Annotated in this window: 59 protein-coding genes and 1 pseudogene (1 of these 60 running past the window's edge); 26 read left to right on the top strand and 34 right to left on the bottom strand. The window is 35.3% G+C overall.

The window, feature by feature from the left end; translation table 11 throughout:
• From IV57_RS08185 to IV57_RS08140, 10 genes are all read right to left on the bottom strand, one after another.
• Positions 1 to 273, bottom strand: partial view of a GtrA family protein gene (locus IV57_RS08185; RefSeq protein ID WP_057881035.1) — the 5' portion only. It extends 138 nt beyond the left edge of the window; only the first 273 of its 411 coding nucleotides appear in the window; the start codon lies at positions 271 to 273; its stop codon lies off the left edge, out of view.
• 12 nt (positions 274 to 285) lie between these two features.
• Positions 286 to 1083, bottom strand: a complete 798-nt coding sequence (locus IV57_RS08180) for a metal ABC transporter permease (RefSeq protein ID WP_057881034.1) — start codon at positions 1081 to 1083, stop codon at positions 286 to 288.
• Positions 1084 to 1086: 3 nt separating this feature from the next.
• Complete coding sequence (locus IV57_RS08175; protein WP_057881033.1) at positions 1087 to 1755, bottom strand: ATP-binding cassette domain-containing protein; 669 nt, start codon at positions 1753 to 1755, stop codon at positions 1087 to 1089.
• A gap of 2 nt (positions 1756 to 1757) precedes the next feature.
• The gene (locus IV57_RS08170) at positions 1758 to 2633 is read right to left on the bottom strand and encodes a metal ABC transporter solute-binding protein, Zn/Mn family (protein ID WP_057881032.1); all 876 of its coding nucleotides are present in this window, start codon (positions 2631 to 2633) and stop codon (positions 1758 to 1760) included.
• 120 nt (positions 2634 to 2753) lie between these two features.
• Positions 2754 to 3341: a hypothetical protein gene (locus IV57_RS08165; protein WP_057881031.1), complete on the bottom strand. Its 588-nt coding sequence runs from the start codon at positions 3339 to 3341 to the stop codon at positions 2754 to 2756.
• 73 nt (positions 3342 to 3414) lie between these two features.
• Positions 3415 to 4152 (bottom strand): aspartate/glutamate racemase family protein, encoded by a 738-nt coding sequence (locus IV57_RS08160; protein WP_057881030.1) that lies wholly within the window; start codon positions 4150 to 4152, stop codon positions 3415 to 3417.
• 4 nt (positions 4153 to 4156) lie between these two features.
• A complete protein-coding gene (locus IV57_RS08155; RefSeq protein WP_057881029.1) occupies positions 4157 to 5686 on the bottom strand; it encodes a UDP-N-acetylmuramoyl-L-alanyl-D-glutamate--2,6-diaminopimelate ligase in 1530 nt (509 codons plus the stop codon).
• Between the two features lie 12 nt (positions 5687 to 5698).
• Complete coding sequence (locus IV57_RS08150; protein WP_057881028.1) at positions 5699 to 6940, bottom strand: D-alanyl-D-alanine carboxypeptidase family protein; 1242 nt, start codon at positions 6938 to 6940, stop codon at positions 5699 to 5701.
• A gap of 31 nt (positions 6941 to 6971) precedes the next feature.
• Complete coding sequence (locus IV57_RS08145) at positions 6972 to 8060, bottom strand: sensor histidine kinase (protein ID WP_057881027.1); 1089 nt, start codon at positions 8058 to 8060, stop codon at positions 6972 to 6974.
• A gap of 2 nt (positions 8061 to 8062) precedes the next feature.
• Positions 8063 to 8749, bottom strand: coding sequence for a response regulator transcription factor (locus tag IV57_RS08140; RefSeq protein WP_057881026.1), 687 nt, complete (start codon positions 8747 to 8749; stop codon positions 8063 to 8065).
• A gap of 105 nt (positions 8750 to 8854) precedes the next feature.
• On the opposite strand from IV57_RS08140, the gene IV57_RS08135 reads away from it, so the two are divergent.
• Positions 8855 to 9052: a hypothetical protein gene (locus IV57_RS08135; RefSeq protein ID WP_057881025.1), complete on the top strand. Its 198-nt coding sequence runs from the start codon at positions 8855 to 8857 to the stop codon at positions 9050 to 9052.
• 60 nt (positions 9053 to 9112) lie between these two features.
• Here the strand turns inward: IV57_RS08135 and IV57_RS08130 are convergent, their stop codons facing one another.
• From IV57_RS08130 to rsmG, 7 genes are all read right to left on the bottom strand, one after another.
• A complete protein-coding gene (locus IV57_RS08130) occupies positions 9113 to 9457 on the bottom strand; it encodes a hypothetical protein (protein ID WP_057881024.1) in 345 nt (114 codons plus the stop codon).
• Between the two features lie 219 nt (positions 9458 to 9676).
• Positions 9677 to 10423 (bottom strand): DUF1129 domain-containing protein, encoded by a 747-nt coding sequence (locus tag IV57_RS08125; RefSeq protein ID WP_057881023.1) that lies wholly within the window; start codon positions 10421 to 10423, stop codon positions 9677 to 9679.
• A gap of 14 nt (positions 10424 to 10437) precedes the next feature.
• Positions 10438 to 11541: a redox-regulated ATPase YchF gene (gene ychF, locus IV57_RS08120; protein WP_057881022.1), complete on the bottom strand. Its 1104-nt coding sequence runs from the start codon at positions 11539 to 11541 to the stop codon at positions 10438 to 10440.
• A 3-nt stretch (positions 11542 to 11544) separates the two neighbouring features.
• Positions 11545 to 11808: a DUF951 domain-containing protein gene (locus IV57_RS08115; protein WP_057881021.1), complete on the bottom strand. Its 264-nt coding sequence runs from the start codon at positions 11806 to 11808 to the stop codon at positions 11545 to 11547.
• A gap of 9 nt (positions 11809 to 11817) precedes the next feature.
• Complete coding sequence (locus IV57_RS08110; protein ID WP_057881020.1) at positions 11818 to 12687, bottom strand: ParB/RepB/Spo0J family partition protein; 870 nt, start codon at positions 12685 to 12687, stop codon at positions 11818 to 11820.
• The gene (locus tag IV57_RS08105; RefSeq protein WP_057881019.1) at positions 12668 to 13444 is read right to left on the bottom strand and encodes a ParA family protein; all 777 of its coding nucleotides are present in this window, start codon (positions 13442 to 13444) and stop codon (positions 12668 to 12670) included. Before IV57_RS08105 ends, IV57_RS08110 begins: the two co-directional genes overlap by 20 nt.
• Positions 13445 to 13575: 131 nt before the next feature.
• Complete coding sequence (gene rsmG / locus IV57_RS08100; RefSeq protein WP_057881018.1) at positions 13576 to 14301, bottom strand: 16S rRNA (guanine(527)-N(7))-methyltransferase RsmG; 726 nt, start codon at positions 14299 to 14301, stop codon at positions 13576 to 13578.
• 165 nt (positions 14302 to 14466) lie between these two features.
• Here rsmG and IV57_RS08095 point away from each other — a divergent pair, with 165 nt between their 5' ends.
• Positions 14467 to 14898, top strand: a complete 432-nt coding sequence (locus IV57_RS08095; protein WP_057881017.1) for a GNAT family N-acetyltransferase — start codon at positions 14467 to 14469, stop codon at positions 14896 to 14898.
• Positions 14899 to 14913: 15 nt separating this feature from the next.
• Positions 14914 to 15438 (top strand): GNAT family N-acetyltransferase, encoded by a 525-nt coding sequence (locus IV57_RS08090; RefSeq protein WP_083488930.1) that lies wholly within the window; start codon positions 14914 to 14916, stop codon positions 15436 to 15438.
• Positions 15439 to 15644: 206 nt separating this feature from the next.
• Here the strand turns inward: IV57_RS08090 and IV57_RS08085 are convergent, their stop codons facing one another.
• Together IV57_RS08085 and IV57_RS08080 are read right to left on the bottom strand one after the other, a co-directional pair.
• Entirely contained in the window at positions 15645 to 16094 is a 450-nt protein-coding gene (locus tag IV57_RS08085; protein WP_057881016.1) for a CopY/TcrY family copper transport repressor, read from the bottom strand.
• 40 nt (positions 16095 to 16134) lie between these two features.
• The gene (locus IV57_RS08080) at positions 16135 to 16872 is read right to left on the bottom strand and encodes a MerR family transcriptional regulator (protein ID WP_057881015.1); all 738 of its coding nucleotides are present in this window, start codon (positions 16870 to 16872) and stop codon (positions 16135 to 16137) included.
• A gap of 233 nt (positions 16873 to 17105) precedes the next feature.
• Between IV57_RS08080 and IV57_RS08075 the strand changes: the two are divergent.
• Positions 17106 to 17738: pseudogene (locus IV57_RS08075) on the top strand (EAL domain-containing protein); the annotation flags it as partial.
• A 176-nt stretch (positions 17739 to 17914) separates the two neighbouring features.
• On the opposite strand, the gene IV57_RS08070 reads toward IV57_RS08075, so the two are convergent.
• On the bottom strand, positions 17915 to 19246 hold the full coding sequence (locus IV57_RS08070; protein WP_236704342.1) for a C1 family peptidase: 1332 nt from the start codon (positions 19244 to 19246) through the stop codon (positions 17915 to 17917).
• A 50-nt stretch (positions 19247 to 19296) separates the two neighbouring features.
• Between IV57_RS08070 and IV57_RS08065 the strand changes: the two genes are divergently transcribed.
• Positions 19297 to 19971, top strand: a complete 675-nt coding sequence (locus IV57_RS08065; RefSeq protein ID WP_057881012.1) for a type 1 glutamine amidotransferase — start codon at positions 19297 to 19299, stop codon at positions 19969 to 19971.
• Between the two features lie 53 nt (positions 19972 to 20024).
• On the opposite strand, the gene IV57_RS08060 is transcribed toward IV57_RS08065, so the two are convergent.
• The 3 genes from IV57_RS08060 to proC form a co-directional block, all read right to left on the bottom strand.
• A complete protein-coding gene (locus tag IV57_RS08060) occupies positions 20025 to 21209 on the bottom strand; it encodes an acetate/propionate family kinase (RefSeq protein ID WP_057881011.1) in 1185 nt (394 codons plus the stop codon).
• Between the two features lie 81 nt (positions 21210 to 21290).
• Entirely contained in the window at positions 21291 to 21884 is a 594-nt protein-coding gene (locus IV57_RS08055) for an ECF transporter S component (RefSeq protein ID WP_057881010.1), read from the bottom strand.
• Positions 21885 to 22111: 227 nt separating this feature from the next.
• On the bottom strand, positions 22112 to 22879 hold the full coding sequence (gene proC, locus IV57_RS08050; protein ID WP_057881009.1) for a pyrroline-5-carboxylate reductase: 768 nt from the start codon (positions 22877 to 22879) through the stop codon (positions 22112 to 22114).
• A 130-nt stretch (positions 22880 to 23009) separates the two neighbouring features.
• Here proC and IV57_RS08045 point away from each other — a divergent pair, with 130 nt between their 5' ends.
• Complete coding sequence (locus tag IV57_RS08045; protein WP_057881008.1) at positions 23010 to 23723, top strand: DUF975 family protein; 714 nt, start codon at positions 23010 to 23012, stop codon at positions 23721 to 23723.
• Positions 23724 to 23794: 71 nt separating this feature from the next.
• Here the strand turns inward: IV57_RS08045 and IV57_RS08040 are convergent, their stop codons facing one another.
• Positions 23795 to 24322, bottom strand: coding sequence for a GNAT family N-acetyltransferase (locus IV57_RS08040; RefSeq protein ID WP_057881007.1), 528 nt, complete (start codon positions 24320 to 24322; stop codon positions 23795 to 23797).
• Between the two features lie 490 nt (positions 24323 to 24812).
• Here IV57_RS08040 and thiD point away from each other — a divergent pair, with 490 nt between their 5' ends.
• The 6 genes from thiD to cydC all read left to right on the top strand — a co-directional run bounded on the left by thiD (position 24813) and on the right by cydC (position 32940).
• Positions 24813 to 25622, top strand: a complete 810-nt coding sequence (gene thiD / locus IV57_RS08035) for a bifunctional hydroxymethylpyrimidine kinase/phosphomethylpyrimidine kinase (protein WP_057881006.1) — start codon at positions 24813 to 24815, stop codon at positions 25620 to 25622.
• Between the two features lie 29 nt (positions 25623 to 25651).
• Positions 25652 to 26686 (top strand): hypothetical protein, encoded by a 1035-nt coding sequence (locus IV57_RS08030; protein WP_057881005.1) that lies wholly within the window; start codon positions 25652 to 25654, stop codon positions 26684 to 26686.
• Between the two features lie 332 nt (positions 26687 to 27018).
• Positions 27019 to 28461 (top strand): cytochrome ubiquinol oxidase subunit I, encoded by a 1443-nt coding sequence (locus IV57_RS08025; RefSeq protein ID WP_057881004.1) that lies wholly within the window; start codon positions 27019 to 27021, stop codon positions 28459 to 28461.
• Positions 28458 to 29471, top strand: coding sequence for a cytochrome d ubiquinol oxidase subunit II (gene cydB / locus IV57_RS08020; RefSeq protein WP_057881003.1), 1014 nt, complete (start codon positions 28458 to 28460; stop codon positions 29469 to 29471). The genes IV57_RS08025 and cydB overlap by 4 nt, the downstream gene beginning before the upstream one ends.
• A complete protein-coding gene (gene cydD / locus IV57_RS08015) occupies positions 29471 to 31204 on the top strand; it encodes a thiol reductant ABC exporter subunit CydD (RefSeq protein WP_057881002.1) in 1734 nt (577 codons plus the stop codon). The genes cydB and cydD overlap by 1 nt, the downstream gene beginning before the upstream one ends.
• Complete coding sequence (cydC, locus tag IV57_RS08010) at positions 31201 to 32940, top strand: thiol reductant ABC exporter subunit CydC (protein WP_057881001.1); 1740 nt, start codon at positions 31201 to 31203, stop codon at positions 32938 to 32940. The genes cydD and cydC overlap by 4 nt, the downstream gene beginning before the upstream one ends.
• Before the next feature lie 59 nt (positions 32941 to 32999).
• On the opposite strand, the gene IV57_RS08005 is transcribed toward cydC, so the two are convergent.
• Both IV57_RS08005 and IV57_RS08000 read right to left on the bottom strand, forming a co-directional pair.
• Positions 33000 to 33329 carry a hypothetical protein gene (locus IV57_RS08005; protein ID WP_057881000.1) on the bottom strand — a complete coding sequence of 110 codons (330 nt, stop codon included), beginning with the start codon at positions 33327 to 33329 and terminating at the stop codon, positions 33000 to 33002.
• A gap of 56 nt (positions 33330 to 33385) precedes the next feature.
• The gene (locus tag IV57_RS08000; RefSeq protein ID WP_057880999.1) at positions 33386 to 34357 is read right to left on the bottom strand and encodes a polyprenyl synthetase family protein; all 972 of its coding nucleotides are present in this window, start codon (positions 34355 to 34357) and stop codon (positions 33386 to 33388) included.
• An 85-nt stretch (positions 34358 to 34442) separates the two neighbouring features.
• Between IV57_RS08000 and IV57_RS07995 the strand changes: the two genes are divergently transcribed.
• The gene (locus IV57_RS07995; protein ID WP_057880998.1) at positions 34443 to 35357 is read left to right on the top strand and encodes a 1,4-dihydroxy-2-naphthoate polyprenyltransferase; all 915 of its coding nucleotides are present in this window, start codon (positions 34443 to 34445) and stop codon (positions 35355 to 35357) included.
• Here the strand turns inward: IV57_RS07995 and IV57_RS07990 are convergent.
• Complete coding sequence (locus IV57_RS07990) at positions 35347 to 36552, bottom strand: acetate/propionate family kinase (protein ID WP_057880997.1); 1206 nt, start codon at positions 36550 to 36552, stop codon at positions 35347 to 35349. The genes IV57_RS07995 and IV57_RS07990 overlap by 11 nt on opposite strands.
• 125 nt (positions 36553 to 36677) lie before the next feature.
• Between IV57_RS07990 and IV57_RS07985 the strand changes: the two genes are divergently transcribed.
• The 6 genes from IV57_RS07985 to IV57_RS07960 all read left to right on the top strand — a co-directional run bounded on the left by IV57_RS07985 (position 36678) and on the right by IV57_RS07960 (position 43676).
• The gene (locus IV57_RS07985) at positions 36678 to 38597 is read left to right on the top strand and encodes a coiled-coil domain-containing protein (RefSeq protein ID WP_057880996.1); all 1920 of its coding nucleotides are present in this window, start codon (positions 36678 to 36680) and stop codon (positions 38595 to 38597) included.
• A gap of 62 nt (positions 38598 to 38659) precedes the next feature.
• A complete protein-coding gene (locus tag IV57_RS07980; protein ID WP_057880995.1) occupies positions 38660 to 39592 on the top strand; it encodes a glycosyltransferase family 2 protein in 933 nt (310 codons plus the stop codon).
• 157 nt (positions 39593 to 39749) lie between these two features.
• Positions 39750 to 40337, top strand: coding sequence for a TetR/AcrR family transcriptional regulator (locus tag IV57_RS07975; RefSeq protein ID WP_057880994.1), 588 nt, complete (start codon positions 39750 to 39752; stop codon positions 40335 to 40337).
• 9 nt (positions 40338 to 40346) lie between these two features.
• Positions 40347 to 41495, top strand: a complete 1149-nt coding sequence (locus IV57_RS07970) for a cation:proton antiporter (protein WP_057880993.1) — start codon at positions 40347 to 40349, stop codon at positions 41493 to 41495.
• 82 nt (positions 41496 to 41577) lie between these two features.
• Positions 41578 to 42765 (top strand): NAD(P)/FAD-dependent oxidoreductase, encoded by a 1188-nt coding sequence (locus tag IV57_RS07965; RefSeq protein ID WP_057880992.1) that lies wholly within the window; start codon positions 41578 to 41580, stop codon positions 42763 to 42765.
• A gap of 152 nt (positions 42766 to 42917) precedes the next feature.
• Positions 42918 to 43676, top strand: coding sequence for a DUF1003 domain-containing protein (locus IV57_RS07960; RefSeq protein ID WP_057880991.1), 759 nt, complete (start codon positions 42918 to 42920; stop codon positions 43674 to 43676).
• Between the two features lie 31 nt (positions 43677 to 43707).
• Here IV57_RS07960 and IV57_RS07955 read toward each other — a convergent pair whose 3' ends face one another.
• Positions 43708 to 44874, bottom strand: coding sequence for an ammonium transporter (locus IV57_RS07955; protein WP_269083224.1), 1167 nt, complete (start codon positions 44872 to 44874; stop codon positions 43708 to 43710).
• 186 nt (positions 44875 to 45060) lie between these two features.
• On the opposite strand from IV57_RS07955, the gene IV57_RS07950 reads away from it, so the two are divergent.
• Positions 45061 to 47094, top strand: coding sequence for a KUP/HAK/KT family potassium transporter (locus tag IV57_RS07950; protein ID WP_057880989.1), 2034 nt, complete (start codon positions 45061 to 45063; stop codon positions 47092 to 47094).
• Positions 47095 to 47132: 38 nt separating this feature from the next.
• Here the strand turns inward: IV57_RS07950 and IV57_RS07945 are convergent, their stop codons facing one another.
• The 3 genes from IV57_RS07945 to IV57_RS07935 form a co-directional block, all read right to left on the bottom strand.
• The gene (locus IV57_RS07945) at positions 47133 to 47687 is read right to left on the bottom strand and encodes a cysteine hydrolase family protein (protein WP_057880988.1); all 555 of its coding nucleotides are present in this window, start codon (positions 47685 to 47687) and stop codon (positions 47133 to 47135) included.
• Positions 47688 to 47788: 101 nt separating this feature from the next.
• Positions 47789 to 48889: an SIS domain-containing protein gene (locus IV57_RS07940; RefSeq protein ID WP_057880987.1), complete on the bottom strand. Its 1101-nt coding sequence runs from the start codon at positions 48887 to 48889 to the stop codon at positions 47789 to 47791.
• Between the two features lie 53 nt (positions 48890 to 48942).
• Complete coding sequence (locus tag IV57_RS07935) at positions 48943 to 50001, bottom strand: LacI family DNA-binding transcriptional regulator (protein ID WP_057880986.1); 1059 nt, start codon at positions 49999 to 50001, stop codon at positions 48943 to 48945.
• 170 nt (positions 50002 to 50171) lie between these two features.
• Here IV57_RS07935 and IV57_RS07930 point away from each other — a divergent pair, with 170 nt between their 5' ends.
• From IV57_RS07930 to IV57_RS07915, 4 genes are all read left to right on the top strand, one after another.
• Positions 50172 to 50645, top strand: coding sequence for a PTS sugar transporter subunit IIB (locus tag IV57_RS07930; protein WP_057880985.1), 474 nt, complete (start codon positions 50172 to 50174; stop codon positions 50643 to 50645).
• A 14-nt stretch (positions 50646 to 50659) separates the two neighbouring features.
• Positions 50660 to 51460: a PTS mannose/fructose/sorbose/N-acetylgalactosamine transporter subunit IIC gene (locus tag IV57_RS07925; RefSeq protein WP_057880984.1), complete on the top strand. Its 801-nt coding sequence runs from the start codon at positions 50660 to 50662 to the stop codon at positions 51458 to 51460.
• On the top strand, positions 51444 to 52268 hold the full coding sequence (locus IV57_RS07920) for a PTS system mannose/fructose/sorbose family transporter subunit IID (RefSeq protein ID WP_057880983.1): 825 nt from the start codon (positions 51444 to 51446) through the stop codon (positions 52266 to 52268). The genes IV57_RS07925 and IV57_RS07920 overlap by 17 nt, the downstream gene beginning before the upstream one ends.
• A gap of 297 nt (positions 52269 to 52565) precedes the next feature.
• The gene (locus IV57_RS07915; protein WP_057880982.1) at positions 52566 to 53111 is read left to right on the top strand and encodes a hypothetical protein; all 546 of its coding nucleotides are present in this window, start codon (positions 52566 to 52568) and stop codon (positions 53109 to 53111) included.
• A gap of 9 nt (positions 53112 to 53120) precedes the next feature.
• On the opposite strand, the gene IV57_RS07910 is transcribed toward IV57_RS07915, so the two are convergent.
• From IV57_RS07910 to IV57_RS07900, 3 genes are all read right to left on the bottom strand, one after another.
• Positions 53121 to 53444, bottom strand: coding sequence for a MazG nucleotide pyrophosphohydrolase domain-containing protein (locus IV57_RS07910; RefSeq protein WP_420806324.1), 324 nt, complete (start codon positions 53442 to 53444; stop codon positions 53121 to 53123).
• Positions 53445 to 53459: 15 nt separating this feature from the next.
• Positions 53460 to 54293 (bottom strand): hypothetical protein, encoded by an 834-nt coding sequence (locus IV57_RS07905; protein ID WP_057880980.1) that lies wholly within the window; start codon positions 54291 to 54293, stop codon positions 53460 to 53462.
• Positions 54294 to 54388: 95 nt separating this feature from the next.
• Positions 54389 to 55228 carry an alpha/beta fold hydrolase gene (locus IV57_RS07900; protein ID WP_057880979.1) on the bottom strand — a complete coding sequence of 280 codons (840 nt, stop codon included), beginning with the start codon at positions 55226 to 55228 and terminating at the stop codon, positions 54389 to 54391.
• Positions 55229 to 55412: 184 nt separating this feature from the next.
• On the opposite strand from IV57_RS07900, the gene nagB reads away from it, so the two are divergent.
• Both nagB and IV57_RS07890 read left to right on the top strand, forming a co-directional pair.
• A complete protein-coding gene (gene nagB, locus IV57_RS07895) occupies positions 55413 to 56117 on the top strand; it encodes a glucosamine-6-phosphate deaminase (RefSeq protein WP_057880978.1) in 705 nt (234 codons plus the stop codon).
• A 134-nt stretch (positions 56118 to 56251) separates the two neighbouring features.
• Positions 56252 to 57625 (top strand): amino acid permease, encoded by a 1374-nt coding sequence (locus IV57_RS07890; RefSeq protein WP_057880977.1) that lies wholly within the window; start codon positions 56252 to 56254, stop codon positions 57623 to 57625.
• Positions 57626 to 57671 lie beyond the last annotated feature (46 nt).

Raw genomic sequence — 57671 nt, 5'->3', positions numbered from 1 at the left:
TACCCAAGAAGCGGCCCGAAAGAGAAAGAATGATAACATCTCTTTCCAGAAAGCTTTCCATGTTGTGGTATGAGAATTAAAGACCCAAAGTTTATTAGTCACATAGGCAAACAAGACTGACAGCCAATACGCAACCACATTGGCAATTTGGTAATTCCAGTGAAAAGTATGCCATAAAACACCAAAGGTTCCGATATTAACTAATGTTGTTAAAACTCCAAAAAATACATAGGGAATCGCATCTTTATATTTATTCCATAATTCTTTTATCATTTGCTAACGTCCTTAATGGTTTAATTTCCAATTTTTATAGCCTAATCCCAAGAAATAAGCAATTACTTCAAAAGCTGAAATAAAGAATGTTACAGGCCAATTGGTAACAAAGGCCAAGTATAATCCTAACCAAACTCCAGCTAATGATAAACCAACTGATACCATAATCAACTTCGGTACGGTATGAACAACATATTTAGCGGTGGCGCCAGGTAAAGTTAAAAGTACAAAGACTAATAATGAACCAACGATTTGAGCACCAATACTGACGCTGAGAGCCAAAGTTACTAAAAAGGCAATCGATAGTAATCGTGTCTTCAATCCTGCCGCACGCGCCCCGATATGGTCAAATGAATCAAATGAGAGTGGTTTATAGAAGATAATGAAGACAAAAATGACAAAAAGTGCCAAAATCATTAACTGATTTACTTCTTTAGAACTAATTCCAACGATACTTCCAAATAAAATATTGGTAGCATAACTACTAGACTCAGAAGATAGTGACAGGAACAGAATTCCTAAACCAATAAATAACGATGAAATTGCACTGATTGAAGCCTCTCGTCGAGAAGATTCACTGCTTAAACTACCAACTGCAATCGAACTAACCAAAGTGAATAAGATCATTCCCGCTAAGGGTGAAATTCCCACTAAAATACCAAACGAGGCCCCGGCAAAGCCAATTTCTGACAAGGTATGGGATAGAAAAGACATATTTCTCGATACCACAAAAACCCCGACTAACCCCGCAGTTATCGCTATAAAAGTGCTGGCAATAAAGGCCTCACGCATAAATTCATATCCAAACATAATCTAACTCCCCATCTCAAACATAGCTTCTGAAACATCATTCACGTGCACTTCTTCAATTGTTTTATTCTTAAAGAATAATGCCCGACTGGTATATTTCTTAGTTAATTCGTAATCGTGAGTAATGAAAATAACCGTCAGATTATACTTCTGATTTAATTCTTGGACAAGATCCATCAGTTGCATCTTAACTTCAACATCCAAACTGGCTGTAGCTTCGTCCAAGATTAAAACCTTAGGATCATTAAGAAGTGCTTGAGCTAAATAGGCCTTCTGTTTTTCACCTCCAGAAGCTAATCCTAACGGGCGATTTTTCAATTCCGTCAATTTAGTTTCTTGAAGGATATTTTTGATCAATTCATCATCTTCGTGACGTTTACTAGGGCTCAAAGTGAACTTTAAGTTTAATCGGACAAATTGCTCAATATCTAAAGGATAGTCCATATCAATATTTCTAAACTGTGGTACATAACCAATCGTTTGTTTTTTAGTAAAACTCAATTCGCCACTAGTCTTCTTTTCCAATCCCATTAAAATTTTTACTAAGGTCGTTTTACCAGATCCATTTGGTCCAATTAAACTGATAAAATCACCATCATTGATTTTGAAATTGAGATTCTCAAAAACTAATTGTTGACCAAATCTTTTTGTTAAATCTTTTGCTTCAATCACAGTTATTTCTTCACTATCCTTTCAATCTGAGTAATATTGCCATTCATCCAATCATAATATCCTAAATTGCTTGGCAATGTTTCAGTAAAATACACGATTGGAACATGGTTTTGCTTAGCTAAACTAGTCATTTTCGTGATAATGCCGCTAGTTACTTGTTTATTCACGACCAAGAAACTGACTTTATGATTCTTCAGCCCATTTTCCATATCTTTTACATCTTCAATTGAAGGATCAGTATCATCTTCAACTGCTTTGGCAAAGTGGGGATTGGCAATCGTTACACCCAGATCTTTCAGCAGATAGTAAGGCAAGGGTTCTGTAACGTAGGCCTTCTTACCGTTGGTATATTGTTTTAAAGCTTGTTCTCTTTGGATTAAACTATCTAATTTTATATCGTATTTCTTAAAATTAGCTTGATAATACGTTTTATTTTTAGGATCGACTCGGGCCATATGTTGATAGACTGCTTGGCTTAGTTGCTGTACATTTTTAACACCAAACCAAATATGCTCATTAGCACCATCTTTTTTAGCCAACACATCACTACCAAAATCGACTAAATTTTTATTCTGACTATTAGCAACTACTATTTTATTGACCCAATCGTCATAACCCAATCCACTAGCAACAATCAGTTTCGAATCTGCAATCAACTTAGCATCATTACTAGATGGTGAAAAACTATGGGGATCGACGTTGACCGATTTAATGATCGATGTGACCTCATACTTATCTCCCACGACACTTTTGATTGGTTCAATATAAGTATTAACCGTTGTTGTGATAATCTTTTGAGATGTATCTCTTTGACTACATCCCCCTACAAAAATCAGTAGCGAAAATAAAACAAATAAAAATACTTTTCTTTTCCGCATTTATTATCCTCTATTCAAATAATTGCATAACCAAAATAGAGGCCAGATCAAAACCTAAGTTTTGAACCGACCTCTTAAAAATATAACTAATTATTATTGTAAAGGCAAGTTATGCCCCTATTACCAGATTTGGAAATACTGTCCATTTGCAGGAACTAAATAACTTCCAACTGGTGAATCAGAATTTTTACTATAGATATTAATTTGATAGCCATTGGTATTATTCCAAGTAACTTTACCATTAGCAACATATTGGGTTGATGCTTTGTCGTACGTTGAACTTAATTGGTTAGCTAAAAATTCAACCGCTTGATCTGAAGTTGTCAAATTAGTTGACGTTGCTGATTGAGTTTGTTGATCTTGCGTTGATTGACCATTGTTGTTAGTTGTATTGGTATTAGCATTAGAGCCATCATTAGCAGTCGCATTATTATTGCTTTGATTAGCATTTGTATTTTGATTACTTGAGGCTGTTTGATTATTGTTAGTACCTTTTGAACTATTGTTAGCATTTGTATTTTGTTTTGCAGTATCTGATGTTGCTGATGAATCAGATTTTGTCGACTTTTGGGGAGCTTTTTTTGTACTACTCTTTTGTGTTTGTTCAGAATTAGCAGCTGATTGAGTACTGGCAGATTGTTTGTTTGCACAGCCAGCTAAAAGGACTCCTGACAAGACCAATGTAAATATAGATAATCTCTTAAACATGTGGAAGTACCTCCTTATACACTTAGTATTATATCGAAAGCACTTTCTTTATCGCAATGTTTCTCATGAAACATTAATAAATCTTAGTAAAATCTATTTTTTCACCACGACGAATCTTCTCAGCAAATTCAATTGACTTATCAGCAATGATTCCTTGACCGTCAATCACTTGATAAGGATGATCAGGAGCCTTTTCTTGAGCAAAGGATAGTTCTGTACAGCCCAAAACAATTACATCACAATCAAATTTATCGTGCATTGTCTTCAAAATATCGAAATATTTAGGATCATTCATTTCACCTTTGATTTTGATATCATCATAAATTAAACTTTCAACTTTATCCTGAACTTCTTGATCACCTAAACTATATTCAAATCCGGCATCACTGATCTCATTTTCATAAACATGGTCAGCAATCGTTCCTTTAGTAGCAATCAAACCAATCTTTTTCGCATTAGGATACTTCTTTTTCATCACACTGATAGCCATATGGGGCATGTGAATCAACGGGATATCAGTAGCAGCTTGTAATTCTTTATAGTAATAATGTGCAGTATTACAAATCATCACCATGAACTCTGGTTTTAATAAGCTTTGTTGCTTAATATCTTCAAGTAATGGAGGTAAAAAGCTAGGTTTACTGTTATCTAAGATATGCGCTGTCCGATCAGGAACTGTCGCATGATTAACTAAAATATAATCCAAGTAATCTTGATCATTTTTAGTTGGGGTACGTTCATTCAATAGATGCACATAACTTTCAGTGGCTAAACTACCCATACCACCGATTACCGTAAAGAATTTCTTCATGTTTCTAGCCCTCAATATCTTTTAAAATTTTTCTGGCAACAACAGGATCGCTGGCATAAGGAACATCAACACCCTTTGTCTTTTGATAGGCGTCGTTACCCTTAGCAGCAAGCACTACAATATCGTCATTATTACTTGAGCTGATCATTTCACGAATCGCTTTTTCACGATCAAGCACCGTTTTAACTTCAACTCTAGTGTGATCAATCTTATCATCAATTTGCTTACAAATAGCAGCTGGATCCTCAAATCCAGGATCATCAGTAGTCAGAATCGCCGAATCAGCCAACTCAGTTAACACCTGGGCAAATCCATCACGTCTAGAAACTCCCTTATCACCAGGACTTCCGACAACAACTTTGACCTTTGATTCTGGATATTCACGTTTTAGAAAACTCAAAAGTGCATTCATACTGGCATAGTTGTGAGCATAGTCAACGAAGATCGTTCCGTGAGAGTTGGTATTAATGTGTTCCATTCTCCCTGGAACGAATGCTGATTTTAAACTATCAACAATCACCTCGTTTTTGATGCCGATAATCTTAGCTGCCGTAATAGCTGCCCCTGCATTTAGTTCATTAAAATCACCAACTAGACCTAATTGATAAGTATATTGACCATGTTCTTGTAAGTCTTCAGCTTTGTCACTTTCAGCTGTATAGGTAAAGACAGAATCGTTTAAGTTAGATTCCTTATTACGAATACTAAAGTCAGTATCACCGACTTCATCTTTAGCAAAACGATAAATATCTTTGTCATCACTAGTTTGTTTGGCAGCAGCGTAAACTGTGTCGTAATCATTAGTCTGACGATTAATAATATTGATTTTTGAGTTGATCATCAATTGTTTCTTACAGTTTAAATAATCAGCATACGTTGGATGTTCATTCGGTCCAATATGATCTGGCGTAATATTCAAAAAACCACCAATATCAAATTGTAATCCGTAAACTCGGTTCTTCTTATAAGCCTGTGAAGATACTTCCATCACTAGATATTTGAACCCATTATCAACACATCTTCTCATATCACGGAACAACTCCATTGACTCTGGAGTAGTTAAATCTGACTTGAACTTATCCTCAGGCTTTGGTCCGACAATCCGATCAACAGTTGAGAATAAACCAACTTGTTTAGGATAAGCTCGATTCAAAATATCATATAGGAAGTATGAAGTAGTTGTCTTACCTTTAGTTCCGGTGAACGCAACAATAAATAAATCATCTTCTGGATTACCATAAAACTTGGCACTCAATAAGGCCAAAGCTTTTGAAGCATCCTTAACGATCAAACGATCGACGTCTTGACTAAATTCTTTTTCTGCAACATAAATTTGGGCACCATTTTTAATAGCCTGATCCAAATATTCAGCTTTAAATTTATTACCCTTGCAGAAGAAAATACCGTTCTTTTGGTCTTCTTTAGAATTGTAACTAATATTAGTTACTTCAAGGTTTTCATTGCTAACTGAACTAGAAACCAGTAAATCATGCTTTTTCAAAATCTCTATAGCACTACTTATTTTTAAACTCATTTTTACACGCTCCTAAAATAAATGGTTAAAAAATTCTACGATTTGATTCCACCAAGATTTCTGGTTTGTCTTCTTCTCATGTACTACTTTTTTAACATCTGCCTTTTTGAATGGAAGATAACCATTGCCAGTGTTAGTGGCAATCAATTTTACCGTTTGCTTATTATGAATTGCAGTAAAACCTAAGTCACCACTACTTACAGTATAACGTAATTCCTCAATATTAAAGTTTTTAGGCAACCAAGTATAAATTGGTTCATAAGTTTTATACTTTTTATCATTAATTTGTATATTTTGATCTTTTTTTAGAATTTCCTTACGCTCATAATGTTCCTTCAAATAGCTTACTAAGCGTTGGGTACTGCGGAAACGCTTATCCAAATCAGTCTTCTCACCTTGAGCATTCAAGACGATCGTAACGATTCTCGTGTCATTTAATGGCAAGGTCCCGACAAATGATTCGCCAGCTTCAGCGGTAGTTCCAGTTTTAAGGCCATCAAATTCATTGCCTTCCTGGTAATCACGGCTACCTTTAAGCAATAAATTCAGTGAATCAAAGCTTTTAACTACTCCATCGATAGGGAATGCTAGTTTAGGCATTGAGGTAGTTTTTAAAACTTCAGGATATTCATCTAGCACATGTTTGACGATAACGCCAATATCATTGGCTGATAATTTATTTTCACCGTTCTTAGGACCCAAGTACATCCCTGCATCCAAGTCAGAGTTATTCAATCCGGAAACATTATATAGTTTGGCACCCTTGATGCCCCAACTACTGACGGTGCTACGCATCAACTTTACAAAATTAGCCTGACTGCCGGCAACTTTATCAGCTAGCATCATGGCTGCCGAATTAGACGATACGATCCAAGCGGCGCTATATAGATCTTTGACTGTATAATCCTTATCAGCATCCAACTTAACGTTGGTCAACTCACTCTTTTGAGTCATCGCTGCTTGCGCTTGAGTTGGTCTTAAAGTATCTTGCTCAGTAAACTTACCTTCTTTGATTGCTTTAGTTACTAAATACAAAGTAACAATTTTAGTAATTGAACCAATGGCAACTTTCTCATCGGCATTCTTCTTATAGACAATTTGTCCAGTATGTTCATCAAAGATCATTCCTGCGGTAGCATTTATTTCTGGTTCTGCTTCAACCGTAGATTCAGCTTGGACCGTTGATGTAAAAATTGGTAACGTCAAAATAACGACTGACATTACCAACATTAATTTCTTAACGAAATTTTTCATTATTATTAAACCTCACAAATCAGTCTTGGAATTAAGAAGTTGGAAAGTGGCTAATAAACGATGTTCTCTCATCGTTTGAAGTAACTGCAATCGTCCCACCATGCAATTGAATCATGCTTTGGGCGATAGCTAGTCCTAAACCAGTTCCACCAGTCTTCTTAGAGCGAGAATCTTCAACCCGATAAAAACGATCAAAGACGTGTTTCAAAGAATCTTCCGGAATCGGCTTACCATTATTAGCAACCGTAACGACAACTTCTTTATCTTTCATTTCGGCATTAAGCCAAATATGAGTGGCACCTTTACCATATTTCAAGGCATTCATGATCAAATTATTAAAGACTCGTCCGAGTTTTTCAGTATCGCCTTTCATCATGATCTTGTCAGGTAATGAATTAACAATAATTTCCATCCCACGTTTGTTAGCTTCTAGTTCAAAATCAGCTGACAATTGATCTAACATTTGTGCCATATCAAATTGTGTCATGTTCAAACGACTTGTAGCGTGTTGAACATTGGCATATTCAAACAATGAGTTAACCAAATTTTGCATCTCTAAGGATTTATTATAAGCAATATGGGTATACTTCAAAATCTGTCCTAAATCATTAAAATTCTTGCCTTCGATCAGTCCCAAATAACCAATAACTGACGTTAAAGGTGTTCTGATATCATGACTGACGTTACTGATCAACTCATCTTTACTCTCTTCAGACTGACGTTGTTCTTCAGAGTGACGATTCATATTCGAAATCAACAAGTTGAAACTATCAACGATACTCTGTAAATCAGGATTAACTTTGATAGCAACTGGTTTGGCCAAATTATCAGCCGCAACCTTCTGCAAAGTCCGTTTGATCTGTGCTAACTCCAGTTGATGGTAAGTACTGATAACAAGCATAACCGTAAAGACTAACTCCAAAAGCAGCACAATAATTATGACCCATATTTTAGTATTCACTAACTGTTGAAAATTGGTTTGTAAATTAACCAATAACTTTTTGTTTCCACTACTACTAATTAAAATTGCATTTATTACCTGAAATAAAAGAAAGGTGCCTATTCCTTCAACAAGGAGGACACCCGTTTCTTTCGCATTCAGTTTGATCCGTTTGTTCAAAATCAAACCTCCACTTTGTAGCCGACGCCCCAAACAGTTTCGATAACTTTTTCACCGTTAGTAGCTTCTTCTAATTTATCGCGCAAATGACTCACATGAACCATAACTGTCTTAGCGGAAACGACACTCTCTTGTTTCCAAACACGTTCAAAAATTTCATCAGCTGAAAATACTCGATTAGGATGGCTAGCCAATAAGTAAAGCACACCAAATTCGAGCGCCGTTAACTGCACCTTTTGACCTGAATCAGTCACAACTTCATGAGAATCTTTATAAATTGTGATTGGTCCAACCTCTAATTTATCTGGAACATTCTTTGATGTCTGTTGCGTACTACGACGTAGTAAGGAACGGATTCGTGCCATGATTTCCAAAGGATTGAATGGTTTGGTAACATAATCATCTGCACCGGTAATAAGACCTTGTATCTTATCCATATCGGTCGTTTTTGCCGAAACAATGATAATTGGAATCTGTGAATTCTTTCGAACTCGTTTAACGACTTCAATCCCATCGATTCCAGGCATCATGATATCCAATACCATCAATGCAATATCACTATGAGCTGCCAATTGTTCCAATGCTTCTTGCCCCGAGTTGGCTGCAATTGACTCATAACCTTCATTTTTAATGTAGATACTAAGTAACTCTACAATTTCCTTATCGTCATCCACCACTAAGATTTTCATATAATAAACCTCTCAAGCGTACATATATTTACAAAACTACAACTAGTTAGTATTATACAATAAGAAGTAACTAGATTACTAATTAGACAGTGAAAGTAGGTTCACATGGAATATTTAAGAAAACGAATGAAGTTTCTCTTAATAATCATCTTTTCAGTTGCCATCATCCTCTTTGTACAATATGAAATGAACTATGATACTAATATTAACTTAAAAAAAGTTCGTGTTATTATGACCATTTTAAAAATTGCTTGTGGCGGTTATGGGCTTTACGGATTGGTTCAATTTTTCAGAGTTAAATAAGAATAGAAATAAGACTTAGAAATCAAATTGATTTCTAAGTCTTATTTTTGTTCTTACTCCTTAAATTTTAAAAACACCATTATCAAACGGTAATTCGACTACGATATTATCGGTTAAATCAAATTCCTTCACAGCTTCAAATGACTTCTTAAAATCAGTTGCTTCATCATTACTGAAAAGATCCATGATTTTTTCCATAATATCATCCTTGTCCATTGAACTATGAAATTTATAAAAATCCAATACTTTTTGTGAAGAGTTCATGGCCACAAAAGTATTATTGCTATTTTTATTGGTGTATAAGTAACAAATATCATCTAAATAGCCAGTTGCCTCTTTTTTATACAAGTCTAAGTTATCTAATCCAATATTTGATAATTTAACAAATTTAGTTTGTTTGTCCATTATTCATACCCACATTTTCTATTTTATTCACGATAAATCTTGCTCTCATAAGTTATTTTGAATTTATTCAAAAATATTGTCAAATGAAATTTTGTTTACATCACAAGGAAACACCTATTCCCAAATCGCAATGCGCAAAAGTTTTATTCCTAACAAATATCAGAAAATAAAAAATCTCCTCTACAGATTTAACCGTGGAAGAGATCTTTATTTACAATTCTAAAAGAATGAACGTTCTTTGATTCCCGTAATTTGACGGAAAGCAAAACGAATACCAAATGCAATCACGGCGGCAATAAAGTAACCAATTGCATTAAGAGCTGGATTAATAACAGTTGGAACCAAAGTCATACCGGCTAGGAACACGAACATGAATACTAAACCAACAACTAGGTAGGCAATAGTAATCCCCCAACCTGGTCTTTGATCCTTGGGTTTCTTCATTTGGTTGTTGAACCATGTTAGAAGTCCACCCCACATTGCTGAAAGAACTAACAATGTAATAATACCGGTTTGGTTATTAGGATCTTTAGTTTTACTTGTTAATGCAACGATTCCGTATAATGCACCAAACAATGCAAAGAATAATAGAGATGTATCGAGCCATGAAGCCCAGAATGGTGTTTTCTTAGCTTTCTTGACTGGATGAACAATATCTTGAGCTCTTTGAGTTACTGGTCCATAAAGTTGGTTAGCTGGGATTCCTTTGATTTGGTTGTCGACAATTTCAGGTAGCATCTTATCGATTGCTTCCTTAGCTTCATCTTCTTTGAAACCATTATCAAGCAAATATTTGTTAAGTTTAAAAATATATTCGGCATTTTTATTACTTAACTTTTTGCGCAAATCATCAGCATCGGCACTATAAATTTCACTTTTGATTTCTTCTTTTTTCTCATTCTTAGCTGACGTAACTTTTTGTTTTTCAGCAGCTTGCTTATTCTTATCTCTCAAATCCTCTGACATTTTAGTCCCCCTAATTAGACATTGAAGCGGAATTCAATGATGTCACCATCTTGAACTTCATAATCTTTACCTTCAACACGTAATTTACCAGCTTCTTTAACAGCCTTTTCACTACCTAACTCATCTAAATCACCATATGCCATAACTTCAGCACGAATGAATCCACGTTCAAAATCAGAGTGAATAATTCCGGCAACTTGTGGTGCTTTCATACCTTCGTGGAATGTCCAAGCACGTGTTTCTTTACCACCAGCTGTAAAGAATGTTCTAAGACCTAGTAATTTGTAACTAGCACGAATCAACTTATCAAGACCTGATTCAGTAACACCCTCAGCTTCAAGGAAATCTTTTCTATCATCGTCGCCTAATTCAGCAATTTCTTCTTCAGTTCTAGCTGAAACTCCGATAACTTGAGCGTCTTCTTTTTTAGCATAGTCTTCGATAACTTTGTAGTATTTAGAACCTTCTGGATCAGCCATATCATCTTCAGCAATATTAGCTACATACAAGACAGGTTTTGAAGTTAACAAGAACAAACCTTTAACAATTTTTTCTTCTTCTTCATCAAAGTCGATAGTTCTAACTGAACCACCAGCTTCAAGAACTGGTTTGATTTTTTCAAGAACAGCAAATTCTGCTTGAGCTTCTTTATCCTTGGCACTCTTAGCAGCCTTTTCAACACGTGTATAACGCTTGTTGATACTGTCAAGATCGGCAATACTTAGTTCCAAGTTAATTGTTTCGATATCGTCTAATGGATCAACTTTACCAGTAACACTAGTAATATCATCATCATCAAAAGCACGAACAACGTGAATAATGGCATCAACTTGACGAATATTTTCCAAGAACTTGTTACCAAGTCCTTCACCTTTACTAGCACCTTTAACGATACCAGCGATATCAGTAAATTCGAAAGTCGTATGAATTAATTTCTTAGCAGGAATTAAGGCATCGATTCTTGTAAGACGTTTGTCAGGTACTTCAACCATTCCGACGTTAGGGTCAATAGTTGCGAAAGGATAGTTGGCCATTTCGGCACCAGCCTTTGTAATAGCATTAAATAAAGTTGACTTACCAACGTTTGGTAGTCCGACGATTCCGGCAGTTAGAGCCATTTGTTATTCCTCATTTCTCTTAATAAAATTTGGTGGCATTAATTGAGATTTTTTCAAATAATGTTGCTCGTTTTCCGTTTTTACCTGGTCAGCTTGAGTTAAAACTTTCTTGAATTTCTTCGCAAATTCAGCACGTGGAATCATCACAATATGTCCACATCCCAAACATTTAACTTTAACATCCGCACCCATGCGGATAACTTCCCAGCGGTTTTCCCCACAAGCATGGGGTTTTTTCATCGTAATAATATCTCCAAGTTTAAACATACAATTCCTCTAATCTAAATGGATTCCTAATATGTCTAAAATACGGTTCAATTCATCCGTATTCGTGAAATCAATTTCCAATTTTCCATGACCACTACGAGTTTCTTTAACAGAAACTGGAGTATCAAATCTTTCAACCAATTTCTCTTCAGTCGCTCTGATATAAGGTGATTTTTGAGCAACCTTCTTTTTCTTCTTGCTGTCATGTTTTGATTCAGTAGCTAATTGTTCGAGTTGACGAACCGTTAAATCTTCACTGACCGCACGCTTAGCAAGTTTATCAATTTGTTCTTTATCTTTCAAACTCAAAAGTGTTCTAGCTTGTCCCATTGATAGTTCACCATTTTGGACTAATTTCTTAGTCGCATCAGGTAAATTCAACAGACGCAAGTAGTTAGCAATATAAGGACGACTTTTGCCTAGTCTTTGCGAAACTTGTTCTTGGGTCAAATTTAACTTAGTGATCAGAGTTTGATAAGCATCAGCCTCTTCAAGTGGCGTTAAATCTTCACGTTGCAAGTTTTCCAAAACAGCAATTTCCATCATACCTGATTCGCTCAAGGGACGAACGATTGCAGGAATCGCCGTTTTCTTAGCAATTTTACTAGCACGAAAACGTCTTTCACCAGCAATGATTTCAAAACCATTAACACTTTCACGAACGATAATTGGTTGAAAAACACCATTTTGTTCGATTGATCGTGCTAATTCATTTAAAGCATGTTCATCAAAAGTTTTTCTTGGTTGATATGGATTAGGACGAATCTTGTCGATGGATAAATCAACTACGGTTTCACTATTTTCATCGATAGCTTCGAATTCAGAGAAGATTGCGTCGATTCCTCTTCCTAAACCTTTTTTATTTTTGCTTGATGCCATTACGCTTTAACACCTCCTTAGCAAGGTCACGATAAGCCTGAGCACCTCTGGACTTGTCGTCAAAATCAACGATTGGTAAGCCATAACTAGGTGCCTCAGCTAAACGTGTATTTCTTGGTACGATAGATTTATAGACTGAATCACCAAAGTATGATTTCACTTCATCAACAACTTGAGCACCTAAGTTGGTCCTCGCATCTAACATCGTGATCAAAACACCCTCAATGGCTAAATTAGTATTGAAGTGTTTTTGTACCAAACGAATTGTATTCAACAACTGACTCAAACCTTCCAAAGCATAGTATTCACTTTGCACTGGAATAATGATTGAATCACTGGCTGTAAAGGCATTAGTTGACAATTGACCTAATGAAGGCGGACAGTCGATCAAAATAATATCATAATCATCGTCAACCTCTTCGATACCAGCACGTAAACGCGTTTCACGGGCCATCATTGTAGTCAATTCCATCTCTGCACCAGCCAATTGAATTGTTGCAGGAACAATATCAAGTTTAGGGTGATTCGTATGGATAATGGTTTTTCTGAGCGGATACTCATTGACTAAAACGTCATAAACATCCTTTTCAACATTGGCTTTCTTAATACCCAGTCCACTGGTTGCATTACCTTGGGGATCAGTATCTACTATTAGTACTCTTTGACCAAGGTCTGTCAAACATGCTCCCAAATTAATAGTGGTTGTAGTTTTCCCTACACCACCCTTTTGATTTGCAACAGATATTTTTCGTGCCATTTTATTCCCCTATCTCTAAAAATTGCCGAAACAATTTCACAAAATATTTATCTATGGTAATCACTTCTTTGGCATCTTTGCCATAACTATATAATCTTATCATTTTTACAATATTATTTAATGCCTAGTAATTATTTCACGAGTGGTTGTTTGGCTGGTGTTCCTGGTTTACGAGGATATTTCTTTGGTGTCTTTTTAATTTTACCAACGAAGATAAAATTACGAATACCTGCGTCGTTAGGCAGTTCAATTGATTCCTGTTGTTTGATTTCGCCACCCAAAGTTTTAATAGCATATTGGGCTATTTTCAACTCTTCCGGTGCCTTTTCTGACTTCATAGCGACAAATTGACCACCAACTTTAACAAGTGGTAAACAAAATTCAGTCAACACATTCATTGCTGCAACTGCCCGAGCAGTTACAACGTCAAAAGATTCACGGAATTGTGAATTTTTACCGACCTCTTCAGCACGGCCATGAACTAAACTAACATCAGTTAGATTCAATTTTGTTACTAACCCATCCAAAAATTTAATTCGTTTATTTAGAGAATCAACAATTGTGATCTTCAACTTAGGGTTAATTATTTTGAGTGGTAAAGATGGGAATCCTGCACCTGAACCAACATCACATAATGTTAATTCTTCATGCAACAATTTATCATCCACGAATCCTAAAACAATCGAATCATAAAAATGTTTTAAATAAACTTGATCTTCATCAGTAATAGTCGTTAAATTCATGACCTTATTTGTTTCAACTAATTCGTGAAAATAAGTTGCAAACTGTGTTTTTTGAGTCTCATTTAACTCAATTCCCTGCTTAGCTAGGGCTTCAAAAAATTCTTCCGGTTTCATTAAGTACCTCCACTCGTGAAACACATGTTTCACACCCTTTTATCCTATATTAATAAGTAACTTAATTCAATGCTGACTTACAGATGTCTTTTTAAATAATTGTTGCAAATGCAACAAAATAGTTTTACTATAATCATTAATAATTATTTATTTCGGAGGTAACTTATGATCACTGTCAAAAATACAAATGAACTCAGTCCTAAAGAATTGATCGATATTCTAAATGCTCGTGTAAAGGTTTTTGTTGTTGAACAAAATTGTCCTTATCAGGAAGTTGATAATGATGATTATAATGACCTTCATGTTTGTCTGATCGAAGATAGTCATTTAAAAGCCTATACTAGAATTATTGATAAGGGCGACCACATTACTTTTGGCCGCGTTTTAGTTGTTAAAGAATATCGTAAATCTGGTTTAGGTGAGAAAATCGTTGCTGCAACAATCGATGAAATCAAACAACGTTTTCCCAAACAACCAATTCAAATTCAAGCTCAGGCATATCTACAAGAATTCTATTCACAATTTGGCTTCAAAGCTATTTCCGATGTGTATTTAGAAGATAACATTCCACATTTAGATATGTTGATGAAATTTTAAAAAGAAGGCTTTTTTATGAAATTTAATATTCTACCTATCGACATTAAAGAAACCACTTATGCTGATTTACCAAAATTACGTACTTTAAGCGTTGACACTTTCAACGAATCTTTCCGTAGTGCCACCAGTGACCTTTCAAGTTACACTAAGAAAAATTACAACTATGGGCAATTGGCTAGTGAAATGATCAACCCACAATCACATTTTTATTTTATTTATTACAACCACAAATTAGCCGGTTATTTAAAACTTAATTTAAATTCCGCTCAAACTAGGAATATGGGTACCAATTCTTTGGAAATCGATCGAATTTACCTCCGCCAAAATTTTGGTTATATTGGACTTGAGAATAAACTGATCAATTTTGCTTTTGAACAAGCGAAAAAATTTCATAAAAATATCATCTGGAGTAGCATTTGGGAACATGACCGTCCAATTATTCATTTTTATCATCAATTTGGATTTAAACCTATTGGTAGTCAAAATTTTAATCTAAATGGTAGTCTTCAGAAAGATTTAGTCATGAAAGTCAGTATCTAATTAATGAAAATCTCCGTTCATCTAGTAAAAATTTGGTTGGTACCTGGTCCAATGACACCTCATCCGTTACTTACAGTGATGATGGTGAATTGGAACTTAATTCTACCCATATGGCTTGGGACAAAGAATAAATGCAAAAGAAAAAGCTGAACTCACAAAATAATGTGAATTCAGCCTTTTTGGTGCCCCTGCCAAGGAACTTTATCTTAACACAGATCTTCGCAACCATCGGGTAGACAGTCACATTGCACTTTTTTAGGGGCAGTTTCTAATTTATGATTCAAAGTTTCCTGTAATGATTTAATATCAGCCTGACTAATTTCCATTGAACCAATCAACTCATTTAATACCAAGCCAGATTTGTGGGCACAAAAGTCATTAAACAAACTATTAGCATACTCATCCATTGTTGCTTGTTCTTCAACCGTAGTCGAATAGATGTATCTGCCATTTTCTTTTTCACGACTGAGAAATTCTTTCTTAGTCAATCTTGTAATCAAAGTCTTAATTGTCGAATCAGACCATGGTTGCTTTTTTTGCATAAGATTGATTATTTCTGAACTAGTCACGTGATTCAAAGTCCAAACAATCCTCATAATTTGCCATTCGGCTGAAGAAATTTCAACTTTTTTCTGTTCTTTTTTCACAGTATCCATCAAAATTATCCTCTCTTCCTGACAACATTATATAACACAATCAAGCTGATTTTATAGACCGTTTTTCGTCATAAACTTCCACGCAATAATCCTTCTTGCCACAATTAGGGCAAACCAACTTTCGAGCTTTTGAATTATGAACCCCAAAAAATGCGGCCCAAAATTTCGGTTTAAACTCTGCATTACAATTGGAACAAATATAATTGGTATTCTGAAAATAATACTTAGTTAATAATGTCGCCCCAATTGCCACAATGATCATCCCAATAATAAAAGGTGTCCAATCACTCTTGATAATTCCCCAAGTTAAAGTTCCAATTTCAATAAGGTCAATTGGAATTCCCCATAACAACATGTGGATATGAACTTTTCTCAACGATTTTTTATTATTCATAATTTTATCTATGTCGGCAATTGATTTTATGGATACTTGATCTATTTGAGGTAAATTACGTTTTATTTCTTCAACTAGTTTTAATTTATTCTTTGATACTTCTATTTGTGTTTTCAGTGCTCGTTCTTGTTGTTCCAGTAATAAATTTAAAACCGTCATAGAATTTTCACTATCTAAAATCTCAGCAATTGCACTTAACGGCAAACCAAGATTTTTCAACAACAGAATCAACTTCAAGCGACTTACATCTGCATCATTATAAATTCTTCGATCACTATCCAGTAGCCTGTTCGGTTTTAAAAGGTCCTTTTTATCATAATATTGAATGGTTCTAACTGAAATATTGGTTAATTTGGCTAATTCCCCTGTAGTGTATTCAGACATAGATATCACCTCCTTAACTTTATTTATAGCTTATTACCTTAGGTCATTTACAAGCTTTATTTACATTTTTATTCATAGCGGCGTTATAATACAATATATGAATATATTTATTATTCTTGATATATATTATTTATTTCAATTCGTTGCCATAATCTATAAACTGTCATAAAATACTCTAATATGAGTTAAATAAGCGATAGGAGGACACACATACGAAATATAGTTTTTTTGCTCAACCACAAATAAACAAAAGTGATAATTCCATTTTTGGATATGAGGTTCTTTTACGCAAAGAAGATAATGGTGCTTGGCACCTACCAAAGGATTTCACTGAACTTTCAATTGAAGATCAAGTTAAATTAGTTGAAAAAACTGCTACGGCAATTGACAAAAATCTTGGGGAAAATAAAGTCTTATCATTTAATTTAAATAATGAACAAGCTAGTGATCCAACCACTTTAGGGGAGATTATTGCACTAAAAAAAAGAATTCACCCCGTTTCATTAATTATTGAATTAACTGAGGCCATGTCTCTCCAAAATATTAAAGAATTCAGTTTATTACTTCATCAATATAATATCGCACTAGTTATCGATGATGTTGGAACTGGTTCAAACACCTTTGATAACATCAAATTTTTATTACCTTATGTGGACAAAATCAAATTGGCTATGCAAAACCTTCGTATGGAAAATAGGGCTGAAGAGATTCCAGGATATATTGCCTTTTGGGTTAAACAAGCTAAGAAATATTGTCTCGACATGGTTCTTGAAGGTGTCGAAGACAGTAATGATCAAGTATTGGCTGAAAAATTTGGTATCGACCTTCAACAAGGATATCTTTACGGAAAACCTTCTATGGTATAAAGCTAAGTTAGATTGAAGCATAATATGCTCAGTCTTCAAAAATCAAAATAAATAAGCTATAGTAATCTTTTTCAGATTGCTATAGCTTATTTATTTTAAGCAGAAAATCTTTGTTCCAGACCGCATTATTAACTTGGCGAAACAAATGGTATTTAAATCTGATTTTTCACTACAATTTATGACAATGAATCCCAAGCTGGTAGCACGATTGGTTCTTGCTCATATTCAATCAGCTCTTCTTTAGTTAGATATTTCTTGTTAATGATAACTTCATAGACATAATCTTCAAACCAGTTTTCATCCATGATAAAGTAACCTTTTTCACCAACTGATTCTCCCCAAGAATTTTCAACTTTCCAACGATTAGGCTGGCCAGCAACTAAATTGACACCTGTCAAAGTCATCGCATGTGAAACTTGGCCTTGTTTGTAGTCCAAACGTAGTCCTTTTTCAATTGTAGAATCACCACCGAAAATTTTGTCATATTGATAAAGGTCACTCATCAAGTAACCATTCTTACGATCTGAATCCTCTAAGACATCATTTCCGAACCAAATAGTATCATTACCCTTTAATTGAGCAATACTTAATTCTTTCAGACGTTCAATTGGTAAATTAAGAAACTTATCAATTGCACCGCCAACGATATTCCCTGAGGTTTCAATCGTATATGTTTGATGATATTTCTTACTTGTTTGTGGTGAATTTTCGATAATAACATAATCTTCCAAATTCATTGTAAAATATTGTTTCAAGAAATCTTTTGGCGTAATACTGTGTTCCTCAATTAATTTACCGTTATCAGTGTGCAATGATAATTCAAATTCCTTTGGTGGTTGACCAAATGAGTAAACACAAAGTTTATAAATTTCTGAAAGCATTTCTTCTACACGGTGGTCAATATTTACTTGAGAGGCTTTATCCTGCACCATTTGACGTAATTCAATTCCATTTTTACGGAGTAGTTTCCCGACAATAGCATCAAATTCAGTCGTATTATCAGAAGCAGCGGTTTCAGGCATAACATAGTTTGGAACAACACCATACTTTTCAACTAAGTTGGCCGCATATCTCCAAAACCCACCATCTCCATTAGGATTACTGAAAATAGCATTAACCTTTCGATCATCAATTGGTAAAGCTGCAGTTTCTAAAATATTTTGATAGAATAAATTTGATTTTTCCAGACGATCATAAAATGATAAATAATTTTGTGATAGTTCAAAGTCCTTCAAGTTATTTTTTAAAGCAAATTCAGTTCTCAAGTTATTCAAAGCCGCGAACAACCAGCAACGGCCGGAGTGCTTTTGATTAGCTACTTTACCCGTTTCAACGGTTACGTTGAATGATGGATTTAGAATTGTCTTGGCTTCAGGGTTTTCTGATGCTTTAAATATCCCTGCTTGTGCTACAGCGTTTTTTAGAACATTATTAGTTGCATCTTGATTTAAGTTCTTGTTAAAATCTGCTAAAATCTCTTTATTGATTTCTTTTGTCAATTCAATCACCTCGTTAGTTAACTATATTACAATATTTCTAATTATATTGGAGAAAAATTATGCCTGAAGTTATAAAATTTGCTTATTTGTACGAAGATTTGATGAACACTTATGGAGATAGTGGTGATGTTAAAATCCTCAGCTTTCTTCTAAAAGAAAAGGGTTATGACACACAAGTTGATAATATCAGCTTAGATATGAAATTCAATGCTTTTGATTATGACTTCATTTTCTTCGGTGGTGGTCAAGATTTTGAACAATCTGTCGTTGCCTCTGATCTTCAAAGACATCGTCAAACTATTCAAGATTACATTGAAGACAATCTGCCTATGCTTTGTATCTGTGGTGGGTATCAATTTCTTGGCAAATATTACGAAACCAGTGGTGGTAAGACCATTCAAGGATTGGATATTCTCCCCTTCCACACTGTCTATAAGGCTGACAGCCGCATGATCGGTGATACTGAGTATAAAACTGAGTGGGGTACTGTTAAAGCTTTTGAGAACCACAGTGGTCGAACATACTTTGACGATAAGTCAAAATTAAAACCTTTTGGCGAGATGGTTGAGGGTTATGGCAATAATCCGGATGAGAAACAAGAAGGTATGCGTTATAAGAACGTTATCGGTAGTTATTCTCACGGACCTATCCTCAAAAATGAAAATGTTGCCCGAGCTATTGCTGACAAAATTGTTGTCTCACATAAAGAACGTTTGGCTAATGCCACAAAATAAAAAAATCCACGACTTCATTTTTAAAATAAATGAGATCGTGGATTTTTGATTTTTTATTGTAAAGCTGCTACTTGTCTAACCATAGCTAACTCTTCATCAGTGGGAATCAATAAAACTTTAATTGCTGAATCACTACTACTGATCAAGCCTTCTTTACCAGCTAAGTTTAATTCTGGATTTAATTTAACATTAAAGATTGCTAATTCATTGATAATTTGTTGACGTAATTGGTCGTTATGTTCACCAATGCCGCCAGCAAAGATTAGGGCATCTGCACCATGCAATTCTGTTAAATAACTACCAGCATATTTCACAATTCGATTAACAAAAATATCAATTGCTAATTTAGCCTGGGGATTAGTTTTTTCTTGAGCTTTAATTTCACGCATATCTGGTGAAATACCTGAAACACCCAATAAACCAGATTTTTGATTCAACATCATCATAATCTCATCCGGATCACTAATGTTCAATTCCTTCATCAAGTATGGGACAACAGCTGGATCAATATCACCCGCTCTAGTTCCCATTGTAACGCCGGTTAATGGTGTAAAGCCCATTGATGTATCAAAGGCCTTACCATCTTTCACAGCAGCTAAGGAAGCACCACTGCCAAGATGCATTGTTACCAAGTTGACATCTTTTTTATTCTTATGTAAAAGTTCGGCTGCCCGTCCGGTTAAATAACTATGAGAAATTCCATGTTCGCCATAACGACGAATCTGATACTTCTGAGTTAATTCATAAGGCAAACTGTAAATAGCATTCATTTCTGGAAGATCTGTGAAGAATTGACTGTCAAAAACAGCATATTGCTTAACATTAGGTAATGTTTGCGCCATCGTTTCAATTCCCTGTGCTTCCATTGGATTATGGAGCGGTGCAAAGTTGCTTAACTCTCTGATTTGTTTGATAACTTCTGGAGTTACTTCTACAGCCGACTTGAAAACTTGACCACCAGCAACTACTCGATGTGCTACCGCAGTAATTTCTGATAGGTCTTGAATAATATCTAATCTTTGTAACTCATCAAAAACCATTTTGGCAGCGTCAGCTTGATCCAAGTTGTCGACTGTTGTTTCAAATTTTTGGTGATCACCATATTTAACAGTAAAAATTGAACCCGGCATACTGATCCGTTCAACTAAACCGCTAGCTAAAACTGTCTCAGCTGGCATTTCAAATAGCTGCCACTTTAATGACGAGCTACCAGCGTTAATAACTAATGTCTTTTGCATCGAAAATCACTCTCCCAAATAATAGAATACCTAATTTTCAGAAAATATGCAGATATTTTTATCCATTTGCAATAAATTACATTAATTGTCTAAAAATCTGTTTGATTTTAAAATTGCTGTCGCAATCGCTGGAGCAATTACAATCGCCGCAATCATTTCTGGTACCCCATTGGTTCCAATAATTACTAATAACATTTTATTTAATAAATCCGTTTGCGTCGCATAAGCTTGTGCCATAGCACTAGCATACATTACTCTCATCAGTCCTAAAACCAAAACAGTATTAGTTAATGAACCAACACCCGCTGCTATTGCCATTCCCAAAACTTTTTTATTAGTATGATTCCTGAACCATAAATAGATCCAACCAGCGACAAGACCAACAACGATTCTTGGCAAAATCGCAACGATGGGATTAGTAAAAACAGTCGTATCTATAATTGACGTTGGACTGGTAAAAGCACGAATTATCGTCCCAATTCCCCAAACCAATCCAACAATAGCACCGTCTTTGGGACCCAAAACAATGGCCGCCACAATAACTGTAATATGAATAATAGTAATATTAATGAATCCGGTTGGAATATATCCCAAAAATGGAACCATCGATTGAACAAAAATAATAGCAATAAGTATACCTAAAATCGCAGTCCGATAAGCTTTACGTTTTTGCAACTCTCTGTACCCCTCTAAATTTAATTTTCTTAAGTCTACCCGATTATTTAGCAAAGAACAAAGAGTTTAAATAATATTTTCAATGCAAATAGTCCATATTAACTGATCATAATGTCAGATAATGTGGACTATTTTTGTCGTTAAGATAGAACAATTCAGGGACCAAGCAGTGAGATTTCACTAACCTAGCCGTACTTGGCTCGGAATCATAACATAACTATCTTTACTTATTCATTTTCTGCTGCATCAACTGCTTTAATGACAGCATTTCTAAATCCATATTCTTCCAAAGCAGCCACTCCACGAATTGTTGAACCACCTGGAGAAGTTACTTCATCTTTTAAAGCTGAAACATTTAGTTCTGATTGTTTTGCTAATTTACTAGCCCCGATAGCCATTCCAATGGCAGCATCATAAGCAAGTTCTCGATTTAAACCATGTTTTACGCCTGCATCACTCAAAGCTTCAATAAAGACATCCAAAAAGGCAGGTGAACAGCCAGCAACTGTTCCTAAAATTCCTAACTGTGCTTCAGGAACTTCAACCAATTGCCCTGTATAGCCTAAAATTGAACTAATTTTCTTCTTATCATCCTCAGTAAAATTATCAGAATATGTAATTCCAGTAAAACCAGCTCCAACTTTAACTGGAGTATTAGGAATAGCATGGGCCACTTTAACATTACCCAATTCCTGCTTCAAATGTGTCACCGAAGCACTACCAGTAAAGGCCACAATCAATTTATCAGTTGCAATTTCCTTCAGTTCGGCCAAGACGCTATCTAAAGCATTAGCACCTACAGCAATAAAAATCACTTCGGTATCTTCCAATTGCTTAACTTTTTTGACCACTTGGAAACCCAGTTGATCACCCAAAAGTTTCGTATGATTAGAATGACCGCCTTTAACAATTATTTCATTTTCATCGAAACCATTTTTAACTAATCCCGTTATAACGGCTCCACCAATACTACCTGCACCAATAAATCCAATCATAAAATCTACTCCTTTATAAAGGTTTATACTTTATATTATATTAAAATTTATTTGTTAAACAAATCAAAAGCAATAATTATCTTATATCTCTTGATACGTGTATTCTTATTTTATGAGGAGGGAATCAATTATGAATACATATCGTACACGAGCTGAATTAAAAGCCGAAGTTAAAAGTTTGCTAACTGGAAATTGGGGCAAAGCCATTGGCTTATATATCATTCCACTTATTCTGCTATTTATTTCCAATGGATATAGCAATGCTAAATCACATGTAAGCATACGCTACGATGTTTCTAATTTTGACATCGGTCACATTGCCAGATATGCATCTTCATCTGGAATCATCAGTTATCTTCTGAGTTTGGTCTTTTTACTAATCGTTCTTTCAGCCACTTTCCGGGGTTTAGATTGGCTTGAAGATCCTGAATTATCCTTCGATCCCATAAAAAGTAATTTTACTTATTTTCGGGGACCCGATTGGTGGCATTTAATTTTTATTTACATACTTCTTAGTATCTTTACATTCTTATGGACATTATTGTTAGTTATTCCTGGTATCGTTAAAGGTATCGCCTACTCGCAATCATATTTTGTTTATAAAGATACAAATGACCGTGGACAAGCTGATAACTACTCATTAACTGACTATATCACCAAGAGCCGTCAACTAATGGTCGGTAACAAATGGCGCTACTTTGGACTTCAATTGAGCTTTATCGGTTGGTGGATCTTAGGATTTATTACTCTCGGAATTGGTTTTATTTGGATCTACCCATATTACAAGCTAACCATGGCTAACTTTTATCGTGATTTAGTTTCAAAAAGCAATAATATTATCTAACCGAAACGACAATGAACCAATCTCAACAAAACATAAAAAATAAAAGCCAATTCAACGCTGAATTGACTTTTTTAGTTGATTAATCCATATAAATTAGCATCATGAAACTCACCTTCTGAATAAATCTCATCTTTTAACAGACCCTCTAATTCAAATCCAGCTCTTTTAGCGACAGCATTACTAGCAATATTAACTACTTCTGCTAAAAGTTTGATTTTGTGCAACTTCATCTCTCCAAAACCAATTTCAATGACACATTTCAAACAATCAGTCATAACGCCGTTACCCTGATATTCTCCACCTAACCAATATCCAATTTCAGCATGACTATTATCTAAATCGATATTGTGAAGATCAATCATGCCCACAGGTCTACCATCAATCATGACACTCGTGATCCAAAGTTTTTTATCTTTCATTCTATTTTGACAATATTCCAAAAAATCTCTTTCATCTTCAACTGAGCGCATAGTATCGCCCCAGGGCATAAATTTTGCTAATTGAGGTCGTGTTTTTTCTATTTGATCATATAAACTCACTGCATCTTCAGGACTAACAAGTTTTACTTTAATATTGTCTCGCACCGACCACTCATTCATAAATTCACCTTCTAATTATTTTGTATATTGGTATACCATATCATGAAGTAGCTCTGCAACAGGTGTTTGAGCTTTACAAGCATAATATTTTTAACTCTAGTATATTTAGACCAAGTATAGCCTAACGATTGACGATGTTCGTGACAAAAGGCTTGAGTTAACTGAGAACTAAAATCTGATCTTTTCTTTAATTCAACCAAAATCGAAAGTAATTTATTTACAGTTTTTTCATTATAAATTTGATAATTGCCTTTATTTATTTCGTTCGGCTTTAACAGATTTATCTGATTCTAATATCTCAACATAGATGTACTTATGGCGGTCAATTCAATCAATTTTTTTATTGTATATTTCATAAATGATTTTCCTAACAAATCAAATCTTACTGGTTTACGTTGCGTCAAGGTTAGGTAATTTCGATAAATAAATAACCACATCTTTCGGTATTCCTGTTAATATAGGATTTAACAATTATTAGGTGGGTGACAATATGAATGAATTTACTCAAGTATTAACTATTGCTGGTTCTGACTCTGATGGAAGTGCCGGGGCTCAAGCTGATTTAAAAACTTTTATGGCTTGTGGAGTTTACGGAATGTCCGTATTAACTGCTGCAGTTGCTGGTAATTCGTACGGAATACACGATAGCATCAATATGCCATCAAGTTTTATTAACAGTCAAATCAAAGATATTAAAGATGATTTTATTGTTTCAGCTTTCAAAACTGGTATGCTTTCCGATTCTGAAATTATTCACACCGTTGCTGAAGCTATTAAAGACAAACCATTTGGCACTTTTGTACTTGATCCTGTTATCATCACTAAACATGGTGCTATGTTACTAGAGACTGAGGCTTATCAAACTCTAATCGACGAATTATTCCCTCTAGCTGACTTAATCACACCAAATTTCTATGAAGCTCAAAAATTATCTGGTCTAGAATTAAACAATAAAGAAGAAATTGTTAAGGCTGCACATAAATTACGCAATTTGGGTCCAAAAAATATTATGATAAAGGGTGAACATAGCGACGACTCAATTAATGAAGTTGAAGATTATGTTCTACTGGAAGATGGACAATCATTCTGGATCTCTGAACCATATGTTAAAACTGATCACATCAATGGTACTGGTGATACACTTTCATCATGCATTGTTGCAGAAATTGCTAAGGGTCAAAGTATGGAAGATGCCATCAAAACTGCTAAAACATTCACTTATAATGCTATTAAAAATGAAATTGCTGTAGGCCATAAATATGGTCCTATTAACCATTTTATAAAGGATGAGATACAATAGTATTTGTCAGTGAAATTGGAGGTTTATTTATGGTAAGAATAACAAAAATTTCTGCCGGAATTTTATTGCTAATACTATCGATCATTTTAATGATCAAATCAGGCTTTGAGGGCTTCATTGCCGCTCTGGTCGGGACAGGTGCAATTGGTGGTGCTGCCGGAATTTTGATGGCTATCACTTATATTATTGCAGCTGCCATTTATATTTTAACCAACCGAACATACAGTATCGTTCCTGATATTGTAGGATTCGTCATCCTAATCCTCGGTGGTTTGATGGGTCTATTTAATGCCAACATGCCTGGTGCTGGATTTCTAAAAATCTGGGCTTGGGTTGGTATTATTATTGGTGCCATTGATTTGATAATCGTCATTGTTGATATGATCCTCAATCCGGCTTCCGATGAGCCTGAAGATAATCAGTCATCCGATAATAATAATCAATTCAATAATCAACAACCTAACCAATATTATGATCAACAACAGCAATTTAATCAGCCTAACAATTTTAATCAACAAAATTATGGCTATGATCAAAACAATCAGGGTTATAACCAACAAAATCCTAATCAATTTCAACAGCCCCAACAAAATGGGCAGTTTAATCAACCTCAAAGTCAACAATACCGTCCTAATCAGGGTTCTAATCAAATGAATCCGAACCAAAATGGCAATTACAACGGTAATGGCTATAATCAACAGCCTATGAATAATGGTCAAAATAACATGAACAATGGTTATAACAACCCTAATCAAGGCCAATTCAATCAACAATCTATGAACCAGTCTCGAGGTAATTTCCAGCAGCCTCAAAACCAACAATTCCCTAACCAGAACCAGCGTAATAATAATGGTCAAGGTCAATTCAACAATCAGAATCAAAATAATTTTAACCAAAATCAAAATTATGCTCCCAATAATAATCAATCAACACAAAATTTTGGTAATCAAAATAACCAACAACCAAATAATCAAATGCAATTAGGTACACCTCAAGAACCATTCAACCAAAATAACAACGGTAATCGCAATATGACTCGTACTAGAAGTCGCAGTAACCGTTAAACACAAAAGAGCTCTGACAGATAAATATCTGTCAGAGCTCTTTTGATTTGATAAAACATCTTTGTCAATAATGAACAATAAATAATTTTTAAAGAGTTATATTTTAAATATAGAGATATTATCATATAAAATTATTTTCCAATAATAAAAAAATTCATTTATTGACTTGTTACAGTTTCAATCCGTCTTTAAACGCCAATATAAATGGATTTTACCAGCATTGGAAACGGTTTTTTCACAAGTGTAATTCATTGCTTAAAAACTTAATTAATCATATGATAAATTTGTATATATAAGGGATCATATTATCTGTTTTAAGGAGGTTATTAACCATGCTAAATGTTGGTTTAAGCATTGTCTCACTTGCACGTTTTCAGTTTGCAATGACAACTGTCTTCCATTTCTTCTTTGTTCCATTCTCAATTGGAATGGGCTTTTTAGTTGCTATCATGGAAACAATCTATGCTGTTAAAAAAGACAAAGTTTACTTAGATATGGCAAAATTCTGGGGAAAGATTTTTCTTTTAAGTTTTGCTGTTGGTATCGTTACGGGTATTATTCAAGAATTCCAATTCGGTATGAATTGGTCAGAATATTCACGTTTCATGGGTGATGTATTTGGCGCACCACTAGCTATTGAAGCTTTATTAGCATTCTTTATTGAATCAGTCTTTATCGGTATTTGGATGTTCACTTGGGACCGTTTCAGACCTGGTGTCCATGCCTTTATGATTTGGATGACATCAATTGGTACTATGCTATCAGCCATTTGGATTTTGGCTGCTAATAGTTTTATGCAACACCCTACTGGTTTCAAAATTAACAACACTACTGGTCGAGTTCAATTGACTGATTTTGGTGCTGTTATTACTAATCCTCAACTATGGAAAGTCTTTCCACATGTTATCCTAGCTGCCTTTATGACTGCTGCGGTAGTTATTACAGGTATGAGTGCTTGGGGTCTATTACGTAAAAAGAAAAATGAAAACCATTTCTTCAAAACTTCTCTACGTTTTGGCCTTTGGGCAAGTTTAATTTTCGCTATTTTATCAGCTGGGGCTGGTGATTTACAGACACAGCAAATTATCAAAGATCAACCAATGAAATTCGCCGCTACTGAAGGTATCTATAAAGATACTAAGGATCCTGCTGCATGGACCGTTGTCGAAATGATCGATGCTAAGGATCACAAGGCTAGTGGTCAACTAGAGGTTCCTGGCGTCTTGAGTATCTTGGCCTACCACAAATTAAGTGGCTCAGTTAAAGGTATGGATACGATTAACAAAGAGATGCACGCTAAATATGATAAACAATTTGGTAAAAATATGGATTACTACGTTCCACCTAAGACTCTTTTCTGGAGTTTCAGAGTTATGACTGGTATTGATGCCTTGATCATGTTGACTTCGATTGTCGGACTTGTCTTCTCACGTAAGAAGAAAGATACCATTGAAAGTCACAAGTGGATGTTAGTTGTCCTAGGAATCTGTCTTTGGGTTCCATTCATCGGTAACTCAGCCGGTTGGTTCATTACTGAATTCGGTCGTTACCCTTGGATCGTTTATGGACTCTTTACAATTGCTCAAGCCGTTTCACCAACTTCTACAGTTGCTACCTTGCTATTCAGTAATATTGTTTACTTCTTACTCTTCGCATTCTTGGGTGGCGTCATGGTTTGGTACAGCAGACAAACACTTCACCATGGTCCATATTATGAAGAAGCTGACTCCAAACAAAATGTTGATCCATTTGCAAAGGAGGCCTTTGGAAAATGACACTAAGTACATTATGGTTTATCGTAATCGGGCTTCTATTTTCAATCTTCCTCTTCATGGAGGGATTTGACTTTGGTGTAGGAATGTCAACCAGATTCTTAGCCAAAGATGAACAAGAGAGAGCTGCTATCATGTCGACTATCGGACCTCATTGGGACGGTAACGAAACTTGGTTAGTTACTGCTGGTGGTGCAATGTTTGCTTCCTTGCCCCTCTGGTATGCCTCACTATTTTCAGGTTACTATATCCTCTTCCTACTAGTCCTAGTTGGCTTGATTCTTCGTGGAGTTTCCTTTGAATTCCACAAGCACGCTGAAACTAAAGGCGGTAAAAACATTTGGATGTGGACCTTCTTTGTTGGTAGCATCCTGCCCCCATTCTTCTTATGTATGATTCTTTTAAGTATGGTCCAAGGTATCCCTATGAATGCTAATGGTGATGCTTTTCCTAAGTTCTTTGATGTTGTTAACCTACTATCAGTCGTTGGTGGTGTAGCAGGTGTGCTCTTATCACTTGTACATGGTTTAAACTTCATCAGATTAAGAATGGAAGGACCACTACGTGATCGTGCTCGTCAATTAAACAAGATTTTATATCCCATCCTATTCCTTGGTGAAGTAGTCTTTGCAGTCCTTGTATTCTTACAAACAGACTTCTTTACTAAGAGATTTGTATCTTCATTAATCATCACAGCCTTAATTGTTTTATTCTCATTATTGGGCTACTATGGAGTCCTAAAGAATAGAGAAGGTTGGAGCTTTGCTGGTAGTGGATTGTCACTAAGTATGGTCATCGTTCTATTATTTAACGGACTATTCCCCCGTGTCATGATTGCTACAAATCCAGCCCACAGTATTTTGATCAAGAATGCCGCTAATTCACAATATACGCTGACAATTATGACAATTGTTGCCTGCATTTTAGTACCGATCGTGGCAATCTACTTCATTTGGTCATACACTCTATTTACAAAGAGAATAAATCCAAGAGAAAATACGGTGAAATATTAATGATTGATAAGCGTTTATTTCGCTTACCAGGAACAAAAAAACTCTTAATAATGCTTGCAGGATTAACTCTCTTGCAAGCATTTGTTGTTTTATTCCAAGGTAAGTATTTAGCAGAAGCACTAGTTAATTCATGGGAACAAAAGTCACTGCAAACAATCATCTATCCGATGGTTTTGTTTGCCGTGGCCTTTTTGCTCCGACATTTCTTTAATCTAATCAATACCAAAATCGTTGAAAACTATGCCAGTAAAACTTCCGAAAATATCCGTTCACAGTTATTAGATAAGGTTTATAACGCTGGTCCTGAAATGATTTCTGAAGAAGGAACCGGCAGTTTAGTCACTTCTTCATTAGATGGAATTGATTTGGTAGAAAATTATTTCAAATTGATCTTCACCAAATTAATGAATATGTCGATCATTCCTCCAGTTTTATTAGTTTATATTTATTTTCAAAATATCGCTTCTGGTATCACTTTGACGATTATTGTTCCTTTAGTAATCTTATTTATGATTATTTTAGGTTTAGCTGCCCAATCCAAAGCTGATGCTCAGTATAAACAATATACAATTCTTTCCAATCACTTCTTAGATGCACTTCGTGGCCTACCCACATTAAAAATGTTAGGTCTAAGTAAGCGCTACGCTAAGAATATTTATACCGTAAGTGACGAATATCGCCGTCGGACCATGAATACCCTCAGAATTGCTATCTTATCGACTTTCGCTCTCGATTGGCTAACTACCCTCGGGATTGCTATTTTGGCCGTATTCTTAGGTTTAGGACTGATTAACAACAGTTTTCCACTCTTCCCGGCTTTAGTCACTTTAATCTTAGCTCCAGAGTATTTTTTACCTTTACGAGATTTCTCTAATGATTATCACGCCACCTTGAATGGTAAAAATGCTTTAAATTCTATTTTTGAAATTCTAGACCGACCAAGCACTGCTAAAGATGATACTTTGGTTGATTTCGAATGGGATGAAGATTCTCAAGTTGACGTCAAAAACCTTCAATTCACTTACAAAGGTGTTGGTGATAACGAAGTCAGTCTTAATATTGACCAACTAAAATTAGCTGGTTACCAAAAAATTGGAGTTATTGGTAAATCAGGTTCTGGTAAAACAACTTTAATCCGGGCGATTGGTGGTTTCTTAATGCCTGATCAAGCTGACATTAAAATCAATCAACAAACTGTTGCTAATTTTAAACAAGCCAATTGGCAAAATAAATTAACTTTTTTACCACAGTCACCTTATTTATTTGCTGGTTCGATTGCACAAAATATTGCTTTCTATCGTCCTGATGCTTCAATGAATGAAATAAAAAAAGCCGCACAGGCGGCCGGTCTACAAGATTTTATTGATATTCTATCATCTGGCTACGACACTCAAATTGGTGAGGGTGGTCGTGGGATTTCCGGTGGTCAGCAACAAAGAATTATGTTGGCCCGGGCCTTTCTTGCCAATGATCGTCATGTTTTGATTTTTGACGAACCAACCGCCCATTTGGATATCGAAACCGAATATGCTCTAAAAAAACCGATGGAAAAACTTTTCCAAAATCATTTAGTTATTTTCGCTACACATCGTCTCCACTGGATCAAAGAAATGGATTATGTCATCGTTATGGACAATGGCGAAATTGTTGAACAAGGTACACCTGTAAAGCTTAGTAGTCATAACGGTGCCTACTCCAAACTTATTAAAAATATGCGAGGTGATCAACTATGAATTTCTTTAAAACATTCAAGTTTGATACGTGGGTCAAACCTTATATCAAACAATACAAGGGACTGCTGATCACCGCCCTTATTTTGGGACTATTTACTTCATTCTGTGCTGCCGCACTGATGTTTACCTCTGGGTATACGATTGATAAAGCTGCCACTCATCCAGTTAATATCCTTTTAATTTATGTACCAATTCTCTTAACCAGAGCTTTTGGGATCGGTCGGCCAGTTTTCAAATACGTCGAACGACTTAAAAGTCACAATTGGGTTTTACGAGTCACTTCCGATTTGAGAACCAGACTTTACAAAACTTTGGAGAGTGATGCTTCTTTCTTCAACGAACACCACAAGGCTGGTGACATTATGGGACTATTGTCAGAAGATATCAGTCACTTACAAAACCTTTACTTACGGACCGTTTTCCCAACTGTTATTTCTTATTTGCTAACAATTATCGGTTCAATTGCTTTAGGTATCTTCAATCCATCCTTTGGATTTTTCGTCTTTTTACTGCTCTTCATTGAGGTATTCTTAGTCCCATTACTTTCCGTTACCATCGAAAGTGCCCGACGTGCATATCAAAAAGAAGTTAAGAGTGATCTCTATGTTCAATTAACTGATAATATTCTCGGCGTTGATGATTGGGTAATTTCTGGACGTAAAGCTGACTTTAAAAACCTTACAACCGAAAACATTCATAATCTCGATCAATCAAAGAATAAATCTAAGGCTTTTAGACGCAATCGTGACTTTGGACTACAAATCATTTTCGCAGCTATTGCCATCTGTTTTTTGATTTTTACTAATCTAACGATGACCCATAACCAAGCACAAGCTAACTTCGTTGCGGCGGTAGTTTTAGCCATCTTCCCACTCTCCGATACAATTATTCCGGTCAGTCAGGGTTTTGAAGAATGGCCTGTTTATAAGGATTCAATCAACCGTTTGAACACTATAAAACCAATTCCAAATACTTTACCTAAACAAGTTGAATTAAAACCCAATAATTTTAAATCAATTTCAATTAATAACATTACTTTTGAATATGATTCTGACTCACCAATCTTAATCAAGAACTTTTCCCAACAGATTCAAAAGGGTGAAAAATTAGCACTTTTGGGCCCAAGTGGTATCGGTAAAACTACGATTTTACAATTGATTCTGGGTGACCTTTCGCCTCAACAAGGACAAATTCAAATCAATGATTTAGATATTTCACAAGTTCAAGAAAAACGTGACCAATTATTCTCTGTTCTTAACCAAAAACCATTTCTCTTCAATACTACTTTAATGAACAATGTCAGACTTGGTAACGAAACTAAATCTAATATTGAAGTTAAGAAAGCTATTGAACGTGTTGGTTTAAAAGACCTAGTTGAATCATTGCCTGACAAATACAACACTGTTGTGGGTGAAAATGGTTCCCGTTTCTCTGGTGGTGAACAAGAGCGAATTGCCTTAGCCAGAATCCTCTTACAAGATGCTCCTGTTGTCTTGCTTGATGAACCAACGGTTGGGCTTGACCCAATCACCGAGAATGATCTACTAGAAACATTCTTTGACGTCTTACATAATAAAACTATCATTTGGGTAACTCACCATTTACAAGGTATCAGTCATGTTGACCATGTTGTTTTCATGAACAGTGAAAAAATCGAAATGGAAGGTTCACCTAAAGAACTATACAAATCAAATCAACATTTCCAAGAATTATATCGCATGGATCAAGGGTTATAGGCGTTATAACGGTACACAAAAAAAGAGAGCAGTCAACTGCTCTCTTTTTTTGTGGGTTTTTAATGTCCAACGATACCGTTAATTGTACCAATACCACTCTGTAACATTGATTTTTCAGATAACTTGTTTAGTTCATTAATATATTCATTTTGTTGGACAGTAAAATGATATTGTTTTTTTAAAGCCATTTGTTGAAATTGATAGTTCATTTCACTAATTGCATCAGAAATTTGCTTATATTTTTGTGAATCCTTTTCAGGTTGATTAATTTTATTATAAGCAATTTGAATTTGATTTTTAACCGCCATTGAATCAGCAACCGATTGATTCATCTTCCCTAACAAACTATTAATTTGTTCAAGTGTTTCTAATTTTTTCTGTTGATTCATTATATATTCCCCTAGTAAAAAGTGATTCCAGTATGCCAGCTTCAACTCATCCAAAATCAGCTAATCCGATTAACTAATTTCTTAACCACCGCTGTAATAACTTTTCGACTCATATTATTTGGCAATCTATCCAATTCATTCAATGCATGCTGTGTATATTGTCGAGCGATAACCTTAGTTTGATTCAAATAGCCATCTTCAATTACTATGTTGGCAGCTTGGGAATCATCATCTTCATTCAACTTATCCTTCGATAAGATAGCTACTAATTTCGAATTATTGTCTTCTAATCCCAGAATATAAGGTAATGAATAAACACCATTTTTCAAATCTTCATGCACTGGTTTCCCAATTTGAGCTGAACTACTGAAATCAAGAATATCATCAATAATTTGAAAGGCCATTCCGATGTCATAACCGATTGCTTTACAACGATCAATCAATTCCTGATTACCACCACTGACGATTGCCCCCATTGTTGCACTCAAACTGAACAGTTCTGCCGTTTTACCGGAAATTTCTTTAAGATACATTTCCTTAGTCGAATTGACATTGAAATTGATCAACATCTGATCCAATTCACCAAGTAAAATTTTCTTCATACTCAAGGCATTTCGAAGAATATCGGTATTCGATTCTAAATTCTTCGAAATCAATTCAAAGTAGAGCGTGAACATATAATCGCCAGCGTAGATAGCGTTCCGACGACCATATTTAGTATGAATCGTTGGTTGAGATCTACGGAGTGGTGAATCATCAATAACATCATCATGAACTAATGTTGCTACATGCAGGATTTCTAAGGAAGCAGCCAATGGCAATAATTCCTCGATTTTTTTCTTCTCTTCACCAAAATCACTAAATAAAAGGAAAAAGGCTGGTCGAAGCATTTTCCCACCTGAAGTTAGATCAACTATCATCGAACTGATTTCAAGATTGTTGACCTGCACCATACTATGAATATATTCCGTTGTTAAATCGAGTTTCTTCCCTAGTTGAGGATAACTTTTCCAAATTGAGTTCGCCATAAAATATCTAATACCCCTGTATCACTTTGTTGTATTCCAAAATAATTCTATAATAGAAACTATCAAATCCAAAGGACTGATTTTCTTGAAACCATCTGTATTTTTCGAACTTGTTGAAATTAAAGCTAAAACTGCTAGTGTTTTTCCCTTTTTAATGGGAACATTGTACTCATATTATCACTGGCACGCTATTAACGCCCTTGATTTAATTCTGTTTTTTATTGCCATGTTTTTATTCAATATGGCCGTTGATATTAACGATAACTATTGGGATTATAAAAATGCCACTGGTGATGAAAGTTTTCGCCGTGGCACCAATGTTATCGGAGTTAATAATTTGAATATCCATATGATCGGTTGGATCGATTTTTCATTCACTGCCATTGCCGCCATCATTGGTCTATTCATCGTTTCCCGTACTGGCTTGCCATTGTTATACCTTGGTTTATTCTCATTTGCCGTCGGATTTTGCTATGCTGGCGGACCTTGGCCCATTAATCGTGGTCCGCTTGGCGAATTTTTCTCCGGTTTTACCATGGGATACGTCATTTATTTAATTGCTATTTATATCAACGTTGTCAATAATCCTGCTATTGTTTTAGATTTTAAATTTTACGGTGACGCACTCTTGTCATCGCTTTTAACCGTCTTCGCTATTTCCAATTTACTTTTAGCCAACAATATTGCTGATTACAAGGAAGATATTGGATTGGGACGTAAAACTCTAGTCTATTATCTTGGTAAAGCTAATTCGATTTTCATTTTAAAATCATTATATGTTTTGGGTTATTTAGCACTATTATGTTCTGTTATTCTCGGCCTATTACCAAAGCTCATGCTTTTAACCTTCTTGGTTACTCCAATTGTTTATAAAAATGCCAAAGCCTTCAGTAAAAATCCTATCAAGAAACAAACTTTCCCCTTGATCATTAAGAACCTTTTACTGATAACTTTGACAGAAACAGTAACCTTTATTTTAGGTGTTATCTTTAATTTTTAACATCATCCAAGATACCAGCAAATTTATAAGTATCTTGAGCAATCATCAATTCTTCATTTGTTGGAATCGTGTAGGCGGCAATCTTAGAATCATCTGTTGTTATTTTGATTTCCTTGCCTCGAACTTGATTGTTTTCATTGTTGATCTTGAGTCCCATGAATTCAAATCCTTTCAGGATATCTTCACGAACTTCGGCAGAGTTTTCTCCTACACCAGCGGTAAAGGCGATTACATCAACTCCACCCATTTCGGCAATATATGAACCAACGAATTTAATAATGCGATTACGATACATTTCTAATGCCAATTTAGCTCGTTGATTAGTATCTTCGTTCGCTTCAATATCACGCATATCCGCTGAAACACCGGAGATTCCTAATAAACCTGACTTATGGTTTAATATGTCGATCATATCTTGCATATCAGTTAAGCCGAGTTTTCTCATCAAATATGGCAAAATTGAAAAGTCAATATCACCACTTCTAGAACTCATCATGATACCAGCTAAAGGAGTAAATCCCATTGAAATATCATAGGCCTTACCATTCTTAATAGCACTGATTGAGGCACCGCTGCCCAAATGAAGTACGATAACATTCTTATCCTGAATTCCACCGTCAACAATACTTTCTAAACGTTGTGCGATATAACGATGACTTGTACCATGAGCGCCGTAACGGCGAACATGGTATTTTTTGTAGTCATCCATATCGATACTATACATATAATTTACTTTTGGCATATCAACGAAGAAGGATGTATCAAAAACAGCCACCTGAATGGCTCTGGGAACTAATTTTTTAAAGACATTAATATAATAAGCTTCAATTTTATTATGTAACGGAGCATATTCTGACAATGCTTCAATTTTTCGTAAATTTTCTTCAGTAACGATTTCAGACTTCTTAAATTCTTCACCACCGGCAACAACTCGATGACCGAAAGCTACAATATCCTCAAAGCGTTGAATAATATTCATATCTTTTAAAGCATCCAAGATAGACAATACGGCAACATCATTTGATTTAATTGCTTCCTCACGTTCAATCTTTTTACCGTTATATTTTAATTTGAATATAGCCTTAGGGCTACCTAAGCGATCAATCATACCAGAAGCAATTGTTGTTTTTTCAGGCATTTCAAAAAGTTTCCACTTCAACGTTGAACTACCTGCGTTTATAGCCATTATCTTCATACAAAAACTCTCCTTTTTTGGTCTAGGTATTCTCTTCAAATAGCTTTATACCAGACTTTACACCGCTATAAAAAAATGCTACTCTTTAGTAACTATTATAAGTCTTTTTATGGGGGAATTCATTCGTGAAATTTTTAGACATGCTACGCAAAATTGATGAGAAACCAGAGCAACCATCCACACCCGCTCCTGACTCTCCTAAAAAGGACGAAAATCCGAAGCAAAACGCTACGGCACAATCAAATTCTGACACAACAGCTGTGGTCGAATCTGACAGGAAGGAAGAAAATCTTCCAGTGTCTGTTCATGATAAACGCTTAAATATTGAAGAACAAATGAACGGTTTATCACACCAATATGCACAATTGAGAAATGATCTCAAAACAAATCTTTTCACTGAAAAAGACGATTTTGAAACTAAAAAAGAAACTCTAGACAAATATCTTCGTACTCTCAAACGTGATGAAAAAGAATCAAATGATAAACTTGCTGATACCAAAGCACAAAACGATGATGCTGCTAAAGAACATCTTGCTAGTGTTAATGCTGATCGTAAAGAACAAGAAGAAAATCTTGCTAAACTACAATCACAACTAAACGAATTGAACTCCACAATCAATACTAAGACAGCCAAATTAGAATCTCTACAAAGCGATCTTGCTAAGAACGAACAATCTGAAGCAGATATGTCTACTTCAATCAAAGAAGAAAAAGACTTACAAAAAATGCTTTCTTTGATGGAAGACCAAAAGAATTCTATCAACACTCTTTACGATCAAAGAAAAGATCTTAAGAGTCAAATCAACAATGCCCAAGAGGATATCACTAAGCTTAACGGCGATGCTGATGAACTTAATACTAATATTAGTAAAGTAAACAATCAAATTAATGATTTCAAACAAAAGGCTCATGAAATCGAAGACAAGATGAAGAGTGATCACAATTACCGAATCGAAACTATTGCTGGTTTGGAACGTCATATTCAAAGTCTTGGTGAAGAACATTCTAAGATCGATGGCGAACTTGGTGAGATCAATGACAACATTTCTTACATTGGTAAGTACATCAAAGATGTTTTCCATTCAGCTTACTTAGTTCGTGATGTTTATCTTAACAAAGATAAAGAATATTACGTTGCTGCCGATGATTTTAATTCTGATGCCGCTAAGAATGATCTTTTTGGAATGGTCAACTATCTTGAAACAAAGCTTCAAAAACCAGTTACTATCGTTTCAAGTTTCTACAGTAACCATATTCACGAAATCATCGATACTAAGGCTAAGAAAGATCATCTAGCAATTCCTAATGTAGTAAATCTATTTGATCAATTGCAAACTAGTCCTAACCCTACTGATAAGAAGGTTACTATTCCTGAAAACGATAGTTGGGTAACTAGAACTGATGTTGAATCTCAAGATACTTTCATCTACGACCAAAAACAAACTCTTCTCATGACTGTTGAATATTTTGACAAGTTGATTGATCGTATTAACTACTATAAGAATGAACAAATTGTTAAAACCAACATTTACAATGGTGACGGTCAACTATCATCAACTCAAAACTTTAATAAAAACAATGAATTAGCTGATCAAAATTTCTATAGAACCGATGGTTCAATTGTTCTAACTGTTATCTTCGAAAAGAATAACGCTATTAGTTATCAACTATTCGACAAAAACGGTCTACTAGAACATGACTTCAATGAAAAATCAGAACTTATCACATGGTGGCTAAAGAGTATCTCACCAAACACTGAAAATTCAGTCTTCGTTGGTAATAATTCTGATCTTCTCTATCAATTAATCATGAACGTTAATAGTATTTCTAGTGATAATACAATTCGTCTACTACAAGATGTTGTTAAAAATATCGACGCTGTAATTGATCTACTTGATAAAAATAGTGATATCAAAGACATCTTCGTTCAAACTGACGATGATCTTCACGAAATCGAAAATAAGACAAACCGAGATATCAGTGTTAGTGTAATTAATACAACAAGTAACGGTATGTTATCTCTTCCAGAATCATTAAAAATTTAGACTAATTTAAAACGCTCATTCATGAGTGTTTTTTTCTAATTATTGTGAAAGTGAAAAAAACTATGAAAACTATATCTATTATCGTTCCGTGTTTTAATGAAGAGGAAACCATTAATATTTATTATGACGCTATGACAAAGTTGAAGGAAGAAACTAACAAGTTTAATTTCGAATATTGGTTTGTCGATGATGGATCAAAAGATCGTACCTACTCTATTTTAAAAGAGCTCCAAAAAGAACATAGTGATGAAGTACATTTTATTTCCTTCTCACGTAACTTCGGTAAAGAATCAGCTTTATATGCCGGACTAAATGAAGTAACCGGTGATTATACTGCCGTTATGGACGTTGACCTTCAAGATCCACCTGAAATGCTTCCTGAAATGTTCGATATGCTTGAAGAAGGCGAATATGATTGTGTCGGAACTGCACGTGCAGATCGTGATGGTGAGAACAAAATTATTTCTTTCTTCTCAAACAGTTTCTATAAAGTGATCAATAAAATGTCACAAACAAAAATTATTCCTGGTGCTAGAGATTATCGCTTAATGACCAAGCAAATGGTTGATGCAATTAAATCGATGACCGAATACAATCGTTTTTCTAAAGGTATCTTCAGTTGGGTCGGTTTCAAAACCAAATATTTACCTTACAAAAATCGTGAACGTTCAGCTGGGTCTACTTCTTGGAACTTCTGGAAATTATTAAAATATGCTGTAACTGGCATCGTTGATTTCTCTGAAGGTCCTTTAATGTTTGCCACTTGGATGGGAACAATTTTCTCCCTCACTTCTATTGTTGCAATTATTGCTATTATCATCAGAAAATTCGTTAATCCTCTCAGCAGCGTAAACGGCTGGGCTTCAATGGTTTCACTTATTCTTTTGATTGGTGGTATTCAATTACTCTGTATTGGTATTTTGGGAGAATATATCGGGAAAATCTTTTTGGAAGTAAAGAAGCGTCCAATTTATATCGTTAAAGATAAAAAATAACAGCAGAGTTAATTTATCGTGACTTCGTTCTAACATCACGATAAATTACCTACTTTTTTTATTCTCAAAAACCGCCAAAGTATAAATGTTATCGCATGATAAACCATATACACTAAGATATAATGTATACGAATAGACCAAGGGATGGGTTAAAAATATGAATGTACGGGATCAACAAGCTGAAAATACTAAAAATGCAATTTTAAAAGTTGCTGCTGAAATGTTTCTTTCACAAGGTTATCAGGCCACCTCAACTCGAAAAATTGCTCAAGAATTAAATATTACACAGCCAAATATGTATCACTATTATAAAAATAAAAAAGTCCTCTATATTAAGTCCATTGAATATGCCGTTAGCGGCTTTAGTGACCATTTATTGGAGGCTTATAATGATCATAAAGACTTACCATTTGAGGAACTGCTGCTGTATATCTCACAATATATGATTGGCAATTTTCGAATCAATTATTTCATTATGAGAAATGATATCGAGAACTTTTTCACGGATGAGGAACGCAAAAATCTCAGTAAAAACTGGGATGGCGGTTATTATAAAATTCTGTTTAATATTTTCCAATCACATAAAAACGAACTGCGTTCTGACCTTGCTATACCAGTACAAGTTGGAACTTTTTTAACGATGTTACTCCCTTACATTGAATATAACGATGCCAAAAGGAAGCGCAATATTGCTAATCTCAAAACGGTTATCAATATTTTTATCAATGGCGTCAAGAAAAACTAGGAGTCTGCCATGGAATTTTTAACCCTTTTAGCATTAATGCTTTTTTTAACACTGATCGTCAGCCACATTTTCAATAAACTCAATCTCCCTGCAGTCGTTGGTCAATTGATTCTAGGAGTTATCTTGGGCAAAGGTGTCTTGAACATTGTTAGACCAACTCATGAGGTTGAACTATTTGCCGATATTGGAGTTATTCTATTAATGTTTTTGGCCGGCTTGGAAAGTGACCTAAAATTATTACGCAAACATCTTTTACCAAGTATTAATGTCGCTATCTGTGGGGTTATTCTTCCAGTTGCTTTAACATTAGGTACTGCCCTTATTTTCGGAATTAATCTAAAAGAAAGTATTTTTATGTCCGTAGTTTTTGCTGCTACCTCCGTTTCAATTTCTGTAGAAGTTCTCAAAAGTTTAAATTACCTATCGAGTACTTCGGGAACGGTTATTCTAGGTGCCGCGGTTGCTGATGATATTCTAGCGATTTCAATTTTGAGTGTGATGTCTGGAACTTTAACAGGTAATTTTTCACTCAACAAACTTTTACTTTTATTAGGTCTTTGGATTTTCTTCGCTGTTTTAGTCGTTGTACTTCATAAATGGGTTATCCCCGAATTAATGAAACTATCGGAATATGTCGAGGCTACTCATGCGCCAACAATTTTTGCATTGGTCATTTGTTTTGTAATGGCTTATGTTGCCGATAAAGTCCAGTTAGATTCCGTTCTAGGAGCCTTTGTTGCCGGTATCGCTGTTTCCAACTCGAACGATTACAATAAAAAAATCAGTCAGAATATCGAAATGATTGGTTACGCTGTTTTTATTCCTATTTTCTTTATCAGTATTGGTTTGAATCTAGAATTCACTAGTTTTATTCATAATTTCTGGCTAATAATTCTCTTTACCCTCACAGGAATTATCGGAAAACTCTTAGGCGCCGGATTCGGAGCTCGAATTTCTGGTTTTGATATGAAGGACTCTTATGTGATCGGTTCGGGTATGATATCACGTGGTGAAATGGCCTTAATTGTTGCTCAAGTAGGCTATGGCGTCCATTTATTATCTGAAGAATACTATTCTACAGTCATTATTAGTATCATTTTAATCACGATTATTGCACCATTTTTCCTAAAACACTCAATTAGTAAAAATCCTTTGTAGCATATGGTTTCCTCTAAATTGCTGAACGATATATAATGATAACGTAAACATCTAATTTAGGTACAGAAGGAGAAGGTTAATTATGGCACACATTTTAGTACTAGGCGCTGGCTATGGTGGTTTAAGAGCTGCTCGTGATTTAGCTAAAGACACCCCAGCCGGAACACAAATTGATTTGATTGATAAAAATGAAAAACATGTTGAAAAAACAGCTTTACACACTATTGCAGCAGGAACTAACCGCGCCGATGCAGTAAGTTTTGACGTCCGTTCAGTTCTTCCTTCAAATGTTAACTTCATCAAAGCAACTGTTTCTAAACTCGATTTAGATAACAAAACAGTTGAATTCTCTGACCACGATGATATTCAATATGACTACATCGTTGTTTCATTAGGTTTCCGTTCTGAAGACTTCGGACTTGAGGGCGCTAGTGAGAATGCCTTGATCCTTCAAGACCTTGAAACAGCTCAAAATATTTATAAAAAGATAAATGAAAACATTGCTAATTATAAAAAATCACAAGACCCTGCCGACTTAAGTATCGTTGTCTGTGGTGCTGGTTTTACCGGTGTTGAAATTCTTGGTGAATTAGTTGATACCGTTAAGATTCTCAAAGCCAAATATGAGGTACCTGAAATCAAAGTTACTTGTCTAGAAATGGCCACAAGAATTTTGCCTATGTTTGATGAAAATCTTGCTAGCTATGCCGTTGATTATCTCGACAAGAATGGTATCAAACTTTTAACTGGAGCTAAGATTAAGAAGATCGAACCTAAGTCTGTTATCTACATGGATGGCGATACTGAAAAGAGTGTTGCTGGTAGTACAATTCTTTGGACTGTTGGTGTCAGTGGTAGTGACGTTATTAATAATTCAGGTATCGAGGCTCGTAGAAATCGTGTTATGACAACTGAGTTTTTGAATCTTGAAGCACATCCAGAAGCTTTCTTTGTTGGTGATGATTCAGCTATTATTCCTAAGGGTGCAGAACGTCCTTATCCAACAACAGGTCAATTAGCTACTGCTGAAGGTGCTGGTGCTGCCTTTAATATCTCTGCCGCATTAAATGGCAAAGAATTGAAACCATTCCTTTACCACTCAATGGGAACAGTTGCTTCATTAGGTCAAAATCATGGTATTGCTGAAATTACCGATAAGAACCTTAAATTCAAGGGCCCAATCGCTTCTCTACTCAAACATCTATCAGCTGATCGTGGAATTATGGAAATTGCTGGTATTAAAACTGCTATTAAAAAAGGAACTATTTAATTAATCTAAAAAAACTCCCTGAGGGAGTTTTTTTTTGCTTTTTTACAAATTGTCTGGTCATCTGTTCTATTTCTCACTTCATTAATTGAACCTTTTGATTTAAATTTTTTCATATCTTATACTTATCCTTGTAAACACAAGGGGTGTAAACTATGGCAATTAAAAAAAATCAGATCTGTGCAATTTGTGGCAACCGTTTCACATTAATGGAAGGTTTATTTCTGCGAGATTTAAGTGACTTGTTAAAAGAGCAAGTTTTAAAAACCAATAGTTATGCCAAAGAATCATCATTTATTTGCTTAAAAGATATGCAAAAATTACGACTCGCCCGAATGCAAACTATTATTGATCAGGACTTAAAAGTCGATCAAGACATGGGTGCTAAACTCCAACGAGAACTTGAAAAGGACACCTATGTTATTACTAATATCAATGATACAGTTTATGGAAAAAGAACGACCGGTCAAAGATTAGCTGATGCTGTGGCCAAATTTGGTGGTAGTTGGGGCTTCATCATTACCTTCGTCGTTATCCTAGTTGTTTGGATGACGATCAATATCGTGCACCTCTTTGGCATTAATTTTGATCCCTATCCATTTATACTACTTAATCTATTTTTGAGCTGTGTGGCCGCCATACAAGCTCCTATCATCATGATGAGCCAGAACCGTTCCGCTGAACGTGATCGTTTTGACTCTGAAAATGATTATAAGACCAATATGAAATCTGAAATGGAAATTCGTATCCTACATCAAAAACTCGACCAGTTAAATGAAGTCCAATGGCCCCATATTCTCGATATTCAAAAGATGCAAATTGAAGTTTTAAGTGAAATCGAAAATGAGATTCAATCGTTAAAAACTAATAATGAACCTAAACGTGATCGAAATACGCGTCACCCCCAAAAATAAAAGACTCCTTAAGGGGTCTTTTATTTTTTATTTAGGCCAAACTTAATGATTCTTGTTTGATACCGACTTGATTCTTGAAAAGTTTCTTTAAGCCAGTAATAATTACAACACCAACAATTGAAACAAAGATTATCGTGAAAATCACACCAAATAATTGTAAGCCTAGTAATTTCAAACCTCCGCCATAAAATAAACCATTAGTTATAACATTGTTATTGACGGATTTAGTTGCGAACAATCCAACACAAATTGAACCAATTATCCCACTGACACCATGACATCCGAAGATATCTAAATAATCATTCAAATGCAATTTATATTTCAAATAATTCATAAAATAATAACTACCCAAAGCGGATATTATCCCGATAATAAAAGAACCCCAAATAGTTACATACCCAGTTCCCGGAGTTATCCCAACTAAGCCACAGATACTTCCGGTACAAATACCACTTAAAGTAACTTTTGATTTAAAAATTTCTTCCAATACGATCCAAGTTATCAAAGAGGAACAAGCCGCTATCGTGGTAGTAAAAAATGCATTAATTGCCTGTGAACTAACACTTAGAGCACTGCCGGCATTGAAGCCATACCAACCGATCCAAAGTAAAACAGTTCCCATCAAGATCCATAAAGGATTTCCTTGTACTTGTTCATTATTATATTTATATGGTTCTCGCAAAGTCACTGCTAAAATCAATGCTGTAATACCAGCATCTATATGGATCACCGTTCCCCCAGCAAAATCAAGTACGCCCATTTTGGCTAAGAAACCGGTTGAAGACCAGACGATATGAGCCAAAGGATAATAGATAAACAATGACCATAAAATCACAAATAAAATAATAAACCTGATTCTGACCCGACTAGCGACCGCCCCTAAAAATAGTGCCGGTGTCAAAATAGCAAACATCATCTGAAAGAGTGCATAAACTGAAGTTGGTAATCCCGTTGTGCCATACGTAGACGATAAGTCTATCCCGGACAGAAATAAATGTTTAAAATCACCAATGATCCCTAAAGTATTACCTTCAAATGAAACTGAAAACCCTATGACAATCCATAATAAACCCGCTAACCCGAACATAAGAAAACTATTAAATAAAATTCTAGTTACGTCTTTGTGTGGGACGAATCCACTATAAAAAACAGCTATTCCTGGAACCATTAACCAGACCAATATTGACGAAAGTATCATAAACACTATATTCATAGTCATCACATTCTTTTCATTCAAAGTTTTCTTGTTGTTTTCAGTATTGTATTACGTTTTTTATTTCATGTATACCAATTAAACTTTTAAAAATCATAATTATTTTTAAATATCCTGTTAAACCTTATAATAGATTTTGTATAAACAGATTTTTTATTGAAGGAGGTTCCCATGGAAAAGAGAATGTCATCATTATCAACTTTGGGGATGCTGATAACCCTAGGTATTGTTTACGGGGATATCGGAACTTCACCTCTCTATGTTATGAATTCAATTATCAATAATGCCGGAACGATGGCTGATGCTAAACCAGAATATATTCTCGGCAGTGTTTCATTGATTTTTTGGACCTTAATGCTTATTACCACAGTCAAATACGTTTTAATAGCCATGAAGGCCGATAATAACAGTGAAGGTGGTATCTTTGCCCTTTATGCGTTAGTTCGCACCCGAGGAAAATGGTTGATTATTCCTGCTCTAATTGGTGGTTCCGCTCTTTTAGCAGATGGAACCTTAACCCCAGCTGTAACGGTAACTTCTGCTATTGAAGGTATCAAGGGGCAGCAATTTGGAAATATTATCTTTTCAAATAAACAGTCCGTGGTTTTAATTATTGTTTCCATCATTCTTTTATCAGTTTTCATTATTCAAAAATTTGGTACTGAAAAAATTGGTCGTTCTTTTGGGCCCATTATGTTAGTCTGGTTCGGTTTCATTGGGGTAACTGGACTTCTCAATCTAACCAATAATTTAAGTGTCTTAAAAGCCCTCTCACCTGTCTATGCGGTCAAAGTTTTGTTCAGCCCTGATAATAAAGTTGGTATCTTTATTCTGGGAAGCGTCTTTCTAGCAACAACTGGTGCTGAGGCTCTTTATGCCGATATGGGACAAGTTGGTAAACATAATATTTATGCTACTTGGCCTTTTGTCTACACAATGTTAATGCTAAATTATTTTGGCCAAGCTTCCTGGGTTATTTCTAATTATCAAAATAAACAGTTTAACCAAATTTCTGGGATCAATCCTTTTTATGAAATGTTACCTGGAGATTTCAAAATTTTTGCCATTATTATCGCTACTATGGCTGCTATCATCGCTTCTCAAGCCCTCATAACTGGATCTTATACCTTAGTTCAGGAAGCAATTGGACTTAAAATTTTACCTCGTTTAAAGGTTAAATTTCCTGGTAAAGTTCAAAGCCAGCTTTATATCGAATCAGTCAACTGGATGTTATGTGCTATAACGGTCAGCATCGTCTGGGGCTTTGGTACTTCTGAACACATGGAAGCCGCTTATGGTTTAGCCATCACGATGACTATGCTAATGACGACCATCTTGCTCCATCAATTCTTAATTATGAAAAAGCATCCGATAGTCGCTAATATCTTCTTAGTAATTTTCTTTGCACTAGAGAGTCTCTTCCTACTTTCAAGCTTAGTCAAATTCATTCATGGTGGTTATGTTACCGTTATAATCACTCTAGCTATCTTGGCCATCATGGTCATTTGGTACTTTGGAAACAAGCGTCGTGATGCTTATCTTGCTGAAAGCGAAAATGTTTCTCTGCTAGACTTCATTCCCCAATTAGAGAAATTAAGTACTGATGAGAATATTCCAACTTACGCTACCAATCTGGTTTATATGATCAAAATGGGGCCAAACTATTCCATCAAACGTTCTAGTGTTTACTCGATTTTAGATCAGGATCCTAAACGAGCTAAGGTTTATTGGTTCATCACCGTTAATCAAACTAGTGCACCTTATGAATGTAATTACACGATCGACATGATGAATACCAGAAACGTCGTCAATGTCCACTTAAACCTTGGTTTTAAGAAGTCTCAACACGTTAATATTTATATCCGGCAGATCATTAATAGCCTTTTGGATCAAAATATCATTGACGATCAAACACCAACCTATTCGATTGTTCCTAAACGTCGTGTTGGTTCTTTCAAATTTGTCATTCAAAATCAACAATTTCAAGACTTGGGCGCACAAGAATATATGGGCAATCTTGACCGCTTCCTGATTGGTGGACGGTTACTTTTGCAAAATATCACCTTGCCACCAGCACTTTGGTATGGCTTGGAATTCAGTGATGTCGTTGAAGAAAAAGTACCTTTATTCCTTGGTAACCACACTGATCAATATTTAGCTGAAGGTAGCGTTAAAAACACAAGAGAACCTAATAAAAAGCATTAAAAAAGCTGAGGAATAATCCTCAGCTTTTTGTCTGTTATTTAAACTATTTCAGCACCCAAACTATTTTTAAAATGCCTTAATGCCCATTCATGACCAGCTTGATCAAATGAAGCTACTCCACTTTTATGAATAATGATTTTGTAATTCAAGTTATAAGCATCTACCGCCGTATGTAAGACGCAGATGTCGGTACAGACACCAACTAAGTGTAATGTATCGATTTTTCTTTCTCTTAAACGGATATCCAAATCTGTTCCTGCAAAAGCACTGTAACGCGTTTTATCAAACAGTTTCACTTGTTCACCATCGTTATGATCGTTATACCAATCCTTTAAACCACCATATAATTCCCGTCCCCAAGTTCCACGAACATTATGTGTAGGGAAGAGCTTTGTTTCCGGATGATAAGGATCATTAGGCTTGTGAACATCAGTTGGAAACCAAACACGATTGCCTTTTTGATACATATTCTCTGCCAGATCAAAGATACTAGATTCCAAGTCCTGACCTGCTTTACCACATGTTAACGTACCCTTATCCGCTACAAAGTCATTTGTATAATCAATAATTAATAACGCTTGATGTGAAGACATAGTAATTCCTACTTTCTTCTTATTTGGTTACAGTAAAAGTATTGAAAAGAATTAATTTTTAGTCAATCTATCAGCACATCAAAATATTTATATTAAAAATCCTAAACGTAATCTTGTACTTGGGTCTTATTATGAACCGCTTCTGAAAAATCATTAAAAATCAAATGTGATAAATCGATTTGGTGATACTTAGTTAAGTACCATGCCAATACTTGCACGACCGGAGCCCCCAAAAGAGGCGTTTTATTAATATCAGTTACTTTTTGTAACGATAGGTTATTTTGATTGGAAGCTTTTGTCCCTGTAAAGTCAGCCAAAAATACGTGTTCAGTATACTTCTGTTCATATTTGTACAATTCGGACATTTTAGTTACAACATCACTTGCTCCTGCGGTTTTGAAAAACAATATTCGGTGCTCTGGATTGACTGCCAAATATGGACCATGCATATAAGCCTCTAATTCATAACCATGTGTCGGGATACGGACCGTTTCCGTAAACTTAGTTTCTAATTCATTGATGATCCCGACCATAGGTCCAAAGGCAATTCCAGAGAATTGTGATGCAGCGCCTAAATCAATCGCATTTGCTTCAGCAAACTCTGTCGTCTGAGCAATTGTGGCATTGATCTGATTGACAATTTTTTTAAATTCTCTTAATTCAATTTGTTCTTTATCGGTCGTTATTTTCCCAATTATTCTGGCAACACGCAAGCCTAATAACATTAAATTCAAAACTGTGGCTGAAAATCCCAAAGACACGTAACCAACACGTTCACGACCAGTCAAAATATCCAAAGTTGTATCACAGTGTTGAGTGATTTCCGTCCCCGGAATACTAGTAATAGCCATACTATGAATCGACTTTATTTTTTCGATAGCCTCAATCGCCTCAATTGTTGAGGTACTTTGACCACTTTGTGAAACACCAATGACAAATTCACTCGCTGTTGCCAATTGCTCATAATGACTGTAGTTATATGGTTCCTCAATATTTAATTTAATTCCGGTAATATTCTGAACATAATATTTAGCACTCATAGCAGCATTGATGCTTGAACCCGTTGCCAAAATCAGCCACTCTCTTTGATCAACTGGCATTCCTTTAAGAGCTATATCAAGATTTTGAGGGTATTGTTCTAAAATATCAGTTAAAACATCTTGTTCTTTATTTATATACGTTAGCATTGTTGGATTATTCATTTGATTAGCTCCTTTAAAATAATGGCTAATCATAAAATTAAATGATATTAAATTTATTTATTCTCACCACATGATTCTCGAATTACAAGATCTGGTAAATCACTTTGAACAGTCAAAAGTGGCTGACTATTAAAGCTACGAATCAATTGTTCTACGGCAATTTTTCCAAGAGAGTTATTATGCTGATCAATTGTTGTAATACTTGGAATGTAATAATCACTATCAGGGAATTGATCGGCACTGCCTATTGCTATATCATTAGGAACAATTTTCCCCAATTCATGTAACCTTCGAATAGCCCCTAGGGCAACCCGATCATTAATAGCCACTACTGCATCCAAATCAGACTGATCCAATAACTGTTCTATTCCTTGATAGCCATCTTTTAAATAATAATCATTTAAAAGAACATTATTATCGCTGTAATTCGTGTACATATCAGCCAATCTTTTAAATTCGGCTAAGCGTTGTTCCGTAACTTGAACACCAGGTTTACCACCTAAAAAACCAATCTTTCGATAACCTAATGAAAGAATATGCTGAACAATTAAACGCATTCCCGTGTTGATATGACGTTGCACAAAAATAACATCGCAATCAGCAATTTTTTGACCAATAATAACGATTGGAATATGTTTATTTAATTGATTTAGGGTCTTTAAATATTGTGAACTCACTTTAACGTGATCAATCTCCCCACCAATAATAATGGCACCATCGACTTGTTTCTCTTGAACCGTATGAAGTGCCTTGATTTCTGGATCATCACTAGCTTTCACTTTATCAGCCCCAGTTGACATTGTATTGATAAGAATCAGCGTATATCCATAACCTTCACTGACCCGTTCAATTTCTTCAATCAAACCAATAAAGTAAGGGTTACTAACATCAGGCAAGATTATAGCTAGTGTCTTAGTTTGTTTGGATTGTAAACTACGCGCAATCATATTAGGGCGATAGTTGGTTTCTTGAATAACCTTCTCTATAGCCTGTCTTTTTTCAGTTGAGACATAACCAGTTCCACTTAAAACCCGAGATACCGTTGATTTTGATGTACCAGATAATTTTGAGATTTCTTTTATAGTAATATCATTCTTTTTCGTGATTAACACCTCGTTGAGAGTAACTTTAATTAGTGGGAGCGATACCACAAATAAAAATATAAACTATTGACAGAATAAAATCAATGGGGTTAAGATAAGTTCGCGTTGAGAGCGCTTAACTTTAATGTGGGAACGGTACCACATTTTTTAATTAATCAATTATTTCAAGGAGGATTCTAATGATTAAATTAGTACGAATCGATCATCGCTTATTACATGGACAAGTTGCTTTTGCTTGGACCCCTGAACTTAATGTTGATGCCATTATGATTGTAAATGATGCTGCAGCAACTGATGATACACAACGTAGCATTATTAGAATGGCTAAACCTCAAGGAGTTAAATTGGCCATTAAGACAGTTGACGATGCTATTGCTACTTTAAAAAGTGGAAAAACCAATGATCTAACAATGTTTGTCATCGTTGGTAACGTGGAAGATGCCGTAAAACTTCAGCACGGATATCCCGAGATTAAACACATTAACCTGGGTGGCATGAAGGTTCGAGAGGGGACTCGTAACCTTACTAAAGCTGTTAATCTTTTGCCTGAAGAGGAGGAACAACTTAAGCAATTAATAGCGGATGGCATTGAGGTTGAACTAAGACAGGTACCTGGCGATAAAGCCATACCAGTTCAAAAATTAATTAAATAAAGGGGTGTTTTAAAATGCAAGCACTATTATTAGGGATAATTGCTTTTGTTGCTCAACTTGATTATGCAACTGGCGACAGTATGATCTCACGTCCAATCGTAACTGGTGTAGCAGTTGGTTTAGTTATGGGAGATCTAAAAGCCGGTATTATCATGGGTGCAACGTTAGAATTAGCATTTATTGGTATGTTCTCTGTTGGGGCTTCAATTCCTCCAAAGGTTATTACAGGTGGTATTTTAGGAGTTGCTTTTGCCATTTCATCACATGCTGCAACTTCAGCAGCATTAATTTTGGCATTACCGATTGCCACACTAGCATTAATTTTAAAAAATCTTTATTTAGGTATTTTTATTCCTTACTTATCAAATAAGGCCGGTAAATATGCGGATGATGGTGATGCAAATGGTGTCCAACGAATGCATTATATTGCCGGGTTTGGTCTTGCATTAATGTTAGCTATCGTTGTTGCTGCTTCGTTTTCCGTAGGAAGTAATGCTGTTAAATTACTATTGAATCTAATCCCTACTTTTGTTCAACACGGTTTAACTGTAGCAACAGGTATCATTCCCGCCTTAGGTTTTGCAATGTTAGCTCAAGTTATTATGACAAAATCAGTTGTTCCCTATTTCTTCTTAGGATTTGCACTGTTCGCTTATTTAAAAATCCCTTTAACTGGGATAGCAATTTTTGGTGCAATCCTAGCAGTAATCATGGTTCAAATTATGCGTTCTCACAAAACTGCAAAAGTAGCTATTAATAATACAAATGAGAATATAAGTGAAAGTGGGAGTGAAAATAATGACGATGACTTCTAAAGACAAAAAGAAAGTTACACAAAAAGATTTAAACAAAGTATTCTGGCGTTCCATGCAAATGGAGTTCTCTTGGAACTACGAGCGTCAAATGAATCTTGGCTTTACCTACGCTATGATTCCTGTACTAAAAAAACTCTACGGCAATAACAAGGATAAAATGTCCAAAGCCTTAAAGCGTCACTTAGGTTTCTTCAATACTACACCCTTCATTGTTACTTTTATTACTGGGATCGTATCCGCTATGGAAGAACAAAACGCAAACGATGAAGATTTTGATGAATCCTCAATTGATACTATTAAAGCCTCACTAATGGGACCCTTAGCTGGTATTGGCGATTCATTCTTTTGGGGGACTTTGAGATTACTTGCTACCGGTATTGGAACAGCTCTAGCAATCAAAGGTAACATTTTAGGGCCTATCCTATTCTTATTAGTATTCAATATCCCAACAATTATTCTCAGATGGTTGTGCAATAACTGGGGTTATAAACTAGGGGCTGGATTTCTACAAAAGATTCAAGCCAATGGTATGATGGAAAATCTTACCTTTGGTGCCGCAATTTTGGGTTTAATGGTTATCGGTGCTATGACCGCTTCAATGGTTTCAATTACCATTCCTTTGAAATATGGTACTGGTGCAGAGACTATTAAAATACAAACAATTTTAAATCAGATTATGCCCGGTCTGCTACCTTTAGGAGCTTTTGGTATCATCTATTGGTTGCTCAATAAAGGTGCTAAGCCACTAGCAATTATCGGTGGTATCGCAGTTATCAGTATTTTAGGCGCTTGGGTTGGTATTTTCTAAACAAATTTAAATTTTAGTAGCTACCTTTTAAACAAAAAAGCACTAGCTCGGAGTAAGGAAGAAAAAATGGTTCAATAGCGAAATTTTCCTTATTCGGCAGTTTTTGCCGGATTAGGAAAAGGCCAAGCTTGAAGACTTTCGGAACAAAAGGCTCCAAGTTGTGCCCGCTATGTTCCAACCATTTTTCCTTCCTTGCGGAGAGCGGAATTTTTATACTAACCTAATCTTCATAAAAGAACGAAAAAGTTCCTTATGTTATAATTTCTCTATTAATTATAAGTAAATAGGGGCTTTAATATGCATGGAAAACAACGGGATCCCATCAATCAAAAGTATCTAATTATTTCAATCATTGGGGTGGTGATTTTTGCCATTTTACTATCTGTCTTAACTCTAAAAAACACAGGTAAAGCAACTAATCCAACTGCCAGTCAGCCTAAAACTGAATACAAAAGCATCAAAAAATCCCTTGATAAAAGCTTTAACCAGAATGGACGTGTCGTAGCCGTCAAGGAAGAAAATAATATCAACGACAGTACCAGCAAGCATCCCCACACGGTTATTATTGTTAAATTGACTGATAAGCAGACACAAAAGTATATGAAGACTTCTTTTGAAGCAGTTCAGGCTGGTAATGCTCAGGAAGATCAAAAGATGTATATTTACTCCATTCAAAAAATAATTTCTACTCAAGCCAAAAAACTCGATAATAATTACGACGTTATACAATTTGTCTATAAAGATGGTAAAAAGTACGTTCCTGTTGCCAGTTCTCAAAAAAATAGATTCCTAATCAAACCCGTAAAAATTAAACAGCCCACACAAAAAGCGACCGCATCATAGGCCGCTTTTTTATTTTTTAAAACGTCTCGTTAGCTTACTTTCACTTCGTTTTAGCAATATTTCTGGATCAACATCATACTTACTACTAATCATTAAAACTTGATCCATGACATCAGCTAATTCTTCTTCCAGGTTATCTTGCAATTCTTCTGGAGTTTTCTTCATCTCCCCTGGATGATCACGACCTATTTCAATCGCTCTGACTGCACGCGATAATTCGCCAACCTCTTCAGTCATAAAATTTAAATGAACAAACGTTGGATATTGATACCAACCACGTTTTTTATAAAATTCAGTTAACCATTGTTGATGTTCTTTTAAATTCAAGATCATACCTCCAGCAAATTTTTACATAAACGGATCATTACTACCCATGTAATAACCTTCATCAAACCCTTCATCATAGTCAGAATTACCCAAGTCCGAGCCACCGCCACCATGATGTGGTTTATTTTTGTTGATTCGATGAATTATGATCCAAACGATTATCACAATAATAACTCCAAGAACCATCAAAATAGTATCAACTACTTGTTGAACATCATAATAATCGGTCGATTTAAGCATTTTTTTATTCTCAGAAACTGTCTTCAATTTTGGTTCCAGTTTGCCTGCTAATTGAAACAGAGCTGCGACTTTCGTATCAGTATTCTTTGAACGTAGTTTAGAGGCTAACCCAATTTGGGCCTGCCAAAACATCAAGTCGGTTAAATATAAACTGCCCTGCAAACTCGGATTTAGATAAACTTTATTATTCTGCAGATCCATAATTAAATAATTATTATCTATATCTAAGGATTCATTTTCATCAGTATCACTTTCCAAATCAAAATAGTGACTTGATCCGTACAAAGCCTCTCCTGTTTTACCAACAATCGTCGAATCAATCCGTCGAGATTTACTCATAATATCCGAAATATCATTGACGCCATTAAAATAGTTCACATCAGAAGTATTATTAAAAATCAGCACATATAACCGTTGAGGACTAACACCTGAAAAAATATTATCATTAATATCTGCTAATTTATCATACTGTGCATTGGTAATATATTCTTGATCCTCATAGACATAGTCACCCGTATTTGGGCCACCCATACCCGCAGCCTTAACGACTGTTAATGACATAGTTATTCCTACGATAATGGTCAAAGCTAACATGAATAACCGAATATTTTTCATAACGCTCCTCCGAATTACTATCTGCTTAGACTTTATCACTCTTAATTCCGTAGTAAAGGACAAAAAAATACTCCAGAATTCTCTGGAGTATTTTTTTATTCTTCTTCTGTTTTAACAGTTGTTTCATCAAATTCAATAATTTTTTTAGCAATTTCTTCAGGTTTTTCCATCATAGCTAAATGACCGGTACCCTTGATATCTTCAAGTTTTAAATCGGGTACACGCCCGATAGTAGCTTTAGCATCTTTAACGCCTTTTTCAGTTAAAACTTGATCACCATCAGAATACATGGCCAAGGTTGGTATCTTCACGGCACGAAGACGTTTATTCAAAGCCTTTTCTTCAAGATAATCTGTTGCCATCTTTTCAAACTTTTTAACTGTCTTGTGGTCGACCATATTAGCAGCTTCATCAACTACTTTAGGATTCTTCAAACTATTGCGATCAAATCCCTTGTCAAAGTATAAACTGGCTTTGACAGGTGATTTGGCTAACTTGCCTATTAGGGGAATGCTAGCAACAGACGATGAGGCGTCCATAGCGGCATAGTTTTCGTTGGCAGGTGTATTTAGTAAGATTAGTTTAGAAATGGTAAAACCACGTAATTCTGCCATATTAACGGCAACCAATCCTCCAACACCATAACCAAAGACAACCAGCTTTCTAGTTATCTTTAAACGTGCCATGGCCTCAAGCAAATTCCAGGCCTCAGAATCAATCGTATAGTGTTCGTTTTTAGTCTTAGTTGATTTCCCTTGACCTAATAGATCAAGCGCAACAACTGTATATTTGTCTTTTAAATAGGGAATTATTTCATTGAAATACTCAGCTGAACCGTTAATTCCTGGTAAAAGAACGATGATATTTTCTCCATCAACATCCCCGATTAAGTTTGTATTTACACTGCCCTCAGACGTAGATAATATTTTTTCCAAATTTATTCTGCCTCTTTTTGGTATTTACTCTTATATTAAAAAATATACCTAATTTGTGAAGATTTTGCATTGTTTCTCACGATTTTTAAAAAAATTTTATTTAATGACTATATTTTATTGACAATTTACTGAAAATGAATTAGATTGGACTAGACCAGAAAGACAGAGATGGGAGATTAATAAGATGAACATTATCAAAGTTACAGATACAAAAATGGGTGGTAAAGAAGCCTTTAACATCGTTAAGAACGATCTAGAAAATGGTGCCAAGGTTTTAGGCCTTGCTACAGGTAGTAGCCCAATTACACTTTACAATGAAATGACAAGTAGCGATATTGATTTCTCTAATGTTACTTCAGTTAACTTGGATGAATATGTTGGTCTTCAACCAGACAACGATCAAAGTTACCACTACTTCATGAAGGAACACCTCTTCAACAAGAAACCTTTCAAGAATTCATACGTTCCTGATGGTTCAAATCCTGATGCTGACGCTGCTACATCAGATTACGATAAAATTGTTGAAGACAATCCTATTGATCTTCAAATTCTTGGTATTGGTAGAAATGGTCACATTGGTTTTAACGAACCAGGTTCACCACTTGATGGTAAGACAAGAAAAGTTGGCTTGACAGAATCAACTATCGAAGCTAACACACGTTTCTTCGCAGATGAAAAAGACGTTCCACGTTTTGCTTACTCAATGGGTATCGGTTCAATCATGAAAGCTAAGAAGATCATTCTTCTAGCTTATGGTGAAAACAAAGCTGATGCTATTGCTGCTACTGTTGATGGCCCTGTTACAGAAGACTGTCCAGCTAGTGCATTACAAAACCATCCTGATGTAACTCTTATCATTGATGAAGCTGCTGCATCAAAATTAAAGTAATTAATCTTTGTTAATAATCGATAGTCCTCTCAAAAGAGGGCTATTTTTATTTTCCACGGATTCTCCTATTGACAACAACTTTCTAAGAACTGTAATCTAGACAAGTTGTCTTTATTTAGGTGGTTAAATTAATTATGAAAGAAAAGTTATTTAAAAAAGCAGATTTTAATAAATTTGCAGCGGGTGATTCTCATTTTGAAAAAACTCTCACCCGTGGAAATCTTATTTCAATGGGTATCGGAGCCATTATCGGTACAGGGATTTTTATCCTACCAGGAATCGTATCATATGGAACAGCTGGGCCAGCAATTACCATTTCATTCATTTTAGCAGCGGTAGTCTGTATCTTAACAGCTATGTGCTTTGCTGAATTATCTTCAACTTTCCCCGTCGCTGGTAGTACCTACTCATATGGCAGTATTATTTTTGGACAATTTCCAGGTTGGTTGATCGGCTGGGCCCTTTGTTTAGAGTATATTTTAGGAGTTTCTGCAGTTTCTTCCGGATTCTCGGCCTATTTCGTCAGTCTCTTTAATAGTTTTGGAGTAATTTTACCTAAAGCCGTTATTGGACCTTTTGATCCTGCCAAGGGAACCTTCATCAACTTACCATCCATTATCGTTTTAATTTTAATTTATCTGTTATTTCGCCGTGGCATTCAAGCATCTGCCCGAATGAATACTGTAATGGTTTTCGTAAAATTGTCTGTTATTATCGCTTTTATTGTTATTGGAATTTTTTATATCAAACCAGAAAACTATCATCCCTATTTCCCCATGGGCGGTTTTGGAGTCGTTAAGGGAGCTGCCCTCGTCTTCTTTGCCTACTTAGGATTTGACGTTATTCCATCTTCAGCTCCGGAGGTCAAAAATCCACAAAAAAATATCCCTATCAGTATTATGGTCTCTTTAACCGTTTGTGCCGTATTATACGTTATTTTTTCGGCCGTTCTAACTGGAATGGTGAATTACCAAGATTTGAATTTTTCCGATCCTGTAGTCTACGCCCTAACCAGTGTCAAGTTGGGTAAGGCTGCTTTTCTGATCACTATTGGAGCTTTGGCAGGTATGTTCACTATGATGCTTAATACCGTTTACGGTGGTTCCAGATTAATTTATGCATTAGGACGTGACGGAATGATTCCAAATGCCTTTGGTAAGATTGATGAAAAAGCCAAAATGCCTATCCTTTCCTTGAATGCCATTACTATCTTAGCCATTTTATTAGGTGGCTTCGTTTCATTAAAGGAATTAACTAGTTTGGTTAATATCGGTACTTTATTGTCATTTACTTTTGTTGCTTATGGAATTATCAAACTAAGACACCGAACTGATGTCCCCAAAAGTGATTTTAAAGTCCCACTTTATCCGTGGATACCAATTTTATCAGTCATTTTATGTATCCTCCTGATGACTCAAGTAAGCATTAACTCTTGGATTGCTTTTCTCGCTTGGTTCGCAATCGGAATTATTATTTATTTTGCTTATGGATATCGAAAAGTAAATTAATCGAGTAGGAGGTAATTTTAATTACCGACCTCTCACACCACCGTAC

The organism is Companilactobacillus kimchiensis (assembly GCF_001438805.1).
In the GTDB taxonomy this organism is placed as follows: domain Bacteria; phylum Bacillota; class Bacilli; order Lactobacillales; family Lactobacillaceae; genus Companilactobacillus; species Companilactobacillus kimchiensis.
Note: the sequence above shows the minus strand (reverse complement) of the source record. Positions and strands in the feature narration are given on the sequence as shown.

What these genes read in the sequence shown, in the direction of transcription:
- IV57_RS08180 (WP_057881034.1), bottom strand. Translation starts at nt 1,083, where the DNA reads ATGTTTGGATATGAATTTATGCGTGAGGCCTTTATTGCCAGCACTTTT.
- IV57_RS08170 (WP_057881032.1), bottom strand. Translation starts at nt 2,633, where the DNA reads ATGCGGAAAAGAAAAGTATTTTTATTTGTTTTATTTTCGCTACTGATT.
- IV57_RS08165 (WP_057881031.1), bottom strand. Translation starts at nt 3,341, where the DNA reads ATGTTTAAGAGATTATCTATATTTACATTGGTCTTGTCAGGAGTCCTT.
- IV57_RS08160 (WP_057881030.1), bottom strand. Translation starts at nt 4,152, where the DNA reads ATGAAGAAATTCTTTACGGTAATCGGTGGTATGGGTAGTTTAGCCACT.
- IV57_RS08155 (WP_057881029.1), bottom strand. Translation starts at nt 5,686, where the DNA reads ATGAGTTTAAAAATAAGTAGTGCTATAGAGATTTTGAAAAAGCATGAT.
- IV57_RS08150 (WP_057881028.1), bottom strand. Translation starts at nt 6,940, where the DNA reads ATGAAAAATTTCGTTAAGAAATTAATGTTGGTAATGTCAGTCGTTATT.
- IV57_RS08140 (WP_057881026.1), bottom strand. Translation starts at nt 8,749, where the DNA reads ATGAAAATCTTAGTGGTGGATGACGATAAGGAAATTGTAGAGTTACTT.
- IV57_RS08135 (WP_057881025.1), top strand. Translation starts at nt 8,855, where the DNA reads ATGGAATATTTAAGAAAACGAATGAAGTTTCTCTTAATAATCATCTTT.
- IV57_RS08130 (WP_057881024.1), bottom strand. Translation starts at nt 9,457, where the DNA reads ATGGACAAACAAACTAAATTTGTTAAATTATCAAATATTGGATTAGAT.
- IV57_RS08125 (WP_057881023.1), bottom strand. Translation starts at nt 10,423, where the DNA reads ATGTCAGAGGATTTGAGAGATAAGAATAAGCAAGCTGCTGAAAAACAA.
- ychF (WP_057881022.1), bottom strand. Translation starts at nt 11,541, where the DNA reads ATGGCTCTAACTGCCGGAATCGTCGGACTACCAAACGTTGGTAAGTCA.
- IV57_RS08115 (WP_057881021.1), bottom strand. Translation starts at nt 11,808, where the DNA reads ATGTTTAAACTTGGAGATATTATTACGATGAAAAAACCCCATGCTTGT.
- IV57_RS08110 (WP_057881020.1), bottom strand. Translation starts at nt 12,687, where the DNA reads ATGGCATCAAGCAAAAATAAAAAAGGTTTAGGAAGAGGAATCGACGCA.
- IV57_RS08105 (WP_057881019.1), bottom strand. Translation starts at nt 13,444, where the DNA reads ATGGCACGAAAAATATCTGTTGCAAATCAAAAGGGTGGTGTAGGGAAA.
- rsmG (WP_057881018.1), bottom strand. Translation starts at nt 14,301, where the DNA reads ATGAAACCGGAAGAATTTTTTGAAGCCCTAGCTAAGCAGGGAATTGAG.
- IV57_RS08095 (WP_057881017.1), top strand. Translation starts at nt 14,467, where the DNA reads ATGATCACTGTCAAAAATACAAATGAACTCAGTCCTAAAGAATTGATC.
- IV57_RS08090 (WP_083488930.1), top strand. Translation starts at nt 14,914, where the DNA reads ATGAAATTTAATATTCTACCTATCGACATTAAAGAAACCACTTATGCT.
- IV57_RS08085 (WP_057881016.1), bottom strand. Translation starts at nt 16,094, where the DNA reads ATGGATACTGTGAAAAAAGAACAGAAAAAAGTTGAAATTTCTTCAGCC.
- IV57_RS08080 (WP_057881015.1), bottom strand. Translation starts at nt 16,872, where the DNA reads ATGTCTGAATACACTACAGGGGAATTAGCCAAATTAACCAATATTTCA.
- IV57_RS08065 (WP_057881012.1), top strand. Translation starts at nt 19,297, where the DNA reads ATGCCTGAAGTTATAAAATTTGCTTATTTGTACGAAGATTTGATGAAC.
- IV57_RS08060 (WP_057881011.1), bottom strand. Translation starts at nt 21,209, where the DNA reads ATGCAAAAGACATTAGTTATTAACGCTGGTAGCTCGTCATTAAAGTGG.
- proC (WP_057881009.1), bottom strand. Translation starts at nt 22,879, where the DNA reads ATGATTGGATTTATTGGTGCAGGTAGTATTGGTGGAGCCGTTATAACG.
- IV57_RS08045 (WP_057881008.1), top strand. Translation starts at nt 23,010, where the DNA reads ATGAATACATATCGTACACGAGCTGAATTAAAAGCCGAAGTTAAAAGT.
- IV57_RS08040 (WP_057881007.1), bottom strand. Translation starts at nt 24,322, where the DNA reads ATGAATGAGTGGTCGGTGCGAGACAATATTAAAGTAAAACTTGTTAGT.
- thiD (WP_057881006.1), top strand. Translation starts at nt 24,813, where the DNA reads ATGAATGAATTTACTCAAGTATTAACTATTGCTGGTTCTGACTCTGAT.
- IV57_RS08030 (WP_057881005.1), top strand. Translation starts at nt 25,652, where the DNA reads ATGGTAAGAATAACAAAAATTTCTGCCGGAATTTTATTGCTAATACTA.
- IV57_RS08025 (WP_057881004.1), top strand. Translation starts at nt 27,019, where the DNA reads ATGCTAAATGTTGGTTTAAGCATTGTCTCACTTGCACGTTTTCAGTTT.
- cydB (WP_057881003.1), top strand. Translation starts at nt 28,458, where the DNA reads ATGACACTAAGTACATTATGGTTTATCGTAATCGGGCTTCTATTTTCA.
- cydD (WP_057881002.1), top strand. Translation starts at nt 29,471, where the DNA reads ATGATTGATAAGCGTTTATTTCGCTTACCAGGAACAAAAAAACTCTTA.
- cydC (WP_057881001.1), top strand. Translation starts at nt 31,201, where the DNA reads ATGAATTTCTTTAAAACATTCAAGTTTGATACGTGGGTCAAACCTTAT.
- IV57_RS08005 (WP_057881000.1), bottom strand. Translation starts at nt 33,329, where the DNA reads ATGAATCAACAGAAAAAATTAGAAACACTTGAACAAATTAATAGTTTG.
- IV57_RS08000 (WP_057880999.1), bottom strand. Translation starts at nt 34,357, where the DNA reads ATGGCGAACTCAATTTGGAAAAGTTATCCTCAACTAGGGAAGAAACTC.
- IV57_RS07990 (WP_057880997.1), bottom strand. Translation starts at nt 36,552, where the DNA reads ATGAAGATAATGGCTATAAACGCAGGTAGTTCAACGTTGAAGTGGAAA.
- IV57_RS07980 (WP_057880995.1), top strand. Translation starts at nt 38,660, where the DNA reads ATGAAAACTATATCTATTATCGTTCCGTGTTTTAATGAAGAGGAAACC.
- IV57_RS07975 (WP_057880994.1), top strand. Translation starts at nt 39,750, where the DNA reads ATGAATGTACGGGATCAACAAGCTGAAAATACTAAAAATGCAATTTTA.
- IV57_RS07970 (WP_057880993.1), top strand. Translation starts at nt 40,347, where the DNA reads ATGGAATTTTTAACCCTTTTAGCATTAATGCTTTTTTTAACACTGATC.
- IV57_RS07965 (WP_057880992.1), top strand. Translation starts at nt 41,578, where the DNA reads ATGGCACACATTTTAGTACTAGGCGCTGGCTATGGTGGTTTAAGAGCT.
- IV57_RS07960 (WP_057880991.1), top strand. Translation starts at nt 42,918, where the DNA reads ATGGCAATTAAAAAAAATCAGATCTGTGCAATTTGTGGCAACCGTTTC.
- IV57_RS07955 (WP_269083224.1), bottom strand. Translation starts at nt 44,874, where the DNA reads ATGATACTTTCGTCAATATTGGTCTGGTTAATGGTTCCAGGAATAGCT.
- IV57_RS07950 (WP_057880989.1), top strand. Translation starts at nt 45,061, where the DNA reads ATGGAAAAGAGAATGTCATCATTATCAACTTTGGGGATGCTGATAACC.
- IV57_RS07945 (WP_057880988.1), bottom strand. Translation starts at nt 47,687, where the DNA reads ATGTCTTCACATCAAGCGTTATTAATTATTGATTATACAAATGACTTT.
- IV57_RS07940 (WP_057880987.1), bottom strand. Translation starts at nt 48,889, where the DNA reads ATGAATAATCCAACAATGCTAACGTATATAAATAAAGAACAAGATGTT.
- IV57_RS07930 (WP_057880985.1), top strand. Translation starts at nt 50,172, where the DNA reads ATGATTAAATTAGTACGAATCGATCATCGCTTATTACATGGACAAGTT.
- IV57_RS07925 (WP_057880984.1), top strand. Translation starts at nt 50,660, where the DNA reads ATGCAAGCACTATTATTAGGGATAATTGCTTTTGTTGCTCAACTTGAT.
- IV57_RS07920 (WP_057880983.1), top strand. Translation starts at nt 51,444, where the DNA reads ATGACGATGACTTCTAAAGACAAAAAGAAAGTTACACAAAAAGATTTA.
- IV57_RS07915 (WP_057880982.1), top strand. Translation starts at nt 52,566, where the DNA reads ATGCATGGAAAACAACGGGATCCCATCAATCAAAAGTATCTAATTATT.
- IV57_RS07910 (WP_420806324.1), bottom strand. Translation starts at nt 53,444, where the DNA reads ATGATCTTGAATTTAAAAGAACATCAACAATGGTTAACTGAATTTTAT.
- IV57_RS07905 (WP_057880980.1), bottom strand. Translation starts at nt 54,293, where the DNA reads ATGAAAAATATTCGGTTATTCATGTTAGCTTTGACCATTATCGTAGGA.
- nagB (WP_057880978.1), top strand. Translation starts at nt 55,413, where the DNA reads ATGAACATTATCAAAGTTACAGATACAAAAATGGGTGGTAAAGAAGCC.
- IV57_RS07890 (WP_057880977.1), top strand. Translation starts at nt 56,252, where the DNA reads ATGAAAGAAAAGTTATTTAAAAAAGCAGATTTTAATAAATTTGCAGCG.